The following is a 57,671-nucleotide window of genomic DNA, read 5'->3' as shown; positions in this document are numbered from 1 at the left end:
GCTGACCTCTTTGACACTAGCTTCTCATCAACTGCCGACATGCTGGAAGCAGCCAAGAAGCTGCAGAAGATGGGTGCCCAAAACGTCATGATCTCCATGGCTGGCGAAGGTGCTTACCTGGTAACTGCTGACCACGTCTACCACGCTAACGCGGCCAAGGGTACGGCGGTCAACTCCGTTGGTGCCGGGGACTCCATGATTGCCGGTTTCGTCGGCACTTGGTTTGAAAAGCACGACGCTGCTGAAGGCCTCCGGGTCGGCAGTGCCTGCGGCGGGGCTACGGCCTTCACTGAAGACATCGCGGTCAAGAGCCAAATCGACGCCGTTTTGCCGCAAATCAAGATCGACGTCGTTGAATAAAGCGATAAAAAAGTAATCGAGTAATTTTTAAGTAACTGAGGGAAAAAAGATGCGGATTAAAGATATTTTGAGCCCAGAGTCCATGATTATGGACTTAAAGGCCACCACCAAGGACGACGCCATCAATGAAATGGCCGACTTGGAAGTAGCTACGGGCATCGTCAACAACAAGGAAAAGTTCGTTGAATCCATCTGGGCCCGGGAAAAGGAATCTACTACCGGGATCGGTGGCGGGATTGCCATGCCTCACGCCAGAAACGAATACATCAACAAGGCTCGGGTGCTTTTTGCCAAGAGCGAAAAGGGCGTGGACTTCGACTCATTAGACCAGCAGCCAGTCCACCTCTTCTTCATGATCACTGCCCCAGCTGGTGCTGACAACACCCACTTGCAAGCCCTGGCTAAGCTGAGCAGCCTTTTGATCAACCCTGACCTGGTTGAAAAGCTGAAGGTAGCCAAGACTCCTGACGAAGTTATCGACCTCTTCAGCCAGGCAGAAGCTGACAAGGACAAGGAAGACGCTGAACGTGAAGCCAAGCTGGCCGCTAAGAAGGAAGCAGAAGCCAAGAAGGCTGAAAGTGAAGACGAAAAGCCATTGATCGTTGGCGTTACTGCCTGCATCAACGGGATCGCCCACACTTACATGGCTGAAGAAGCCTTGATCAAGGCCGGTGAAAAGCGCGGCGTTGAAGTCCGGATTGAAACCAACGGTTCAGAAGGCGTTAAGCACGAACTGACTGCTGACGAAATCAAGCGGGCTAAGGGTGTTATCATTGCTTCCGACAAGCAGGTCAAGATGGCCCGCTTTGACGGCAAGGAACTGGTTAAGCACCCAGTTGTTGACGGGATCAATAAGCCGGACCAACTGGTTGACGACATCCTGTCCGGCAAGGGCAGCGTTTACCACGCTGAAGCCGGTGAAGCAAACGAAAGCACTTCAGCAAGCAACGGCGGCGTATGGTCAACCATCTACCGGCACTTGATGAGCGGGATTTCCCACATGCTTCCGTTCGTTATCGGCGGTGGTATCTTGATGGCCATCTCCTTCCTGGTCGAACAATACATGGGTGGTGCCAAGAGCCCGGCCTTCATCTTCTTGAACAGTGCTGGTAACCTGGCCTTTGCCTTCATGGTTCCAGTTCTGGCCGGCTACATCGCTGAATCAATCGGTGACCTGCCAGCCTTGATGCCAGGTTTCGTCGGTGGCTTCATGGCCTCAATCACCAACTCATCCTTGGGTGGCTCTTACGCTGTTAACGTTAACGCCAAGGCCGCTTCACCAGCCGGCTTTTTGGGCGGGATTGCCATCGGTTTCATCGCCGGTTACTTGATCCTGGGCCTCAAGAAGCTCTTCGCTAAGCTGCCAAAGAGCGTTGAAGGTATGAAGCCAATGCTTCTCTACCCAATCTTCGGCCTGCTCCTGGTTGCCTTGATTATGTACTACATCGTCAACCCAATTTTCGGTGCCTTGAACGCGGTTATTACCAACTTCTTGAACGGCATGGGCACTGGCAACCTGGTTCTCTTGACCACTGTCTTGGCCGGCATGATGAGTATCGACATGGGTGGTCCTTTCAACAAGGCTGCTTACGTCTTCGCTTCAGGTGCCTTTGCCAACGACCCGACTTCCAAGACTTCAGCTATCTTGATGGCTGCTGTTATGGTCGGTGGTATGGTAGCCCCATTCGCGACCGCGATCGCTACTACTTTCTTTAAGGACAAGTTTACTGAAGACGAACGCCGGGCCGGCGTTTCCAACTGGATCCTGGGCTTCTCCTTCATCACTGAAGGGGCCATCCCATTCGCCAGTGCTGACCCGCTGCACGTTATCGTTTCATCAATCATCGGCAGTGCTGTCGGTGGGGCCCTGGTAGGTCTGTGGCATGTCGGCGTGCCTGCACCTCACGGTGGTTTCTGGGTTATCGCTCTGTCAACCAACTGGCTTGGCTACCTGGGCGCCGTAGCTATCGGCTCAATCGTTGCTGCTTTGATCTTGGGCTTCTGGAAGAAACCAATTGACCAAAAGAACTAATTTTCTCAAAAAAAGAACTCGGATTTTTCCGAGTTCTTTTCTACTCTAAGTCAAGTGTTATCAACGATTTTAGGCAATTTTATTTTGAAATAAGGGCCTAATCGGGAAATGGCTCCTGGAGAATCAAGTCAAATATCTGATTTAGGGCATGGTAAATACAGCCACCTTCTGTAATTTCGAAAAAGAGGCTGTTATAATATCTATTGGATCAATTTTTATGACAAAAGTCTTTGGTTATGTTTGGCTACGTCATAGCTATACAATTGATCATTCTTAATTAAAGCGAAGATCGTCCGTAATAATTTATGGATCGATGCGATAGCGGCCTTCTTGTGACTTGCAGTCTCAGAAGACCGTTTTCGTTTTATTTTAGGTAAAAATCGCTTCTTTCGTGTAATAGTCAGTAGAGAGACTAAGCAAAGGAGCGATCTTATGGAACGAATGTGGACAAATTGGTACCTGGCCAGTGAAGAAGTTGAAAATGACGCCGTCGTGCAATCGGCCCAGGCAGCTGAGCAGCTGATCAATCCGGACTATGACCACAGCCGGCAGCTATCTGATCAGAATTTGGCTGGGGTGCGCGAGCTGAACGGCTTGCTGGTCAGCTATAACCAGCTGGGGGCTGACCAGGCAGCGACTTTGACGCAAGAGCAGTTGGTGAATGCGGAAAATCTATTAGCGGGCGCGGCGGGTGAGTGGCTAGTCGATCAGGCGGTCAAGTCCGTCGCGGCGGCAGTTTTTCATAATGTGATTCTGCCCTGCAAATATGATAGAAATCGGCCAGTTGGCGACAACCAAATTGATAATTTGGTGATTACCAGTACCGGCATTTATTGTATTGAAGTCAAGGTGCGCAAAATTGCGGGGAAGCTTTTCGACTTTAACCGGCTGGGCCGGGGCATTTATGATCAGATTAGCTACCACAAGGAGGCGCTGGCACAAGTCCTGCAGCCAATGGGGATCAGTCCCAATTTTATTAAGACGATTGTGGTGGTGATCAACCGGCTGGGGAATGATGACTTCAAGCTGAAGAACCAGGAGGATCTGCAGCGGGCTGGTTCGCAGGTGGTCAAGCTGTCGGTCTTGAACCTGTTTTTGAGCAATGACGGGTTCGCCTTGCTGAATCAGCAGCAGATCCAGGCAATTGAGCAGGCGATTCAAAGCCAGCGCCTGCCTGATCGGCGGACCTATCCAGCCAATGTCCGTTTTAAGTTGACGCAGGCGCATCTGGATAAAGCCAGACAGATCAGCCAGGCTGTCAGGCTTGGAATTCCGCTTGCGCAGAACGTGACGTATCATGGGCGGTTAAATGATTATCCGCTCACAGGCTTGACCGGAAAGCAGCAGAATATGTTGTGGCTGATCGTGGGCCGGCTTTATGGTTTCGGGTGCGGCACGCTCCAGCTGACCCGAAGTGAGTTGCGGACTGGGGCTGGCTATGGTGGGCGTGATTTTTTGCGGCTGGATCAGCAGTTAAGCGAATTGGCTGAGTTCATGCAACAGAGCAAGCTTTTTCAAAAGGCTAAGTATGAAGACAAGAAATTGACGGTCAGCGTTAGCAAGAAGTACTCGTTCCTGTTTAACGGCTGCACGAAGGACTTCACCTGCTGGAATTATCAATTGCTGCGCCGAATCAGCCTGAACAACGCCAAGACTTTGTTCCGCAAGCTGCTGCAAGCTTCAGCAGCCGGCTGCTACCAGGTGTCCTTTGAGCAGATGCGGGAAATTCTGGCGGTGCCGGATAGCTATTCGAATTATGAGGTAATGAGGAATAAGATTAAGCCCGCTGTACTTCAACTGGTGCCATTTTTTGGCAATTTGAGCTACGAAGTGGTCAAGAGCGGCAAAGCGAATAAAATTGTTGGGATAACTTTCACTTTTGATAAGTTTTCGCCGGAGGAACTGTTGACCTTAAGAGAATGGCACAAATATTCAACCAATATTTCTGCTAATTCGCATTTATCTCTAACCGAGCAAGTGAAAGCTGAGGAAATTTTAGAAAAGAATTTCGGAGATTGTTTGAAGTAGGTGTTCTATTTTTTTAGGTTCATGTGGCTCAGTAAAAACTGGGGTTAAAATTATTGAAAAAGGTCGTGGCTCAGTAAAAAGCGGGGCTAAAATTATTGAAAAAGGTCGTGGTTCAGTAAAAAGCGGGGCTAAAATTATTGAAAAAGGCCGTGGTTCAGTAAAAAGCGGGGTTAAAATTATTGAAAAAGGCCGTGGTACAGTAAAAAGCGGGGCTAAAATTATTGAAAAAGGCCGTGGTTCAGTAAAAAGCGGGGCTAAAATTATTGGAAAAGGTCGTGGCCCAGTAAAAAGCGGGGCTAAAATTTTTGAAAAAGGCTGTGGCTCAGTAAAAAGCGGGGCTCGAAGCGATGAACTATCCCCGTTTTTACCGCAGCCACGTCCAAATTACACAAAACTATCCCCGTTTTTACCGCAGCCACGTCCAAATCCCGCAAAACTATCCCCATTTTTACCGTAGCCAGGGCCAAATTTCGCAAAACTATCCCCGTTTTTACCGCAGCCACGTCCAAATCCCGCAAAACTATCCCCATTTTTACCGTAGCCAGGGCCAAATTTCGCAAAACTATCCCCGTTTTTACCGTAGCCACATCCAAATTTCGCAAAACTGTCCCCGCTTTTACCGTAGCCAGGGCCAAATCCCGCAAAACTATCCCCGCTTTTACCGTAGCCAGGGCCAAATCCCGCAAACTCATCCCCGCTTTTACCGTAGCCAGGGCCAAATCCCGCAAACTCATCCCCGCTTTTACCGCAGCCACAGCCAAACTCCCGCACCGCCCCCCGTGAGCCCGCAATTTTGCAAGGAGGACGAAATTTTGGTATTCTATAACGTTAAAGATCTTTTAGCGAAAAAGCAGTTAGAAAGGAAGAAAAAATGATTAAATTGCTTGCAACTGACATGGACGGAACTTGGCTGACTTCCAAGAAAACCTACGACCTGGACAAGTTCGCGCAAATCATGGACCTGGCCAGGGAAAAGGGGGTCAAGTTCGTCATCGCCAGCGGCAACCAGTATGAAAACCTGGTGACCCGTTTTCCGAAAGAATACCTCAGCCAGCTCTACTTCGTGGCTGAAAACGGGGCTTATGTCCTCAAAGGCCGGGAAATCCTCAACATCGTGGACTTAAACAGCGATGAACTGGCTACGATCCGCCAGATCAAGGAAAAGTACGGCCAGGACCACCCGACTGTCTTGGCCGGGGTGAATAGTGCCTACACCTTGAAGAGTTATGGGGAAGAATTTTGCAACTACCTCCACCTTTTTTACCAGGAACTGAAAGTGGTGGATGACTACGAAAGCGTCAAGGACCGGATCTTCAAGTTTACTGTGGCGACCGAGGAAGGGGAGTCATCAGCCTTTGCCCAGCAGCTCAAGCGGGAATTCCCAAACCTGGACATGGTGGCCGGCAGCGACTCAGCCGTTGACATCAGCAAGCTGGGCATGAACAAGGCGGTGGGTCTCAAGCTTTTGGGCCAGCGCTACAATATCCCGGCTGACGAAATGGTCGCTTTCGGCGACGGGGGCAACGACGTGGCCATGCTGCAATATGTAGGCCAGAGCTACGCGACAGCTACTGCTTTGCCGGAAGCCAAGCGGGCGGCTAACGGGATCATCGGCTCAAGCGATGAAAGTGCCGTCCAGGATAAGATGCTGGACTTGCTGAAGAAGCAATAGAGAAACTAGAGGTAAGTAAATGAGTAAAGCTTTGCAGGTCGTGGACTTGAGCATGAAGTTCGACGACCAGGAGATTTTTAAAAAGCTTAATTTCAGCCTGGAGACCGGGTCCATGACGGCTCTGTTAGGCCCTAACGGGGCCGGGAAGACCACCCTGGTCAGGATACTGATGGGGATGCTGAGCCCGACCCATGGCTATTTTGAGCTGGCTGACGACGTGAAGGTGGGCTATGTGCCCCAGTTCCGCAATATCGACCCGGACTATCCCTTGTCGATCAAGTCTTTTATCGAGCTGAACACGCCTTTTTGGAAGAGCCAGAAGGTTAAGGACCAGGTCAACCATATTTTGCAGGAGACCCACTTAAAGGGCCTGGCGAATACCAGAATGGGGGAGGCTTCCGGCGGGCAGAAGCAGCGGGCCTACCTGGCCCAGGCTCTCTTGGACCAGCCAAACTTCATTATTTTGGATGAAGCCACGGCCAGCCTGGACCCCAAGGCCAAGGAAGAGTTGATGAACTTGATCGCCCACCTCAACCATGAGCACAAGATGACGGTCCTGTTCGTCACCCACGATATTCCTTTGGCCAAGCGCTATATGAAGGACTATCTTTACTTAAGCGACGGGACGGTCAGCCAGGGGAAGATGGAAGATTTTAAGGAGAGTTTCAACTGATGTTTGCCTACGAATTCATGCGCAATGCCTTTTGGGCGGCCACCTTCATCGCGATTACCTGCGGGGTGGTGGGCGTCTATGTCGTGGCCCGCAATTTCAGTTTTCTGGCCCACACCCTGTCGGAAATCGGCTTCGCCGGGGCAGCTTTTGCCGTCTTGATGGGACTGAAGCCTTTGACGGGGATGCTGATTTTTGCCCTCCTGGGCTCGATCGGGGTCGGGGAGTTGTCCATGCAGACTGAGCAGAAGGAGTCGTCGATTTCCGCGATTTCAGCCTTCTTTATCGGCCTTGGGATCCTCTTTTTGTCCCTGTCCAGCTCGGCCAGCAGCTATGCGACCAACATTTTGTTTGGGTCAATTATCGGGGTGTCCAGATCCAGCGTCTACCAGCTGGTTGGCCTGTCAGTGGTTGTCTTGCTGATCATTTTTGTCATCCAGAAGCCCCTAAACTATGACTCCTTTGACCATATCGGGGCAGCGGCTCACCATATCAATACGGGCTTTGTCGGGGTGGTCTTCCTGGTGGCTCTGGCCATGGCGGTTTCAATCGGATCCCAGGTGGTCGGGTCCATGCTGGTCTTTGTCCTTTTGACCATGCCATCCTCAACGGCCCGCTATTTGGGCAAGTCGATTCCCAGCATGTTGGCCTGGTCGGTCGGCCTGGCCCTTTTGGGGGTCTGGGCCGGGCTGTGCTTGGGCTACGTCACCAACTGGCCAGTGACCTTTTTCATTTCATTAATTGAGGTAACGGCTTATCTGCTGGTTTACTTCACCCACGCCAGAAAGAAGCGGGCATAAGCAAATATAGAATTTAAGGAGCTTTTTGGCTCCTTTTTCTTTTGGCTAAAATTGTTTTTTTATATGCTATACTTGCCTTGAGAGTATTTTTTGCCAGTTAAGCATACAGGCTTTTTATCAAAGAGGAGGATGTAAAAATGATCTACTGTGCTAAATGCGGCGCCAAAAACCAGGCCGATGCCACTTTCTGCGCCAAATGCGGGGCTAAATTAATTAAGCCAACTCAGCCAGTCCAGCAGGTTCAACCAGTTCAACCAGTTCAACAGGTTCAGCAAGTCCAACCTGTTAAGCCAGCTAAAACAGTCAAAAAGCGGGCCGATCTCAAAAAGGCCAAGAAGTGGAAGAAGCCAATCTTGATCACCGCGGCTGTTTTGTTGGTCCTCTTGGCCGGCTACGGCTTTGGCAAGGCCCACTACGCCAAGGACAAGCAAATCGACGAAATCGTGACCCGGATGAAGGACCCAAAGAAAGACCTGTCTCCTTACGTCAAGACCGACGACAGCAGCTTCCAGCTGACCAAGGAGAGCGTGCAGCCTCTGCAGGAATACTACAAGGCCAACCAGACCAAGGCCAACAACCTGGGCAGCGAGTGGAAGAGGGAAGATGACTTTGACGATATCTTCAAGGACACCGTTTCTTTAGGCGAGGATGGCCACTACTTTTTCCTTTTCCCGAAATACAAGCTCATGGTCAAAACTTATTCGCCAACGGTCGTGACCAACCACAAAAATTCCACGATCAAGATGAACGGGAAAAACGTGGGCAAGCTGTCTGCGTCTGGTGACTACTACCAAAAGAAGCTGGACCCGGTAATCGCCGGCCGCTACACCTTCTCAGTTTCAGCCAACTTGAGTGGGAAGACCATTTCACCTAGCCCGGTTAAGCTGGACCTCTTTAGCAATCACCAAGTCAGCTTGAACATCTTGACTGGTAGCTTCACGGTCAGCAGCGTGCCTAATGGGGAAGTCTACATCAATGACAAGAAGGTAGCCGACCTGGACGACAAGGGCCAGGCCAGCTTCAAGGACTATGAGATTACGTCAGGGATGAGCCTCTACGTGAAAAAGTCCGGCATCGGCCAGTCAGACACGATCCACAACTTTGACCAGTACGTGACGGCCCCAGCCGACCAGGAAAATGCCAATGACGATGACTATGACTTCAGTGATGACAGCGATGACGATAGTCAAAGCGACAACCAAATCAAGGCCGTCAACGGCAGCTGGGTCCTGACTCCATCCTGGCCAGGCTTGGCAAGTACCGAAGACGCTGAAGACCTCCTTCAGAAGATCTGGGACGACAATGACAGCGAAGACTGGGTCAACGGCAGCAGCAATACTGGCTACCTCAGCATCAAGAAGCTGCACGACAACTGGGATGATTCTGACTCAGTCTCTGATTACAATGAAGTCGTCAGCGTCCTGTCCACCAGCCCGGCCGGCAGCGGCAAGACTTATGTCAACTACACGGTAACCCACAACCTCTCTTACACCGGCGACAAGGATGACACCAGCGTGACTGACACTTACCAAAACGGGATTATCAGCCAGGACAGCGACGGTGACTACGTTTTGGAAAAATTAGGCACTCCCAATGCTAAATAGCAAATTTTTTTAAATCTTTTTTCGCGATCAAGCAAGAGAACTTTGTTAACAAGCAAGTTTGTGAAAAAATATATAGAGCCCCGCAATGGCGGGGCTTTTTTGGATCCCTCTTTTAGCAAGCGGAAACATTGTGAAATAAATTCAAGCACGGACGTTGATATATCAAGGCTTTAAATCAATATTCACATGAATTTTTAAGCGCTTTCATGTACAATAATCTTTGTGGAAAATACTTATAGAAGGAGCTACATGAATGTGGGTTAAATTCATTTTTGCCTTGATCCCGATCGTCTGGCTGATCGTCTCTCTGACAGCCTTGAAGATGCCTGCGGCCAAGGCAGCCGTTATTTCTCTTATCCTGGCAATCATTCTGGCCATTACGGCCTTCCAGCTGCCAGTCGTTGATACTTTGACCGGGACTTTGGAAGGGATCCTGGGCGGCCTGTTCCCGATTGTCTACATCATCGTGGCCGCCATGTTCACCTCCAAGGTAACTTTTAAATCCGGCGCCATGCAAAAAATCCAGGACATGCTCTGTGGTCTGACGACCGACAAGCGGGTCCTGGTCCTCTTGATCGCCTGGGGCTTCGGGGGCTTCCTAGAAGCCATCGCCGGCTTCGGGACTGCTGTTGCCATCCCGGCCAGCATCTTGATGACCTTCGGGATCGACCCGATTGAAGCTTCCGTTATCTGCCTGGTGGCTAACACCACGCCAACTGCCTTCGGGGCGGTCGGCCTGCCAGTCATTACCTTGGCCCAGACTGCCGGCCTGGACGTGATGAACACGGCCTTCGTGGTTTCTCTGCAGCTGAGCGTCTTGATCCTGGTCATCCCTTACATCCTGGTCGGCCTGGTTGGCGGGGGCGCCAAGGCCATCAAGGGGGTAGGCTTCATTACCTTCATGTCCGGTCTGGCCTTTGCCTTGCCGCAGATCCTGGTTGCCAAGTACGTTGGGGCGGAACTGCCAGCCATCGCTGGTTCCATCATCTGCATCCTAGTCACGGCCTTTTTAGCCAAAAAGCACAAGGATGCTCCGGAATACGCGGCTTCAACTGAAAAAATCGCCAAGCACTCAGCTGGCGAACTGCTCCAGGCCTGCGCGCCATTCATTCTGGTTTTCGTCTTCGTTTTGGCCGCTTCCTCCCTGTTCCCAGCCGTTAACAGCCTGCTCAACTCCGCGACTGTCAAATTCCAGGTTTACACTGGCAAAAATGCTGGTCAGTTCAGCCTCAACTGGCTGTCTTCACCAGGGACTTTGATCTTGGTTGCCACCTTTATCGGGGCCTTGATCCAGGGCTTGAGCGTTAAGGAAACTTTTGGCATCCTCTGGGACCTGATTAAAGGAATCGGCAAGACGGCGGTAACTATTTCCGCTATCGTGGCCCTGGCTAAGGTCATGGGCTACGCCGGCATGACTAGCGCCATCGCGGTCGTTCTGGTCAAGATCATGGGTCCGGTTTACCCATTGATCGCGCCAATCATTGGTGCTTTAGGTACTTTCGTGACCGGGTCAGACACCAGTTCAAACATCCTTTTCGCCAAATTGCAAGCCTCAGCAGCCCAAAGCCTGGGCGTGAACCAGACTTGGGTCGTGGCCAACAACATGGTCGGGGCCACTGCCGGGAAGATGATTTCCCCGCAGTCCATCACGGTTGCGTCTACGGCTATCGGCCAGGAAGGCAGTGAAGGCACGATTTTGAAGCAGGCCTTCAAGTGGTGCGGGATCTACACCGCCATCATCTGCGTCTTCCTGTACGTGGTCGGCTTGGCCACGGGGCAATTGCACTTTTAATTTTTTAAGCTGATCCTAAAAAGTAAAAGATTGGCCCAAAAGTAAGCGATTAATGCTATGATAAATCTTGTAAGTAAACAGTAATTGATAGTAATTTTTAAATGATTGAGGAGATTTCCATGACACATTACATCAAGGGCTTCCCGCAAAGCGAAGCAGATGAAGACTTAAAATTCGTTAACGTCGATGAGCTTGAAGAAAGAGCCAAGGAAGTAATGCCGGAAGGGGCTTACTACTACGTGGCTTCAGGTTCAGAATACGAATGGACTTGGAGAAACAACACTACTGCCTTCAACCACTACCAAATCGTTCCCCGGGCCTTGACTGGGATGGACAACCCGTCAACTGAAACTGAATTTTTGGGCATGAAGCTGAAGACGCCGATCATGATCTCACCAATTGCTTGTCATGGGATCTCCCACGCTGATGCTGAAGTAGCGACCCAAAAGGGTGCTGCTTTGGCCGGGGCCATGTTCACTTCCAGCACTTACGGCAACAAGCCGGTTGAAGAAATCGCCGCTGCCGCGCCAGATGCTCCGCGGATGTTCCAGCTTTACCTGTCAAAGAACTGGGACTTCAACAAGATGGTCTTTGACGCCATCAACGCGGCCGGCTACAAGGCCATCCTTTTGACGGTTGACGCTTTGGTATCAGGCTACCGGGAAGCCAACCTGCGGACCAACTTTGCCTTCCCGGTACCGCTTGACTTCTTCACCCGTTTCCAAGGTGCCAAGGGTGAAGGGCAAACCGTTGCGCAAATGTACGCTTCCAGCGCCCAGAACATCGGCCCGGACGACATCAAGCGGATTAAGGAAATGTCCGGCTTGCCAGTTATCGTCAAGGGGGTCAACTGTGCTGAAGACGTTGAAGTTGCTTTGACTGCCGGCGCGGACGGCGTTTACGTGACTAACCACGGTGGCCGGGAAATCGATGGTGCTCCGGCAACTATCGACGTATTGCCAGAAGTCGTTGAAGCAGTCAACGGCCGCTGCCCGGTTATCTTCGACGGTGGCGTTCGCCGGGGTTCCCATGTCTTCAAGGCTTTGGCTTTGGGTGCTGACCTGGTCGGCATTGGCCGTCCTTACCTTTACGGCCTGGCTTTGGGTGGCCCGCACGGGGTTGCTTCAGTCATCAACGAATTGAACGATGAATTGAAGATCGACATGCAACTGACTGGCTGCAAGACGATTGAAGACGTTAAGCACGCCCGCTTGACTGACTTCCAGTACGCTGGCGACACCAAGCCATCCAGCACTGATCCGCGGGTGCGCAAGCCATACCCAGTTACCGCAGCTAACCAAATCAAGGCTGAACCAGACGCGGCTACTGGTGCTTCACACCACTAAGATTGAACATGTATCAAATTTAACAGCAAAAAACGAAGTTGCTCTCTTTGAGCAGCTTCGTTTTGCTTTCTATAATTTTTTGATCAAGTCAGTAAATTCGTCCAGTCTTTCTTCGAAGACCTTGAAGGCATCTTCCAGGTAGTCGGACTTGGTCATGTCGACGCCGGCCTTTTGCATGATGTTGATCGGGTAGTCGCTGGAGCCGGACTTGAGGAAGTCCAGGTACTTCTCCTTGTCTTCCTGGCTGCCGTAAGTAATCTTGTTAGCCAGGGCAGTCGCCGCGGCAAAGCCGGTCGCGTACTGGTAGACGTAGAAGTTGTAATAGAAGTGGGGGATCCGGGCCCATTCCAGGTCGATGTCGCTGCCCAGGCTGATCGCCGGGCCGTAGTACTGCTGGTTGAGCCGGTCGTAGAAGCCGCACAGGTAGTCAGCCGTCAGGGCTTCACCCGCCTGGTCGCTTTCGTGGATGAACTTCTCGAATTCCGCGAACTGGGTCTGCCGGTAGACCGTTCCCTTAAAGGAGCTCAAGTAGTAGTTGAGCAGGAAAGCCCGGGTCTTTGGATCCGTCACCCGGTCCAGGAAGTAGTTGGTCAGCAGGTTTTCATTGGTTGTTGAGGCGATTTCCGCGACAAAAATCGGATAGTCCCCGTACACGTATGGCTGGTTTTCCCGGGTGTACATGCTGTGGACTGAGTGGCCAGTCTCATGGACCAGGGTGTAGAGGGAATCCAGGTCCCCCTGCCAGTTCAAGAGCTCATAGGCGTCGGTGTCATAAGCCCCGCCGGAGTAGGCTCCGCTTTGCTTGTGCATGTTGGCTACGTAGTCGATGCAGCGGTTGTTGAAGAGGTAGTCGACGTGCTTGACATAGTCCTCACCCAGAACCTGCAGTGCTTCTCTTGCCTGGGCCTTGGCTTCAGCGAAAGTGTAGCTGAGGCTTGGCTTGCCCGTGATTGGCACGTACATGTCCCACATTTGCAGGTCGCCCTTCAGGTCCAGGATCTCTTCTCTTAAGTTGACATAGCGGTGCAGAAGGTCCAGGTGCTTGTGGACGCTGGTCAAAAGCTGGTTGTAGACTTCGACAGGGATGTTGTTTTCTGACAGAGCCGCGGCCAAGGCGTCCTGGTAGTGGTGGGTCTGGGCGTCAAAGTTGTGGGCCTTGACATTGCCGGCCAAGGTGGAGGCAAAAGTTGACGCGAACTGGCCATAGCCAGCGTAAAGGGCGTCAAAGGCATCCTCTCTGACTTCCCGGTTTTGGGACTGGATCAAGATGTCGTAGTTGGCTTCCGTCAGTTCAACTGCTTCTCCGTCTTCATCTTCAATGTAAGGGAATTGCAGGTCAGAGTTGGTCAAGACGTTGAAGGTGTTGGCTGAAGCTGACAGGGCATCCCCGGCCGCCGATACCAGCTTCTCCTCTTCAGCTGGCAAAACGTGCTCTTCCTGCTTGACGATCTGTTCCAAGTAGTGCCGGTAGTTTTCCAGCCTTGGCTCTTCCTTGAAAAAGGCGTCCAGGGCCTCTTTCCCCAAGGCTAAAACAGCCGGCTGGATGAAGGCAACAGCGGCCTGGTATTCAGCAGCCAGGCTCTGGCCGCGGGAATTGAGGGCCAAGTTCTTTTGGTTGCTGGTGTCGACGTCGCTAGCCATGCTGGCATAGACGTAGATCTTGGACAAGCGGCGGTCAACAGCAAAAATCTGGGTCAAGCGGTCATAGAGAACGGCCGCGCTTTCCGTGAAGCCGTCTTCCAGGTCCGGCAGGGCCTTGACTTCCTGCTTGACTGCCTTAAAGGCGGACTCCCAGTCCGCCTCAGTCTTGAAGACCCGGGTCAAGTCCCAGGTCTGCTCTTTGGGAACCTCGCTGCGATAAGGGATTTCCATACAAGTACCTCTTCTTTTTCACATTACTTTACGTTCTATTTTACGATACTAGATATTCTACTATCAAAGCGGCTTTTTGCCAAAAAAATAAGATAGTCTAAATATTCCCACGTCTGGTTTATTAAACGGCTTTTTAATGAGAAAATAAATAATAGCAAATTACTAAAGGGGTCAATCCATGGAAGAGCAACACAGTAGAAGACAAAATAAAATATTTCGCAATGTGACGCTCGTCCAGGCCGGCCTTTTGAAAAAATCCCGCCGCCCCGTGCCAACGATTATCGGTCTCTTAGTGACCTTTGTCGTTATGATCGCGGCGACCTGGGGGGCGCATGCCTACTTCTCCCTGCATTCAGCCCTGGTGAGCATGAACGGCAATAACGGCAATACCGCGACTAGCGCCCGGATCGCGGCCAAGAAGCCGATCTCGATTTTGGTTTTAGGGGTCGACCAGGGGCTGGAAGGGCGGCATGACCAAGGGAATTCGGACACCATCATCCTGGTGACCGTCAACCCGACGACCAAGAAGGCGACCATGACCTCGATTCCCCGGGACACCTTGACGGAGATTCTGGGTGAAACAAGCAGCCAGAGCTATTACATGTTTAAGGTCAACTCTGCCTACCAGTTTGGTGGCAGCAGCGGGTCAGTCAAGACGGTTTCGGCCATGCTCAACGTGCCGATCAACTATTATGTGGAAGTTAACATGAAGGCTTTGAAGAGCCTGGTCAACGCTTTAGGCGGGGTTGACGTCAACGTGCCTTTCAGCTTCAGCTATGACTGGTGTGACTTCCATAAGGGCAAGCAGCACCTGGACGGCCGCCACGCCATCGCTTATGCTCGGATGCGCTATGACGACCCCCGGGGGGACTACGGCCGGCAAATGCGCCAGCGGCAGATCATCCAGGCCGTGGTCAAGAAGGGCCTGTCCGTCAACGGTTTAGCCAACTACCAGAAGCTGCTCAAGGTTTTTGCCAAGTACGTCAAGACTAACTTGACTTTTGGCGACATGACCAGCCTGGCCATCAACTACAGAAGCGCGGCAAGCAACATCTCCAGCGGCTACATCCAGGGCCACGACGCGACGATTTCCGGGACCAGCTTCCAGATCGCGTCAACTGAAGAACTGCAGAAGTGGTCCAACAAGCTGAGAAAGAGCCTGGGGCTGCCGACGCAGACCTTGACCAACCAGGAAACCCGGCAGAACAGTCTGAACGAGACTTACAACGGGGTCGACTTCTCCAGCAATGAGACCATCACCAACTACACGATTTATGAAGCCAACTCAATTACGCCAAGAAGCAGTGATTCTTGGTAGGAAGTGGAAAAAAGACAGCAAATCATGCCTCTAGCTCAGCTAGGGGTATTTTTTTGCGCTTATGAGCCTTTTTTGCCCGATAATGACTTCTTGAAAAAAATAAGAGGGAAGGCACTAAACTAATAGGCAAAAGGAGGCAGGGAAAAATGGAAAACCTGATTGAAGAAGTTTTGAATTTGCAGCTGAAGAAGGCAAAGAAGGATAAAAATGGTGACGTCCGCCGCAGCTTGATTTGCTTTCACACCATTTATGGCAGCTTCTACGGCTTTTTTGACAACTTGTTCAAGTAAAAATGAAGTACGCGATCGAGGACTATGTGCCCTTTCTCTTGGCTGAAAAGAGCAGCTTTTTTGAAGACGCGGCGCCTAAAATGCAGCCTTGTCAAGTAACTAAGCCAGCAGCTTGGCAGACCTGGAGTGACCGCCACTGGACCTATATGTTGGCGCCTGGCGAGCTGCCGGCGCAGGGCTGGAAGATCCACTTGTCAGCCGGATACAAGGACGAAGGAGAGCTTTTAAGGGCAGCAGCTGACTATCTTTTTAAGCAAAAAATCAGCTTCAAGTTCACGGTCAGCCGGGGCGAATGGATCGTCAAAAACTCCAAAAACGCTGACCGGACTGAGTCGGGCAAGTTTATCACGGCTTATCCAAAGGATACGGAGCAGTTCAAGCAGGCCGCGGCTGACTTGGCGGCTTTAACGAGTGAGTATGATTTAGGGCCCTATATCCTGTCTGACAAGCGGTATAAAAGAAGCAATGTCTATTACCGCTATGGAGCCTTTAAGGAGCTCCGCGATGAGGCAGGCAACTATTGCATAAGGGACGAGCAAGGTCAGTTAGTGCCAGACCAGCGTCTGCCTTATTACCAGCAGCCAGATTTTGTGTCAGATCCTTTTCCAGCTGAAAAAAGGGCAGGCCGCGGCGATTTTTCCCGCTTGAGTCAGTACAATATTTCGTCAGCCTTGCTTTTTAGCAATGCCGGCGGGATTTACCTGGGGCAAAAATCCGGGCAGAAGTACTTGATCAAGGAAGGCCGGCAGGGAGCCGGGATCGACGCGAACCTGCGGGATGGCTTCAGCCGGATCAAGCATGAAGCAGAGCTCTTAAGGCAGCTGCAAGACTCCCCATATGTCATTAAGCTGCGGGATTCTTTCCAGGTTTGGATTCATTATTATCTGGTCGAGGACTATCTGCCAGCAGAAAACTTGGACCAGCTGATCAAGGAAAAGTATCCTTTCCAGCAAGATCATGGCCGCTATCTGAAAATGGTAAAAAAGCTGGCCAAGCAGCTGTTTGCGGCGGTAGAGGACATCCACCAGCGAGGGATAGCCATTGGTGACTTGCAGCCAGGCAATGTTCTTTTGGGCAAAAAGGGACCGGTATTGATTGATTTTGAACAGGCAGGGCCACTTGATCAGACTTATGAACCAGGCTTGTCCACGCCAGGTTTCAGCGACCTGCAGGCCAAAACCATGGGCCAGCAGGATTGGTTATCTTTATACAAAATGATTGAATACACCCTTTTGCCGGTCATCGACGTCAGTCATTTGGCCAAAAAGCCGGAAGTAAGCGAAGCAGTTAGGCAGGAAAATCTGGACCCGGCAGCGGGAGATTTTTTGCGGAAATTCAAAAGAGAGTGTTTTGAAAAAGCTGACCTAACTTTGCCAAAGTTGCCAGCGGTAGAGCAGAAGTCTCTGGACCAGTTGATTGCGGGCATCAAGAGAGGGATCGACGCGAATATCGATTGGACAAGTCAGCGTTTGATCAAGGGCGATATTGCCCAGTTTATTGAGCCGGCAGGGATGCTGAATATTGAAAATGGAGCGCTGGGCCTGGGCCTTGTCTTGTCCGCTTTGCCGGAAGACCGGGAGCCTTTTAAAAAGTGGTGCTTGAAAAATCAAAAGGCAATTTGCCAGGCAAGTGAAATGGATCATGGCCTCTTTACCGGCGCGGCCGGGATGGGGGCAGTCTTGTATTCAGAAGTTGACCAGGAATTAGGCAAAAAGCTGATCGATGGAATTGAAGTTGATCAGATGAAAGACTTGTCGCTAGAGAGCGGCCTGGCGGGGATAGGTCTGGCCAAATTGTCCCTGCAGCTGCTTGAACCAGATGAGGCTAGAAAGCAGGAGCTGGTAAAAATTGCCCAAGAGCTATTAGCTGGCTATGATGCTTGGGAGGAAGCTGGCTTGCTTACTGGAAAATTAGGGATGCTTCTTTATCTTGAAAAAGCTGGCAAGTACCTGGACCAGAATAACTTGCTAAAAGCTGCAGAAGAAAGGCTGAGTACTTTTTTAGAGCAGGAAGTCAGTCAAATAAAAGGCGGAACTTTTTTAAAAGGGGAAGTCAATGGCGAGGAAAGCTATCTGCCCTATCTTAATTCGGGTTCCTGTGGCTTGCTCCTGGTCCTGCTGGACTTCGCGAAAGACGGGGTCAAGGTTAAAGGCGACAGCAGGATGATCAAGGGCTTGATCGCGACTAACCGGGTCAAATTAGCCTACATGAATGGCCTCTTTGACGGCTTCGCGGGACTTATGCTGGGCGACATCGCGGCAGAAAGTCTGGGTTATGAGGGCTTTTTGGAAGAAAAACTGCAGCACTTGGCCAACTACTTGGTCTTTGATGAAGACAGGATTCTGCTTCCTGGAGTCTATGGCTTGAAAAATTCCCTGGACCTGGCCACCGGTGCCGTTGGACTTTTGGCCATCTTGCTGGGCGCCAGGGACCACAATTGGGGCAAGTGGCTGCCAGTCATTGGGAATGAAAGGTTCTTGTTTGCGGATTAGAAAAGAGGTGAAAGAAGATGCAAAACAGTAATCAGGATATTTTAGGCTTACAAGGCTTAGATCCAACGGTTAGCTTTATTAAGAGAAAGAGTCATAAGCGAGGTAGTACTTACAAGATTTCACTCATTTGCTGGAACAGAATTAAGGCAATTTTTGGTTAATATTAAGGCATAAAGGCGCAACTCAGTTGCGCTTTTTGTTGTATCATGAGGACTGAAAAGGGAACGAAGCGAAAACAGGATGGATAGATGATTTTATTGTATCTGCTTGATGCCGGCACCATGATGCTGGCGCCTATGATTGATATTGCCTGCTTTTTGCGGCTGCTTGACCAGCGGCTAGTTAGCCGCCGAGCTTGGACCATGTTTTTTGGCATCTGGCTCATTGGTGTGATTGACGGGATCACAATTGAGTCGGTTCCGTCCTATTTCATTGACCTGCAATTAAAAATCTTTGAGCTGACCCTCTTGGTTTTAACCCAGATCAAAGGCAAAAAGGTCAAGCAGGCAGTAAGCGCGGCCTTAATTATTGGTATTATTGGTTTGCTAGAAGACATCATAGTAAATATCATCAGCTGGTCTTTTCCGGAAACTCTTGCGGCCAGCTTGTGGATTGATCTTGGTCTCCTGCTGGCTGGCTTTTTGCTCGCTTGGCCGCTTTTGCCAAAAATCCGCAAATATATCAGCGACGTCCGCTATCAGACGAACTGCTTGTTTCTGCTGTCCTACCTGTATGTCTCGACAATTTTTGCCTACGTCGTCGGGATGCAGGTGAAGAAGATGTCGGTTGGCCTGGCGATCCTCTTGGGCATCTTGGCCGTTCAAGGCATCTATGCCGTGCTCAGCTTTAGTCTCAGTATCAAAAATCAGACCGCCCTTTTAAACGAAGCAGAAGAGCGGCACCTGCAAGCGCAGAACCGCCAGCTCTATGAGTCCAACCAGCAGCTGAAGAGCTACGCGGCTTCTTTGGAGCAGGATGAGGACCGCCTCCGCCGCTTCAAGCACGACTACCGCAATATTCTGAGCAGCCTCAAGCTGGCAGCGGCCCAAAACGACTCCCAGCAGCTTTTGGAGAAGCTGAATGAGTACTCAAGGGAAAACTTTGATGAGCATGCCTTGGCCAAGTTTCAAGATGTCAACCATATCCATGACGATTTGCTTAAAAGCATCGTGATTACCAAATTGTCGAAAATCTACGATCAAGGGATTCCCTACCGCTTCAGCTGCCAGAAGGACATCGACCACCTGCCTTTGGTCTCTGAAATGGAAAAAATGGACCTGGTCCGGGTCATCGGGATTTCTTTTGACAATGCTATTGAGGCCAGCAACGGCCTAAAAGGCGGCCGGATTGAAGCTATGTTCTACCAAGAAAACGGCGATTTCGAATTTGTCATCAAAAACAAGACCGCCGATATCCCATCTCCGCGGATTTTTGAGCCAGGCTACACGAGTAAGGACCAGCATGCCGGCCTGGGCTTAAGCAACGCCTTGGAGATCGTGAACAAGTATGCCGGGCAAATGATCGTTGATATAGATACGACAGGCAACACTTTTACATTTAGTCTGATGGTTCTGAAGGAGGGAGAAAAATAAAGTATCCAGTTTTTATCTGCGACGATGAGCCAGACCAGATCGATTTGGTCAAGGACTGCATCAAGCGGGCGCAGATTATTTTAAGCGATGAAGAAGAGCTGGACTTTGCTGTCGTCAAGGCGGCAGGCAGCTACGATGAGGCCCTGGATTTTTTGACCAAAAAGCCGCTCGCGTCCGGCATATATTTTTTGGATATTGAAATCGGCAAGAAGCTGGACGAGCAAAACGGCCTGGACTTGGGCGAGATCATCAAGAAGCAGGACCCCAAGGCCCAGCTGATTTTTGTGACCAGTCACCAGGACATGGCTTTCCTGACCTTCCAAAGACGGCTGGGGGCCAGCAATTTTATCGTCAAAAACGGCAACGTGGACGATTTGCGCCGGGATGTCACTTATTCCCTGGAGCAGGCGGTGGACGCGATCGCCAAGTACCGCTATATCCAGAAAAACACCTTCAGCTACAGATTCGGCCATGACGTCAGAAACATGAGCATGGGAGATGTGGTTTACGTGGAGACGACGTCGGTTCCCCACAAGCTTCGCCTGGTCAAGACGACCGGCTGGGCGGAATTCATCGGCAAGCTGAAGGAACTGCCAGAGAAGTACCCGGCCCTGGTGCAGGTCAGCGAATCCTGCGTCATCAACCCCGCCAACGTTAAAGAAGTGGATTTGAAGGAGAAAAAGCTGACCTTCATCACTGGCGACGTCCAATATTTTTCGGTAAGAAACAGCCGGAAGGTCCGCCAGCTTTTTCAAGAGAAATAGTGATAAGGAGCTGCTCAAAAATGGACACTGGCCAGACCAAAGTTGATGAGACTTTTTATAATGGAGACTTACAAGATGAACCCGAAGTTGATTTTTCCTATGGCAGAACTAAACTGCGGGTTTGGGAGGGATTTGTGGAAGACCTTTTTGAATATCCTAAAATTCCTAAGTCAGAATGGGGAAAAATGAGCCGTGACTATTTCTTTGAGCAAGGCCCTTGGGCAGAAGAGCCTGACTGCTACGTGGACGCGGAAGAGTATTACAATGACTTGCTGAATTATCGCAAGAAGAAATTCCGCTTTGACCAGTCCCGGCAGCTTTGTGACCGGCTCATTGAAATGTTTGCCCAAGCTGCCCAAAAGCATGACAAGGTAAAGATTGTGGTTGAATAAGAGGGTCCAGGGATTCTGGATCCCTCTTATTTTTTCCTTTTCAGCAATAATTTTCCTACTAACCAGGGGGCAAAATACGTTAAGATAGTTGATAGAATTAGGAGGGATTTTCGTGAAAAAACGCTACTATCCATACATCTATGGCGGAATCGCCGGCGTAATGACTTTCATCGCCATGTTCTACATCTGCCGGCACTCTTTCGCCTTGACCAATACCCAGTCCCTGGTCTGGGGCATCATCGGCGCCATCCTGGTCTTCGTGAGCTCGTCTTACACCGAATACGCCATTGCCGAAATCCAGCGGATCTCTGACAAGTACCACCTGGATGAGGAATTCCTCTCCGGCTTGACCAAGCTCAGTCCCAGCTACTTCCGGGTGGCTGACGACCACCTGCACTTGACCGCTCCGCGCTATCTTTGGCCGCGGATCCTCAAGACCTTGCAGAAGTACGACCGTGAGCGCAAGCAGGCGGAAGACTTCCACCTGTAAGAAAGGAAAAAATTTTGAGTTTACTGACCGTCAGCGGCTTGACCCAGGGCTTTGCGGAAAAGACCCTCTATGAAGACGCCAATTTTGTTTTAAACAAGGAAGACCACATGGGGGTCACCGGCCAAAATGGGGTCGGCAAGTCCACCTTGATCAAAATCCTGACCGGGGAAATCCTCCCCGATGAAGGGAGCGTCAAGTGGCAAAACAAGCTCTCCGTCGGCTACCTGGACCAGTACGCCAAACTGACGCCCGGCCTGACCATGCGGGACTTTTTAAAAACTGCCTTTGACCAGCTCTACCAAGATGAAGCCCGGTTGAACCAGCTCTACATCGACTACAGCGAAAGCGGCGATGAGGCCCTGTTGACCAAAGCAGGCCGTTTGCAGACCTACCTGGAAGAAAACAACTTCTACGACCTGGACACTGAAATCGACCGGGTGGCCAGTGGCTTGGGCCTGGCCGAACTGGGCTTTGACCGGGACGTCTCCAAGCTTTCCGGGGGCCAGCGGTCCAAGCTGATCCTGGCCAAGCTCCTCTTAGAGCAGCCCCAGGTCTTGGTCCTGGACGAACCAACCAACTACTTAGACGTCGGCCACATCGACTGGCTGGTCGACTACCTGAATGATTTTACCGGTGCTTTTATCGTCGTCAGCCACGACTATGACTTTTTGGGCCGGATCACCAACTGTATTATCGACATCGACTTCGGGACCATTACCCGCTATACCGGGACCTTAAAGCAGGCCATGCGGCAAAAGGAAGCCAACCGGCAGACCTACCTGAAGGCCTATGCCAACCAGCAGCGGCAGATTGCCAAGACTGAAGCCTATATCAGAAAAAACAAGGCCGGCACCCGGGCCAAAAGCGCCCGGTCCCGGCAAAAGCAGCTGGACAGGATGGAAATTTTGACGCCTCCGCAAAACGGCAAGAAGGCTAAATTTGACTTCCCATACGTTGAAACAGCCTCCAACTTGCTTTTGCAAACGCAGGACCTGGTGATCGGCTATGACCAGGCTTTGGTTAAGGAAGCCTTCAACTTCTCCGTAGGCAATGGGGAAAAGGTGGCCATCACCGGTTTTAACGGGATCGGCAAGACCACTTTGCTTAAGACCCTCTTGGGGCAGATTCCGCCTATCTACGGGGGCTTTGACCTGTCGGCCACGGCTAAGCTGGCCTACTTTAAGCAGGATTTGACTTGGCCCAACCAGAATATGACTCCTCTGCAGTACTTAGAGAGTGAATTTGACCAGAAGAAGCCCAAGGAACTCCGCCAGGCTTTAGCCCGGATGGGGCTGACGGCCCAGTTGGTCATGAGTCCTTTGAAGGAACTGTCCGGGGGCGAGCAGGAAAAGGTGAAGCTGGCTAAGATGCAGTTTGAGCCGGCCAACCTGCTTTTCCTTGACGAACCGACCAACCACCTGGACAATGAAACTAAGGACAGCCTGAGAAAGGCCATCGTCAACTTCCCAGGCGGGGTCATTGTCGTCAGTCACGAACGGGACTTCTTCAGAGGTGACTGGGTCGACAAGGTCGTCGATATTGAAGCCATGAATAATTGATTTAGCTGCCTTTAGGCAGGCTCGCGGTGAAAAAAATGAGCACAGACGCGTACATGAAAAGAGTCGTTCATACTTGTTTGAAGGCTGGCCGCCTCATGCTGGCCGGCGGTAGCGAAATGTACCGGGTGGAGGACACCATGCGCAGGATCGCCATCAACGCCGGCATCAAGGAGGTCAACGTTTTTGCCATGCCAACCGGCCTCTTCGTCAGCCTGGATGATGGGGAATGCAGCACGGTGACGGAACTGGAAACCGTGAAGAAGCGGGCCATCAACCTGGAACTGGTTGACCGGGTCAATGAGTTCTCCCGGGAATTCGCTGACAAGCGGATTGACCTGGAGGAGCTGGAAGAGAAGCTGAGAGAAGTCGAGGAGCAGACCCCGACCTTTCCTTTATGGCTGCAGGTCATCGGGGCCGGGATCTTGAGTGCCACCTTGATGGTCCTCTTTTTGGACGTCTATGACTGGGTCGACTTCCCGGTTGCCGGCCTGATCGGGGCCAGTGGCTATTTGATGGACTCCTGGCTTAAGGGCCACACCAAGGTCCGCTTTTTGGCCGAACTGATCGCGGCCATGGAGATGGGCCTGCTCACCATTATCATCAGCCGGATTTTCCCGGCCTGCAACGTGAACAATATTTTGATCGGGGCCTTGATGACTCTGGTGCCAGGGCTGGCCTTGACCAACGCCTTGAGAGACCTCTTCATGGGCGACTGGGTGTCAGGGATCGTGCGCATGTGTGAGGCGGCGATGACGGCGATTGCCCTGGGCGGCGGCGTCGGGATCATGATTAGATTTTTAGGAGCATAGTCATGCTGGGGATGCAGGTTAGTTTCAACATCTGGGACGTCTTGATCAACTTGGTCTTTTCATATATTGCCACGGTGGGCTTTGCCTTGACGGTGAATATTCCCCACCGGGTGATTCACTGGAGCGGGATCTGCGGTTGCGCGGGCTGGATGGTCTACTGGCTGGTGACGGAGGCCTCTGGCGGGCGGATGATTTCCAACACTCTGGGCGCTTTTGCCGTGGGCTTGGTCGCTGTTGTTTTGGCCAAGTGGAAAAAGTGTCCCGTCACCTTGTTCAGTGTCCCGGGCCTGGTGCCGCTGGTGCCGGGGGCGCCGGCTTACATGGTGGTCAGGCGGCTAATTGACGGCAAGTATATCGCTGCCCAGCAGATGATGATGCGGGTGGCTATCGTGACAGTGTCAATCGCTTTGGGCTTCTTGCTGTCGACCCTGTTTCAAGAAGCCTGGAACAAGTACATCAAGCGGCTCAAGCTGCGGGAGAAGCTGGGCAAGTAGCTTTACAAGGATTGGGAAAGAGCGTATAATCGAATATCGACGAGTCGAGGAAAACGCAAAGGTGCGTATTTTTGAGATAGAGGGCATCAGGCCTTTGGCCAGACGCGGGAAGCGTCGATGCTGACACACCCTTGATGTGAACGAGAAGGAGTCACATTTGCCGTTTGGCAAGTGCCTTGAGTAAGAAAGCCGCTAGAAGCAAGTACGCTTCTGGCGGCTTTTTTGTTGGTTTTGGGTAAAAAATGAAGTAGGATAGCAGCAGGGGAGGGATGCCTTATGGATTCAGAAAAAGAACAAAAGGAATCCCTGGACTACGCGTTTGCCAGGGACAAGTTGATCCGGCAGGGACTTTTGCCGGAGGACCCAATAGTTAAAGCAGATGATGCTTACTGGGAACAATTTAAATAGATGAGCAGACGAAAAATGGAGCAGGGCCAACCTTGCTCCATTTTGTTATTTGCTGTCATTTTACGCTATAACTGCTTTCCTCTTGTCCAATCGAGTCAGAAACAGTGACCTTCCAGCCTATCCCGCTCCGGCGGACAGTGACTTCCTTGTAGTAGGGGAGGTCGGCATCGCCCTTGTCTATCTTCTTGCCGGATTTGGCGAAGAGGGCCTGGTTCTTTTTAACTGTCCGCTTGGTTGAGAAGCTGCTGACATAAGTGGTCCCCATGCCGAAATGGCTGTCGGCCTTGACCTGGTTTAAATAGTAGATGTCGCTATAGCCGTGCTTGGGCAGGGTTTTGTTCAGAACTTCAGTTACCACGCCTTCTTGGGTTGACTTGTAGATCTCGTTGGCCGTAAACAAGACGGAGAAGAGGACAAAGAGCCAGATTGGCGAGGTCAGAATCAGCGTGATGATCTTGTGCTCATGGTAGAGCTGTTTAATTGCCTTCATTTTCTTCCTCCTAATAAAAAATACCCGACAACCATTTTCTACTTCAAATTATAGTCTCCTTATTAAAAAAATCAGCATATTCCAACAAAAAAGCACGTGAAAGATTCACGTGCTTAAAAATTATTCGTTAGACCCTTCCAGTGGCCCTTCTTGGGCGATCGCGTCGGCCTTGGTCGATTCGGTCGTGCCATGCGCGTGCTTTACCGGAGCGTACAAGCTGAAGCACTTCATCGGCTCGTCACCGGCATTGGTGACATTGTGCCAAGTGTTGTCTGGAATGAAGACAGCTTCACCAGCGTGAACAATCTTGTCCACGGTCAAGTTGTCTTTCTCCTTGCCCAGCTGCACCCGGCCAGTCCCACTGACCAGATAGATGAACTGGTCGTTGTCGTGGTGGATCTCCAGCCCGATGTCGCCGCCACCAGCAGGGATGCACATCAAGGTTACCTGGAAGTGGTCCCCCGTCCACAAAGTTTCACGATACTTCTCATTCTCTAAGGCCGCCTGCTTTAAGTCCAAAGCACATGGATCCGGTCCGTAGTCCTTGAAATCAAACATGACAATCACCTTTCTATAGATAAAAATGTAATCGCTATCATTTGCTGACGACTTAAGTGTAACACTTTTCTCCACTTTGTTCAAAAAATAATGTCAAATATAGTTGACATTTTAGCTAAGATAGTTGATACTCAATGTAAAGTATATTTGACATCGGGACTTATGAAAGGAAAAATCATGACACTCTTCTTAATCTGTGCTTTGACTATCTGTTTAGCTGTCTACTTTGCCATTAAAGACCAGCAGAATCGCCAGCGGCTGGACGAACGCCAGCTTCTGCTCCGGGGGCGGGGCTACAAATACGCCTTCTGGACAGTGCTCGTCGCCAACATCCTTTACAGCCTGGCCTGCATCAATTTTGACCGGCCCCTGGCCACGCCTTTTGCATCCAGCCTGGCGACCATCATGCTGGGCGGCACGGTTCTGACTTGCTACTGCATCTTCCAGGATGCCTTCCCAGTTAAGGGCCGCTTGAGCCTGGCGGTTGCCTGGACCCTTATCTTCCTTTCCCAGCTCATGATCCAGATTGACGATCTGATGAGCGGCAGAATCGTCTACTTTAAGAATGGGGCGGCAACTGACGCGGCAGTTGGTCCGATGATCTTAGCTGCCTACCTGGCAATCGTGGGCAGTCTCTTGATCAAGGCCGTGATCGACCGCCGGGAGGAGGATTAGCCGTGAAAAATCTGCGCCTTAAAGCGGCCCGGGCAGAAAAAGACCTCTCCCAGCAGCAACTTGCCGATATCGTCGGGGTCTCCCGGCAGACCATAAGTGCTATTGAGAAAGGCAACTACAATCCGACCGTCAACCTTTGCATAGCTATCTGCCAGGCTCTTGGCAAAACCTTGAACGATCTCTTCTGGCCAGAATAAGCCCTTAATAATTCAAGTATAGTTAGATTTTTTTTCGCGTTAATCGCACATGATAAAGGATTAATGCGGGCAGATATGGTAAAATAGCATGGTAATAGAGAACTTGCCGCGCGGCAGGCTCTATTTCCCGGAGCGGCGGTGTTTTCCCCATGTTTTCGCCGCCCCGGAGGTTATAAATCAGTCGAGTGCTGGTGACAACCTACATTTCCTATTAATCCTAATGAGAACCGGCCCCCTGGCCGGCTCTTTTTTTCGCTTGCACCCGGGGACTTTTTTAGTTAATGTAGATACAGACATAAATGGACGGTGAGAGAAAAAATGCAGATCAACCTGAAAGACTTAACTAAAGCAATCGAAGAACAGACCTACCTGTCTGACATGGAGACCATCAAGTATTCCGAAGTCTCCCGGAGCAAAAAGAAGCTCAGAGAACACGCCTTGACCATGGTCCAGGAAGTGGCCACGGCCTTGAAGAAGGACCGCTTGATGCAGGTTCAGCTGGTTTTGGAAGGGAAGAACCCAATCACTTTTGCCCTGGAAACCAACATCATCAACCTGCCTTTGGCCAACTACAAGAAGCTGATCAACTTCTTTGACGAAGAAGAAGCCCAGCCAGTCAAGGTTTACTTTGAAACGGCCAGTGAATACCTGAACGCTTCCCACTTCAGAATCGACCTCTTCATGGATGGCGACGAATTAGTGGCTGACGTTGAAGGGGCAGCTGACCGCCTGGCTGACGCCATGAGCGAGAAGATCAAGCAGGTCAAGGAAGGCGAAGCAGCCGCCAAGGAAGCGGCCAAAGAAGCCAAGGCCGAGACTAAGGAAGAGGCATAATTATGTGGAGCTGGAACGTACTGGGGGTGGCCCTCTGGGTGGGAGCCATCGTTTACCTGGTCTTTATCGTGCAAAATATCCGGCGCCGGCGGCTGAAGATGATTATCCAGCGCCAGCACAAGTTTGAATGGGGCAACTCCCTGATCAGTCTGCTGGAAGTCGTCAGCTTCTGCCTTTTGGCCGGCTGGCTCTTGGCCATCAGCCTTTTTGACGACCCGAACTTGACGGATACTTCCCGGATTACTTCATCCGTGACCTACCAGCCCCTGGTCCTGCAGCCTAGCGCCAGCCAGAGCTACTATGTCAAGGTCAAGTCCACTAAGAACCGGGATTTGAACCAGCAGTACATTTTTTACGTTAAGGGTAAAAAGTACACCGTGCCCAGCCACCTGGCGACGGTATCTTATAGCAAGGACCCGATCAATGTAACGGCGGCGGCTCTGCCTTTCAGCCGTAAAGAGCTGAAAAAGGAAGATTCCCGCTACCAGCAGGCTTACGTGGCCATCTATACGGCCAAGTACAAGAATACCGCGGTTAACGGGATCGGCCTGCACGCTGGCCGCCAAGCCAAGCGCTTCTACCTGATCCGGGTCCCGGACAGTTCCTTTATTGACAAGGAAAGCAAGTAAGAATTGAAAACAAAGCAAAAATCGCCTTCTAAGTTAGAAGACGATTTTTTATTTTGGTTTGCTATTACTTTTTCTTAAATCTGACTATCCGGAGTCCTGTGCTTCGGCCTTTTTCTTCTTTGATGTAAGCCAGAAGACCGCCGTCGAGGAAGGCGAGCAGCAGGTTAGAGGTCGGGAAGTCCAGGACATTGCCGGACATGTAGCTGGCCCCCAGCAGTAGCGCGCTGGCGAGCAAGAGGCTGGTTAAATAGAAGGTCCGGCAGGCTTTTTCCTTCAGCCACGCAAAAGCCCCGTAAAGAATGATGGCAGGATAGGCGATTAGGTAAAGGAAGGCGCCAATGATCCCCAAGGAGTAGTACTGGGCCGTAAAGTCCCGCTCCAGGTTGAAGATGTTGGTCTGCCGCATATAACCGATCCCCAGCCACTTGTCCAAAGGATCGTTGTCGTACTTGACCACCTGCTTAAGCATGGCTTCTTCGACCTTGCGGTTGGCTAAACGGACGCTGGCCGGCTCTTTAAGCAAGTCGATCCAGAACTGCGGGTCGTACTTATATGGGTAGGACTTAGTGATGAAGCGTTTGTTTAAGGCGTACTTCTGGTAATATTTGGCCAAAAAGTCCTGCTCAAACTCCTTCAGCTTGTCCGGGTCATTCTTGTACTTGGCCAGGCCCGCCTTTAAGATCGCGTTTTCCTTGTCGATCTGGGAGTCATGGCTGTTTGCCCAGTAGATCTCGTACTTGTAGCGCTGGACAGCCGGGGAGACCTGCCAGCAGACCCCGGTGATCCCGGCTAAGGCCAAGAGGGTGACCAGACCGCCTTTTGAAAACTTGACGTTTTTTAAGAAAAGCAGGTGGATTAGCCAGGCGATCAAGCTGACGGCCAGGGTCCCGGCTAAGCCGTAGAGGGCGACTTTCGTGCCGACTTCCAGCATGGCCAAAGTCTGGCTGAGAGCCAAAAGGCCACTCTTCCAGGAGAAGCGCTCAAGCAGCAGGTAGAAGACGACCGGAGCCAGCATCAAGAGGATAGCGCTCAAGGTGTTGGTAAAGTAGAAGAAACCCTTGGAGGCGCTGTGGGAGTAGCCGTAAAGCGGCCCCATGAACCAGGTGAAGATGTTGCCGGAGATCACCCCGGTTTCGTAGGACTTCAGGGAAATCACGAAGAGGTTACTCAAGACAATAGTGCCGGTGAAGAGGCCACTGACCCAGGCGAAGGCTTTTAACAAGAAGTCCTGGCTGATTTCCAGATTCTTGGTCACCCAGATCAAGGCCAGGGGCAGGAGCATTCTGAAGAGGTAAAAAATCTCCCCGAAATTCGAGTAGCCGTAGTCGTTCGGGCTGAGGCTCTTAAAGTTCTGCATGTGCCAGAGGTGGAAGATCCCATAGAGGACTAGAATAGCCAGGTAGGCCCAGAGCCAGGCCGGAGGGAATTTCTTTTGCCCCCAGACAAGGAGGCCAACCAGGACGACTACTCCGGCGATCCGGATGATGGTCGGGATAGTGAAGGGCAGGATGGTGGCCAATTTCCCCCGGTAGAAGAAGTCCAAATCCAGGAAGGGCTGGAGGAGGATGAACCAGTAGAGCAGGCTTTTAGTTTTTTCTTTCATGTTGTCAACTCGCTTTCTCTACTATCTTAACAAAAAACTCCGCGGGATAACCGCGGAGTTCTCTTACTTGCTCTTCTTGGCCGGAGCCTTCTTTTCCTTTTTGTCCTTATCCTTGTCGTCAGCCTTCATGGTCGGGGCCACCTTTTCGATGGTAATGTTGTTGGTGGAGAGGGCCTTGGCCTTCTTGGCTGACCGGGCCGGCTTCATGTTCTTGAAGTTGACGACCAGTTTGTAGTTGAGGTCGCTGACGGCAGTAGCGTCAACGTCGTCAAAGGAAGTGATGGCCAGGAGGGCGGAGTTTTCATAGATCTTTTCCACCGTGCCTTGGAACTGCTTCTTCAGTTCTTCTTCTGACTTGGCGTTAACGACGGCACCTAATTCAACATCGGCTTTCTTCATGGCAATCTCCTTAATTCTCAAACGGTTAAAATTTCAACTAGGCTATGATATAGTATAGAGCGAAAAAATTCAAGTTAGGAGACTCTCTTTTTGGCTAAAAAAATTATCTTGATCGCCGGTCCCAGCGGGGCTGGCAAGACAACCATATCTGAATACCTGGCTGACCGCTACCAGATCCCCCGGGTGATTACCCACACCACCCGGCCAAGGCGGCCTGGGGAAAGCGAGTCAGCTTACTACTTTGAAGACGATGCCTCTTTTGCCAAGCTGCACTTTTTTGAACATGTCAAATACGGGGACTACCAGTACGGGTCCAGTAAAGAAGGGCTGGAAAGAGCCTGGGCAAAAAGCGACCTGGTCAGCTTGATCGTGGACATCGAGGGGGCCAGGTCCTACATAAAGGCCTTAGGTGACCAGGTTTACTTCCTTTATGTGACCTGCAGCCTGGATACTTTGGCCAAAAGAATGGCTGACAGAGGCGATTCAAGTGACCAGATCAAGAAGCGCCTGGCCGGCAGCGAACTTAACGAATTACCGGCAGACCTGGAAAATCGCGCCCATGTCCTGGTCAACGACGACCTGGAAGCGACCTATGCCAGCTTGGCTGCCTTGGTCAAAAAAATGCAAGATTAAGCTTTTTCTCATAAACTGTAAAAAAGGCGTGACCTTTTTGAAACAGAATTGAAATATTTCTCCTGTAAGATGTTAAACATCAAGTTAAGAAAAGGAAGTAAATCATTTTGAAGTTCAAGAAGTCATTAGCCAAAGTTTTAACAGCCGTATCCCTGGCCTTCGCCGGTTTCGCTGTAGTCAACACTGTAAATACTCAAAACAGCACCGTGCAAGCTGCTTCTAAGACCACTAAGCGCAACAAGGTCGTATCCCTGGCCAAGAAGGAAGTCGGCAAGAGCTACGTTTACGGGGCAACCGGTCCTAACGCTTTTGACTGCTCCGGCTTGACTAGCTATGTTTACAGCCACGCTATCGGCAAGTACATCACCCGGACCACCTACACCCAGGTTCGCCAAGGCAAGACTGTTGCCGTTTCAACTGCCAGCCTGCAAAAGGGCGACCTGCTCTTCTGGGGTTCCAAGTCCTCCCCATACCACGTAGGTATCTACATCGGCAACGGCCAATATGTTCACGCCGCTACTCCAAGCCAGGGCGTGCGTAAGCAGTACCTGAGCTCCTACTTCTGGCCATCAACTGCCAAGCGGATCATCTAATTAGCAAACTTCAAAATGATCAAATCACCGTCCTTGAGGCACCCGCCTCAGGGGCGTTTTTCTTTGCCTTTTTTCTGTTAGATTAAAAAGAAAAGTTGGACTTTTAAGGGAAGAATTTACGGAAAGCAAAGTCTGTCAGCCCTTACCTGCCTTAGGGAGGCGGGAGAAAATTAAATAGTTAAGAAGTTAAGCTAAGGGCTTGTAAATGAGAAAGGAATTAAATAAAATAGGGGCAATTATTGAAACAAGTAAAGTGAAGTCCTAGAAAAGAAGGTATTCAAGATGAGAATTGCATGTTACGGCGTTAGGCCGCTTGAAAGAAGTTATTTTGAAAAACTGAACAAGTACGACTACGACTTGAAGCTCATTCCTGAATACTTGAACCGGGAAAACGTCACGCAAGCTGCTGACTGCGACGCCGTTCTGGTCCGGGGCAACTGCCTCTGTGACCGGACCAACCTGCAGCAGTTCAAGGACTACGGGATCTCCTGGGTCTTCACCCGGTCAGTTGGCGTGGACCACTTTGACCTGGAAGCTGCTAAAGACCTGGGGATCTCCGTTGCCCGCGTGCCAAACTATTCCCCATATGCGGTAGCCAACCTGGCCTTTACCCTGGGTTTGACTTTGTCAAGACACGTTGGTGAAGCTGCCCATCATGTCCATGAACAGGACTTTGGGATGCACCCAGACTACTTCGCTACGGAATTCAACCGCTTGAAGGTCGGCATCTACGGGGCCGGCAAGATCGGGGCGGTAGAAGGCAAGATGTGGCAGGCTCTGGGCGCTGAAGTTTATGCCTATGACCCATTCCCGTCCGACTTCGCCAAGCAATACTGCACTTTTGTCACAGAAGACGAACTGCTGGCAACTTGTGACATCGTTTCCGTTCACGTGCCATACTTCCCAGGCAAGAACGACAAGCTGATGAACGCCGAATTCGTCGCTAAGATGAAGGAAGGGGCAGTTCTGGTCAACACGGCCCGGGGCGAACTGGCTGATGAAGCCGCCATTGCCGCTGCTGTTTCCAGCAACCACCTGTCTGGCTACGGCGCTGACGTGGTTTCCAATGAAAAGAAGATCATGGGCCACAACTTCGCCTCTGAAAGCGACGTGCCGGACTCAGAAGTTCAGTCCTTGATGGACCTTTACCCGCGGGTGCTTTTGACTCCGCACATGGGCTCTTTTACTGAACCAGCCCTGGAAGACATGATCTCCTTGTCCTTTAACAATTTCCACAACATGGCCACTGAGGGGGCAGTTGATGCCCGCAATGAAGTCGTGGCCGCGCCTGAAAGCTCCTCAGCTGCTTCTGAGAAGCTGCGGGCTTAATAAATTAAGGTTCTGGCTCTTGGCCAGGGCCTTTTTTTACGGAAAAATTGCCGGATGTTAAAAAACTGCAAAGGCTTATTAAAGAAACTGCAAACGGTCTGTAAATTTCCTGTAACACTCATCGGCTATGATATAAGCATCGAGAAAAGAGAAAGAGAGTTACAACGTAATGAAGCAGTTTAAGCAGATCTTAGCAAAATTAACCTTAGCCCTGGCCCTGGTTGTTCCTGTCGCAATCCAAGCAAACAGCCACCAAGCCCAGGCAGCCAGTGTGACGACCAAGCGGAACAAGGTCGTCTCCTTGGCCAAGAAGCAAGTTGGCAAGCGCTACGTATACGGCGCTACCGGCCCTTACAGCTTTGACTGCTCAGGCTTGACCCAGTACGTTTTCAAGAAGGCGATCAAGAAGTCCATCAGCCGGACCACCTACACCCAGGTAAAGAAGGGCAAGACCATCAAGGTTTCAACTGCCAAGCTGAAGAAGGGCGACCTGCTCTTCTGGGGCTCCAAGTCATCTCCATACCACGTTGGGATTTACGTGGGCGGCGGCCAGTACGTGCACGCGGCTACTCCAAGCCAAGGGGTCCGCAAGCAGTACCTGAGCTCCTACTTCTGGCCATCAACGGCCAAGCGGGTCATCTAAATTACCATTACCTGCTAAAATTACGATAACAACGATAAAAAAGAAGGTCGGCGAGGCAAAAATCGCTGGCCTTTTTAAATTGGACTTAATTTTAACAGTCTAGTATTCTTTTTGTAACATTCCTGTAACATTGGTAACCTATTATAGAACTTGCGTAAAAAATCGGAATAGAAAAGGATATCAAAGTTTTGAAGTTCAAGAGTTTATTAGTCAAAGTTTTACTGGCCCTGGCCCTGGTTGCTCCTGCAGCAGCTACTGCTCAAGTGCCGGCAGCCCAGGCAGCTACTGTCAAGGCTGTCAACAAGCAAGTCGTGATCAACTACGTGGCCGGCTACAGCGTTAAGGCCTGGAAGAATTACAAGGTCAAGACCGGCGCGGCCAATGATACTGGCATCAGCTTCAAGCACGGGACCACTTTGACGGTAATCGGCGAAGTCAAGTACAAGAAGCAAACCTGGTACAAGATCGCTGACAACGAATGGGTTCTGGCTTCTTACACTTTGAGTCCTGAAGCCTGGGCAAAGAAGGCAGCTGCTGCCAAGAAGGCCGCTGCCAAGGCAGCTAAGAAGGCTGCGGCGGCTAAGAAGTTGTCCAAGAGCAAGAAGGCTAAGGAAAACAAGGTTGTTGCCTTGGCCAAGGCGCAAGTGGGCAAGCCTTACGTTTGGGGCGCAACTGGTCCTTACAGCTTTGACTGCTCTGGCTTGACCAGCTACGTTTACAGTCACGCTCTGGGCAAGTACATTACCCGGACCACTTACACCCAAGTGCACCAAGGCAAGACGGTTGCTGTTTCTACTGCAACTTTGAAGAAGGGGGACCTGCTTTTCTGGGGTTCCAAGTCTTCCCCATACCACGTCGGGATTTACGTGGGCGGCGGCAAGTTTGTTCACGCGGCTACTCCAAGCCAGGGTGTGATCAAGCAGAGCCTGAGCTACTACTTCTGGCCATCAACTGCCAAGCGCTTGATTTAATTGAGAAATATCCTTTATATGGGACGCCAGCTGGCGTCCTTTTTCTTTTGCCTTTTGCTATTAAAAAACAACTGTATTTTTTCTGTAACCTTTCTGTAACACAACTTGCTTACACTAGAAAAAGCGAATTCAATTTAGGAGCGGAAAAAGAAAGATGAAGCGGAAATTCAGTTTAGTGCTTTTGTTATTAGCAGCTTGGCTGGGCGGGGCGCAGCCGGCTTACGCGGCAAGTGACAGCCAGGACAGCAATATTACGATCGTGAAGAAGACCTTGGTTGCTTACAATAAGGGCAACAAGGTCAACACTTGGAATACTTACGGGGCCGGCAAGAAAAATGTTGGCCAGGTTAAGTCCGGCTATAAGTTTACGGCCACGGGTCAGGCTCAGTACAAGGGGCGGACCTGGTACCGGATCAAGAGCAACAAGTGGATTCTGGGCACTAACACTGTATCTACTAGCAAGTACGCTTCAATCAAGGCAGCCGCGGCTAAGACGGCTAAGCAAAAGAAGGTAGTTGCATTGGCAAACGCGCAAGTCGGCAAGGCTTACGTCTGGGGGGCAACTGGCCCTTACAGTTTTGACTGCTCAGGCTTGACCATGTACGTGTACAAGAAGGCAACTGGCTTGTCATTGCCGCACTACTCAGTCAGCCAGCTCTACTACGGCAAGGCGGTATCAACCAAGAAGTTGGCTAAGGGTGACTTGCTCTTCTTTGGTTCCAAGTCAGCTCCAAGCCACGTCGGGATTTACGTGGGCGGCGGCAAGTTTGTCCATGCCTCCAGCCCGACGGTTGGGGTGATCAAGTCCAAGGTCAGCACGAACCGCTCCAGTGCGTTCTACCCATCCAGCGCGCGGAGAGTAATTTAAGCCGTGTTCTTATCTTGCTATTTTCCTTCAGTCTAAGTAGAATGAACTTGAGCCGGTGACGGCCAATTTTAAAATTATTTAAATCTTTTGATTAGTCGTCGTTACGACGGCTTTTTTGATTGCCAGCAACTTTGCTTGCATTTTTCCACTAAACTGCGTAAAATAGGCAATAGAAAAAGGACGAGTGCGGGAACACCCATCCTTTCGTTGATTGAGCCGGTGACGGCCAATTTAAAAGTTTACACGTTTGAATTAGCCGTCGTTACGACGGTTTTTTGTTTGCCGGCAACTTTGCTTGCATTTTTCCGCTAAACTGCGTAAAATAGGCAATAGAAAAAGGACGAGTGCGGGAACACCCATCCTTTCATTGATCGAGCCGGTGACGGCCAATTTTCAATTTAGTTAAATTAAGAAATTAGTCGTCGTTACGACGGCTTTTTTGTTCCCGCAATTTCTTGCGAAGAACATCCACCCAGTCGATTAGCAGGCAGAGAGTCTTTACCATGGCGACACAGCTCTTCAAGAGCAAATTGGTCATGTCCACAAGCAGTTTCAATCCGCCCACCATCCAGATTAAGTGAGCCAGCAGGCTCATTTTACGGTGGCTCCTTTCCGTAATGATAGGAAGGAGCCGATGAAAAGATCAAGGGCATCACTCCCTCCGTAGAGGCCGCCACCGTTATGCTCAATCGGAAATATTATAGCACGTGTGTTTGGCAAAAGGCTAGTGTTAACTAGCAACTTTGCTTGCTATTTTCTTCCAAACTGCGTAGAATGATTTTGTGCGGTAACACTCAGAATTGAGCCGGTGACGGCCAAGTAAAATATTATTTCAATTTCATTTAGTCGTCGTTACGACGGCTTTTTTGTTCCACTAGGACAAGCTACAGCGATTATTCAACACTTGCATATTTCCAGCGGGGAGGGCGACAGCGCCTTCCCCGTTTTTGTAATCATTTTGTAATCATCAGGGGGCTTGCGGGCCAGGGGGGCAAGCGCTTATTATTAATATTAGGTATAAATTTTGCTTCCGCTGGAGGAAAAAATATGGGTAATGCAAGATGGATTAAATTCATGGGCGCGGCGGCGCTCTTTTTCGGGGGACTGGGCCTAGGCGGCCAGCCAGCTAACGCGCAAGTTAAGGGTCACCTTTCCAAGGTCCAGGTAGTCAAGAAGGCTCCGGTTTGGACCAACTACAAGAAGGGCAAGAAGACCCACAAGTACCTTAAGAAGGGTACGGTCAAGCAGGTCAAGGCCTCAGCTACTGACAAGAAGCACAAGGTCTGGCTGAAGGTTGGAAATAAAAAGTGGATTGCCAGCAAGTACACGGTTGTCTTGACGACGACCAAGCAGACTGCATCCAAGACTCCTTCCAACCCGGTCTTAAACACCAATCAATTGACGCAAGCTGCTTCTTCTCAGGCACCCGTTGGTTCATCTTGGCGGCAGAATGCCGTGGTAGCCTTAGCCAAGGCGCAAGTCGGCAAGGCTTATGTCTGGGGTGCGACTGGCCCGACCAGCTTTGACTGCTCCGGCTTAGTCCAATGGGTCTACAAGACCGCGATCGGGCAGACCGTTTCCCGGACTACTTATACCCAGGTTAATGAAGGTGTGGCTGTGCCGGTATCAACGGCCAGCCTGCAGCCAGGCGACCTCCTCTTCTGGGGGGATGTGGCAGCGCCATATCACGTTGCAATTTACGTGGGCAATGGTCAATATGTTTCCGCCGCTGATGAGCAGCAAGGGGTCATCTTGGCAACCATCAGCAGTTACTTCTGGCCGTCAACGGCCCGGCGGATTCTCTAGTTTCCGTGTTAAAATAGAGTTAGCGGTGTAAGGGAGGAAATGAGCATGAAGAAGTCTAATATGATCAAATTTTCTGCTGCAGCGCTGACTTTCTTAGGGATCTCAGCGACAGGGGTCAAGCCGGTCAAGCAGCCGGCCCAGGCCGCCAGCAAGCGGATCAAAGTTATCAGCAAGCAATACGTCACCGTCTGGACCAACTACCAGAAGGGACGGCATGTTGCGACTCATTTAAAGAAGGGCAGCAGTCATTTTGTCTACCAGACGGCAACTGACTCCATGGGCAACCTTTGGTATCGGATTGGCAAGAAGGAATGGGTCATGGCCAAGTACTTTAACCAGGTCAAGTCTGCCAAGAAGGCTGTGAAGGCAAAGAAGGTCAAGAAGACCAAGGCCAAAACCAAGAAGAAGACGGTCAAGAAGGCCCGCAGTGCTGCCAGTCTGGCAGCTTCTTGGTCTGCCCCGATGGGTTCCAAGGCCCGGGCTAAGGCGGTCGTAACTTTAGCCAAGCAGCAGGTCGGCAAGGCCTATGTCAAGGGTTCCAAGGGCCCAAATGCCTTTGACAATGCCAGTTTGGTTGCTTACGTCTACAAGCAGGCAGCTGGCGTCAACACAGGTTCTAGCACTAAGAGCCAGGTCAAGAAGGGGATCGCGGTAGATCCAAGTTCTGGCTTTGCGGAAGGGGACCTGCTCTTTTGGGGTTCCAAGAGCAAGCCATATAATGTAGCTATTTACGTGGGGGACGGGAAGTATGTTACCGCTGCTGGAGACCAGCAAGGGGTCGTACAAGCCAGCCTGTCCACCTACTTCTGGCCTAGTCGGGCAAGAAGAGTCCTCTAACAATAGGAAAGCCAGGCTCTAGAGATAGAGTCTGGCTTTTTATGCGGTCTAAATTTGGTAAGCGGAAAAACGAGCCCGGTCTTGGGGTGACAGGCGGGCAGAAACTTCGATTCCGTCAGCTTGGTAGTCTTCCTTTAATACCCGGGAGTGCTGGTGCAGATAGGCCAGGTCTTTGCCAGCCGTCAGCGGTAGGCGGAGGTCAGTGATCTGGTAATTGCTGAAGAGGCGGGTTGTGATCAGCTTGGCCAAGGCCTGGATTGAGGCTGGGTCAACCGCGCTGTAGAGAAGGTCATTGCCTTCAATCTGCGGGTAGTTCCGGTCGGTCAAATCCGCCTTGTTGTAGGCGGTGATCATTGGCAGGTCCTTGACCCCGATTTCGTCTAAGACTTCCAGGGTAGTCTTGATCATCTGGTTCATGTTCGGGTCAGCGGCGTCAACGACATTGATCAAGAGGTCAGCGTCCTTGGCTTCCTGCAGGGTCGCTTTGAAGGAGTCGACCAGCTTGTGGGGGAGCTTGGAGACAAAGCCGACTGTGTCGGACAAGATAAAGGAGAAGCCGTCCAGGTCGATCCGGCGCACCGACGTGTCCAAGGTTGCAAAGAGCATGTCCTTGGCCATGACCTGCTTGTCTTCATTGCCAGCCCCGAAGGCCTTGAGCAGGCCATTCATGGTGGTGGACTTGCCGGCGTTGGTGTAGCCGACCAGGGCAACCTTAGGCAGGTGGCTTTGGTTGCGGCGGGCGGCCTTGATCTCTTCCTGGCCCGAGATTTCCTTTAATTCATGCTTGATAGCGGAGATCTGCTTGCCGATGGTTCTCCGGTTCATTTCCAGTTTGGATTCCCCGGCCCCGCGGTTGGCGAAGCCCCCGCCGGTGGAACCGCCGCTGCCGCGCTGCTGGTCAAGGCTGTTTTCAGAAGGGTGGAGGCGGGGCAGTTCATACTGCAGGCGCACCAATTGGACCTGCAGTTTGGCCTGCTTGGTCCGGGCCCGGGAAGAGAAAATTTCCAAGATTAGTTCGGTCCGGTCGATGACGCGGAGTTTGGTCATGTGCTCCAGGTTGCGGATTTGGACTGGGGTAAGTTCATCGTTGACGATGAGGACGGAGGCCCCGAGTCCCTGGGCCAGGTCTTTGATTTCCGTCACCTTGCCCTTGCCCAGGTAGCTGGAGGCGACGATGTTTTCCGCCTTCTGCTGGCTAGAGCCAACGACGGTGAAATTATTGGCCTCTGCTAAATTGGCCAGTTCGGTCATGGAGTAGTCAAAGTTGGGATCGTCAAGGTTGACTCCGGCCAAATAGGCCTTGACTGTATGATTTTGATTGTCGATCATCTATAGCTTCCTTTCTATATTGCAAGACTTAGAATTTGTCCATCTATTTACTATCTATTGTAAAGAAGCTGACGAGAAAAATCGCTGAATTTGCCTAAATTTAGGCAGAGACTGATCAACAAGATAAATGTTAAGAAAATTTGATTCATGGAAATAGATTGGAAACGGTTTAGACCTTTTTTGTGAATGAGATGTGATGTATAATAGGACAATATCATGGATTGTGCTTGGCTTAGTAGCGAAGCTTATCCTACAAGAATAATTAATTTCTTGAAAAGATAGAGATAAAAAATGGGTATGGAATGTAAGGAGAGTAAGAAAAGAGTATTATGACGGAACCTGATCAACAGCATGTTCATCATCATCACCACCATCATCACCATCACCGCCGCCGCAAGCGCCATATCGGCCGCTGGATCGCGGGGATTGTTGGAGTGCTGCTACTTGCAATATTATTAGTAGCTGGTTATGCTTATAAGAATGCTAGGGATGCAGCGACGACGATGTACACGCCGGTCTCGAAGAACACCAAGTCAAACAAGAACCGGTCTAGCTTAGACAAGATCTTGGATGCCAAGAAGCCAGTCAACCTCTTGATTTTGGGGACTGACACCGGGGCTGAAGGCCGGAGCGTGAAGAAATATCACGGTTTGACTGACCTGATGATGTTTATTACGGTCAACCCAAGCAAGAAACAGACGCGGGTAACCACGATTGCCCGGGACTCCAAGGTCAACCTGCCGGACTACCCGGAGGTTTCACCGATCAAGCTGAACAGCGCCTACTCTTTGGGCGGGGTCAGCGAGACGATCAAGACTTTGGACAAGTACTACAGCGTGCCAATTGATGGTTATGTGCTGGTCAACTGGGAAAGCACCATGAGGATCATCACTAAGATGGGTGGGGTGGATGTCATCTCTCCATTGACCTTTGACAATATGGGCTACTCCTTTAAGAAAGGGCAAGCATACCACATTTCCGGCAAGAAGGCCCTAGCCTTTGTCCAGCTCCGCCACGGTGACCCGCGGCAGGACTACGGCCGCCAGGAGCGTGAGCGTCTGGTGATGATGGCTGCAATTAAGAAGAGCGTGTCATATAAGACTATCTTGAACAGCTCATTCATGCAGTCATTGGGTGACAGCCTGCAGACTGACTTGAGTCTGAACGACATGATCAAGTTGGCCATGAATTACCAAGGCGCGACTGACAATGTTAAGTCAGACTACGCTCAAGGGACGAGCAGCAGCGTCAACAATCAAAGATTTGGCAACATGGAAGTTGAAATCATGTCGACTAAGGAAAGACAGCGGATTTCCAACAACATCCGGCAGACTTTAGGAATTAAGAATGTCAACGTTTATAAGGAGGACAACTAGTGAGCGCTGAACAACAGAATAATGAAGAAGTAACCATTGACCTGCGCAGGCTTTTCATCTTGATCAAGAAGCACATCGTCAGCATCTTGATTTGGATGATCGGCCTGGGCTTGATCGCTTATGGGGTTTCAGAATATGTTCTGGTGCCAAAGTACACAGCCAGCACTCAGCTCCTGGTCAATCGTAAGTCAACGGATGCTAATCAAGCTTATGCCAACCAACAAGCTGACGTTAATGCCGTTACCACTTACAAGGACATTATCACTAGTAACGTCATTTTAAAGGGTGCATCCAAGTACCTGGCTAACCCAGTAACCCTGGTTAAGAAGGCTACTCCAGCCAAGAAGGCCGTCTACAAGACCAATGATGATGGGACTAGAACCCTGGTTAAGAAGGCGGTTAAGGCTAAGCCAGCGGTTTACAAGCGGGAAAGCAAGAGCTACTCAGTCTCAGCTAGTGAATTGGCTAGTGCTGTTTCAGTAACCACTACGACTTCTTCTCAGGTCTTCACCTTGTCAGCTACGGCTGAAACTCCAGCCAAGGCACAAGCAATTGCCAATGCGGTTGCCAAGGAATTCAAAGAACAAATTCCAAAGATCATGGACGTTAACAACGTGACTATTGTTGCGGAAGCTTCTAAGGGGACTAAGTCATACCCAAAGGTAAAGATGATTACTGTGGTTGGCGTTTTGGCCGGTTTGGTAATCAGCTTGTTGATCATCATCATCAAGGACTTGTCAGACACGACTGTTCGGGAAGATTCATTCATGACTAACGAACTTGGCTTGACTAACTTGGGTGAGATTTCAAGCATCACGATGCCGAAGGACTGGACCTTTACGGCTAACACGGCTGAAAAGCGCGGCAGTTCAAGAAGACGGGTTTAGGAGGGTTAGCATGGCATTCGGTAGAAAGAAGCATTTAGACAACGAAACGATGAAGAACGGGGCCAAGCTGATTACCCTGGCTAACCCGCAAAGCGTTATTTCTGAACAGTTCAGAAATATCCGGACCAACATCAACTTCATGAACGTTGACAAGGAAGTAAAGACGATTGCCTTTACTTCAGCCATGGCCAGCGCCGGCAAGTCAACGGTCAGCGCTAATGTAGCCATTACCATGGCACAAGCTGGCAAGAAGACGATCTTGATCGACGCGGACTTGCGTCGGCCAACCTTGCACTCCACTTTCAATGTATCCAATAGCAACGGCTTGACGACTCTGTTGACTAGCCGGGCAAAGGAAATGGACGCAAACAGTGTGATTCGGGAAAGCGGCGTAGAGAACCTGTCAATTTTGACGGCAGGTCCGATCCCGCCGAACCCTTCAGAACTTCTGTCTTCCAAGCACATGTTGGATTTGATTGAAGACCTGAAGCAAGAATACGACATGGTTGTAATCGACTTAGCGCCAATTTTGGACGCGGCTGAAACCCAGCAACTGACCAGTTCTCTGGATGGGACGATCTTGGTTGTGCGGCAGGCTAAGTCACAGAAGTCAGCGGTTAAGCGGGCAGTTGAGTTGCTTAAGCTGACTAACTCACCAATCTTGGGTTATGTTATGAACGATGTTGATGCCGATGGGGATGCCGGCTATGGATATGGTTATGGATACGGTTATGGCTACGGTGAAGAAGAGGAGAAGAAGGGCCTCTTCGGCAGAAAGAAGTAGCTCATGCCGGTAGTTGATTTACACTGTCACATCTTGCCAGGAATCGACGATGGTTCTAAGTCTTGGGAAGTATCTCTGAACTTGGCCAGAGCCGCGGTTGCCGATGGAGTAACTCATGCTTTGTGTACTCCACACACATTAAATGGCCGCTACACCAACCACAAGCAAGATGTGATCAAGCTGACGGAAGAGTTTCAAGACCGGATTGACCAAGCAGGTATTCCGCTGACGGTCTTTCCAGGACATGAAGTCAGATTGTCAGGCGGCTTAACTGAAGCCCTCGACAATGATGACATCCTCTTCTGCGATGAAGAAGGTCACTACATGCTTTTGGAATTGCCAAGCAATGAAGTGCCACATTACACCAAGAACATGGTGTACGAACTGACCAGAAGAGGGATTACGCCAATCATAGTTCACCCAGAACGGAATAAAGAAATTCTGGCAAATCCGCAGAAGCTGCAGGAACTCTTGGAAATGGGAGTTTTGGTACAGATTACCGCCAGCTCATATACCGGCTTGTTTGGCAAAGAAATTGAAGACTGCAGCCGGGAGTTTATCAAGGCTGGACAATGTGCTTTCTTTGCCAGTGACGCTCATGACTTGCCAAGACGGCAATACCAACTGAGTGAAGCGTTAAACAAGTTGGCAAAAGAATTTGGTGAAGATAAGAAACAGAAGTATTTAGACAATGCGCAAGCGGTAATCAATGGTGATCCGGTTTACCTAAATTGGCAATCATTGCCTAAGAAGCGGAAAAAATTCTTAGGACTGTTTTAATAAAGTAGAAATTTGGATGAAGGAGAGGAAAAAATGGATATGGGATATAGTAGCAGTCCAGCATATGTTAAGCAGTCCAAAGTCAAGGGCCGTCCTCTCTACCATGGGATCAAGCGTCTCTTTGACTTTCTGGCTTCTGCGATTGCCTTGATTCTGTTGTCGCCGCTTTTTCTGGTGCTGGCGATCAAGATTCATGGTGAAGATGGTGGGCCAGTCTTTTACTCACAAATCAGAATTGGCAAGGATGAAAAGCCATTCCGTATCTACAAGTTCCGGTCTATGGTGGTCAATGCCGAGAAGCTGAAGAAGGATCTGCTGGAGCAAAATGAAGTCGAAGGGGCCATGTTTAAGATGCATGATGACCCGCGGATCACTAAGATTGGTAAGTTCATTAGAGCGCACAGCTTGGATGAATTGCCTCAGCTTTGGAATGTGCTGATTGGGAATATGTCGCTGGTCGGGCCTCGGCCGCCTTTGCCTAATGAGGTTGAGCAGTATACTGACTATGACAAGCAGAGATTGCTGGTCAAGCCGGGATGCAGTGGTCTTTGGCAGGCAACCAGCCGGAATGCGGCTGATTTTGCGGATATGGTGCAGCTCGACATCGAATACATTAACCGAAGTGGCATCTTCTTTGATCTGTGGATCATTATTAAGACAATCGGTGTTATCTTCCACCCGAACGGGATGTACGAAGAGTAAGAAACGGCATTTTTAAAGGAAAGATAAATGTTAAAAGAAAATATCAAGAATGAATACAGTAGATGGTCAAAGTCAGCGATTGCTGATCCAGATTTAAGTGTTGAACTCAACGGTATGAATGAAGAGCAAATTGAAGATGCATTCTATCGTGATTTGGAATTCGGTACTGGTGGTCTTCGTGGTACTATTGGCGCCGGTACAAACAGAATGAATGTATATACTGTTGCTAGAGCATCACAAGGGTTAAGCAATTATTTGAACAAGAAGTACGACAATCCTTCTGTTGCAATTGGCTACGATTCACGGATTAAGTCAGATCTTTTCGCAAAAGTTGCTTCAACTGTTTTTGTACTGAATGGTATTCAAGTTAATATTTGGCCACAACTTAGTCCGGTTCCTACTGTTTCATTTGCGACTCGTTACTTGCATACTTCAGCTGGTATTATGATTACTGCATCGCATAATCCGGCTAAGTACAATGGCTACAAGGTTTATGGTGACGATGGTTGTCAGATAACTACTGAAACTGCTGCTGAAATCCTTAAGGAAATCGAAGCTATTGACTACTTTGACGTAAAGATGGGAGACTTCAACGCTGATTTGGAAGCAGGTAAGGTTAAATACATCTCGGATGAAGTGTTGACAGCCTTTATTGAAGAAGTTAAGAAACAATCGGTTGTTACTGAAGATATCAACCGTGATATGGCCATCGTTTACACTCCGTTAAATGGTACTGGCCGTGTTCCAATGACTCGAGCTTTAAAAGAAGCTGGTTTCACTAATATTACTTTGGTTAAGGAACAAGAAATGCCAGATGGTAACTTCCCAACCTGCCCGTTCCCTAACCCAGAATACCGTGAAGCAATGCAGCTTGGTCTTGACACTTGCAAGAAGGTTGGTGCAGATATCCTTTTAGCTACTGACCCAGATGCGGACCGTTGTGGTGTCGGTGTGAAGACTAAGGATGGAGATTACCGTCTTTTGACCGGGAATGAAATCGGTTTGCTTCTGTTTGACTTCATCTGTAGTCAACGTATCAAACATGGCACGATGCCGGAGCACCCAGTCATGGTCAAGACTATCGTTACTTCAGACATGGGCAACCAGATTGCTGATCACTACGGTGTAAAGACGATAGATGTTCTGACTGGCTTCAAGTTCATTGGGGAACAGATTGGCCTCTTGGAAAAGGCAGGACATTTGGATGACTACATCTTCGGGTTCGAAGAATCATACGGTACCCTGTCAAGTACGTACGTACGTGACAAAGATGCTATTGGCGGTGCATTCATGGTCTGTGAAATGTTTGCCTACTACAAGACTCAAGGCATTAGTCTTTTAGAGAAGCTTGAAGACCTCTACAAGCAATATGGCTACCGCTTGAACACTTTGCACTCATACGTTTTTGAAGGTTCAGCTGGTTTTGAAAAAATGCAAGAGATCATGAAGCACTTCCACCAAGGTATCGATGAATTTGGTGGTCGTAAGGTAGTTAAGACTCTTGACTACAGTCAAGGCTTGGATGGACTTCCTAAGTCAGATGTGCTGAAGTATCTTTTGGAAGGTGAAAGTTCAGTTGTTGTTCGTCCTTCAGGTACTGAGCCTAAGCTGAAGGCTTACGTTTCTATTGTTTCAGATACGATGGAAGAATCAGAAGCAACTGAAAAGAAAGTTGCTGATCAATTAGCTGAGTACATGAAATAAGGGAAAATCAAATGAACATCATTTTACTTTCAGGTGGTTCCGGCAAGCGTTTATGGCCATTGTCTAACGATGTCAGAAGTAAGCAATTCATCAAGCTTTTCAAAAATGGCGACAAGCATGAATCAATGGTTCAACGCGTTTATCGTCAAATTAAGCGTGTTGACAAGGATGCAACGGTCACGATTGCAACTAGCAAGTCTCAAGTACCTGCAATTCACAATCAATTAGGTGAAGATGTCTCAGTATGCGTAGAGCCGATGCGCCGTGATACATTTCCAGCGATCGTTTTAGCAGCAGCATACTTACATGATGAAATGGGTGTAAAGGATGACGAACCAGTTGTTGTTTGTCCTGTTGACCCTTATGTTGATGATAGCTATTACGAAGCTGTCGAACAGCTTGGGAAACTTGCTGGTCAAGCCAATCTTACTTTGATGGGTATCGAACCAACTTACCCTTCTGAAAAGTATGGCTACATCATCCCTGAATCAAAGGACAAGGTTAGTCCAGTTAAAGAATTTAAGGAAAAGCCAGACCGTGCAACTGCAGAAAAGTACTTGGAGCAGGGAGCTGTCTGGAATGCAGGTATCTTTGCCTTTAAGTTGTCATACTTAATGGAAAAGGCGCACGAGCTGATTGACTTTAAAAATTACCAAGACCTTTACAACAAATACGATAAATGTGAAAAGATTAGTTTTGACTATGCTGTTGTTGAAAAGGAAAGTAGCATTAACGTTCTTCGTTACAAGGGCGAATGGCGTGATGTCGGTACTTGGAACATGATGTCCGAGGTAATGGCCGACAACGTGATTGGTAATGCTACTTTGGATGACACGACGACTAACACACACGTAATTAATGAGCTGGATATTCCTATTTTAGTAATGGGTGCACACGACATGGTTGTTGCTGCATCAGGTGACGGTATCTTAGTAGCTGATAAAGAGCAATCAGGTTATATGAAACCGTATGTTGAAAAAATTGCTACTGATGTGCGCTATGCAGATAAGTCATGGGGATCATATCAGATTATCAGTGTTGGTGAAAACAACTTAGTAGCTAAAGCTACCATGAAGGCTGGTCACAGAATGTCATATCACAGTCATGATTTCCGTGAAGAGGTCTGGACGATTCTGTCTGGTGTTGGTCGCGTCGTTGTTGATGGCATAGAGAGAGCTATTCAACCGGGGAGTGTGATTACTCTACCAGCCGGTAGTAAACACACTATTATTGCCAGAACTAACTTGTCTGTCTTGGAAACTCAAATTGGTTCCGATATTTCAGTTAGTGATAAATCAAGCTATAAACTTGATAGCAAAGAATAGAAACGAATATATAGTTATGCGTAAACCTGAAGGTGATTTTATCTTCAGGTTTGCGTATATTTAAAGGTGGGTAGGAATTAATTAATGTCACGAATTAAGTTCATGAACACAGAGATCGACAACTTAACAATGACGGAAGCATTGGATGCCATTGAAGAGTTAGTAGCGGCTGATAAGAATGCATACGTTGTTACTCCTAATGTTGATCACATTATCCAGCTCGAACGTGGGGGAGAGATTGTAGAAGTATATAAACACGCAGATTTGATTCTTTGTGATGGTAAGCCCCTTACTTGGATAGCTAAGTGGTATGGAACACCGATTAGGGAAAAAATTTCAGGTTCAGATCTTTTTCCTCTGCTTTGTGAAAGAGCTGCTAAAAAGGGGTATAAGATGTTTTTCCTTGGAGCTGCTGAAGGAGTTGCTGCTAAGGCTGCTAGGAACTTGGAAAATCGTTACCCAGGCTTGAACGTTTGTGGTGTATACTCCCCGCCTTATGGCTTTGAAAATGATGAGTCTGAGATGGATAAGATTACTAAGATGATCAAGGATGCTGCTCCGCAGATTTTGATTGTTGGTCTGGGAGCTCCTAAGCAGGAAAAATTTATTTATCATAATCGTGAACGCCTTGGTGTACCTGTTAGTTTGGGCTTGGGAGCTAGCCTGGATTTTGAAGCTGGCCAAATTAAGCGTGCTCCAAAGTGGATGGCTGATCATGGGCTTGAATGGTTCTATAGAATTACTCAAGATCCAAAAAGACTGGCGAAACGCTATTTAGTTGATGATCGTAAAATCTTCAAGCTAGCTTTGAAGTACAAGAAGAAAAACTAAATTTGTCATACAGTTGACTTTGCAGTAAAAAGGACATAATCTTGACAGACAGACAGACAGACAGACAGACAGACAGACAGACAGACAGATAAACTAGTTGTTGGATTTGAACTTGATAAAAAAGTACATATTCAAACGCTAGATTTTTTAAAAGCTTTCTCAATTATCACAATAGTTTTGATGCATTTGTGTCAGAATTATCTCAAGGCTTTACCATCCGTAATCAATACAGCATCTTCATTAGGTGGTACGGGGGTGCACGTTTTCTTCTTTGCTTCAGGATGTGGTTTATACTTAAGCTACCTTAAGCATTCAACGACGTTTACTGAATTTATGAAAAAGAGATTCGGCAAAATTTATATTCCGTATATATTGATTGTGATCATTTCATTCATACTACCATGGATGTATGTTGGATCTGATAGATTTGTTGCTCTACTCAGTCATATTTTTCTGTTTAAGATGTTTGTGCCAAGATATGAAGGTAGTTTTGGTTTTCAGCTGTGGTATTTGTCAACACAGTTTCAGTTTTATTTTGTCTTTATCTTACTTTGTAAGGTTAGAGAAAAAATTAATGGCAAACAGTTTGTTATCGGTTCAGTGATTGTCAGCTTAGTGTGGTCATGCTTGGTGACAGCTCTAGGTTTTGGTGAAGAACGTGTTCTGAATAGTTTCTTTTTACAGTTTTTATGGGAATTCTGTTTGGGTATGGAAGCAGCAAAATTACTAAGAACAGGTAAAAAGCTCGAGTTTAAAAAGTGGCAACTGTTTCTCATAGCAATTGTTGGTATTGGACTAGAAGGTGTAATAGCACTTAAGTTTCCTACTTTGAAGGCCTTGAATGATGTTCCGGCATTTCTTGGGTATACTGCTTTAGCGATATGGTTATACGCTGTTATAGGGCAAGGCACAAAGAAAATTTGGGAGCCAATTTGTAAGTATTCTTATGAATGGTATTTAGTCCATGTAGTGGTTTTCACAACTATCTTTTTGTTAAATCCACAGAGCTTAATGAGCCAGGTAAATTTAGGCTTGATTGCTTTGATTGTTAGTTATATAGCGGCTGTTGTTTACTGGCAATTAGTTCACAAGGTGTTAAAAGTATAAAGTTTTACCTAGAAAATAAAAACGCAAAGAAATTAGCTTTAAGAAAGCAATAGATGTAATTAACTATGTAGTCATTCGAAAGGAGTATGTGCTTAATGAACTTGGCAGAACAAAACATTCTGTTCATCGCTAGAGCACCGATTCATGGTGGGACTGAGAACGTCGTTTTACAATTGTGTGAAACTTTTAAGCCACTAGTCAATAAAATTATTGTCTGTGCAGGTAAGGGCTTTGATCAGAATGCTTTGAAAGAAATGCAAATCAAGTTCTATGAAATTCCAGATTTAGCTGATAAGAGTCCTAAGACAATGCTAGATATTTCCTTCAAGCTTAAACATATAGTTAAGTCTGAAAATATTACAGTGATTCATACCCACCATAGAATGGCTGCGTTTTACGTTACATTGTTAGGGCTTTATAAGAAGTGTGTTTTTATCAACACTAGTCACAATACATTTCACGATAAAGTGAAATTCACGCACTTTTCATATAAGTATGCGCACTTAATTGCTTGTGGCGAGATGGTTAAAAAGAATCTTACGGATACCTTTGGCTTAAAAGATATTACTGTCATTCATAATGCGGTTGAACCGTTTAAAGGTCCTGTTGTTGAGGAACCAACTTTGAAGGAATTGCATGAAAGAGGTTATCAGCTGATAGGTAATGTTGGCCGTTTATCGGAGCAAAAAGGCTTTGAATACTTTATTGACGCGATGCCTAGCATTCTTGGAAAGTACCCACAAACGAAATTCATTATTATTGGTGCTGGTGAGCTTGAGCATAAGCTTAAACAACAAGCTAAGAATGTAGGTGTTTGGGATGCAATTGTGTGGTTAGGCTTTCGTAAAGATGTCCAAAATTTGATGAGTCAGCTTGATTTAGTTGTACTTAGTTCTCTTTGGGAAGGATTGCCTTTAACGCCGATTGAAGCATTCAGTGTAGGGGTTCCAGTTGTAGGTACGGCTGTAGATGGCACCCCGGAAGAGATTCAAGACGGTTATAATGGTTACTTAGCTAAACCAAAGAATAGCGAAGATTTAGCTGAGAAGGTAATCACTGCTATTGATCAGAACGCAAAGATATCGATGAAAGGTGCTGTCAAAAAGACTTATGATGAAGAATTTTCGTTTGATGTCTTGCAAAAAAAATATATTTCTTTCTATGAGAAAATATAGTGTTATATAATATTTATTCTACACAAAAATATACCAATTTTTCCATGATTAAGTATGGAAGAAAAGACTTTGGGCATCATCATGAATGATATTGGTAAACTTTGGAAGTACTACTGATCTAAATACAACAGAGTATCTAAGTGTTGTCCAACTAACAATGAACCCAGGTTCGTAGACATGTTTGCCTTGAATATTTTGGTCTAACTCTCTGCCCTAGATTTTAAAACTTCAGATGTGTTCCTTGAAGCAGAAAATGATCACATCTAACGTCTGTCATATGCATTCATAGCGACTAGGTTCTAATGTAAGGGTCAATCTATTCTTGTAATTTCTGATTATTAAAACAAGGGGGAATATCTTATGCTACCGTTAATATCTGTTGTTGTACCAGTATATAATGTCGAAAAGTACTTAACACAGTGCGTTGAATCTTTGGTAGCTCAATCATATAAAAATATAGAGATTCTATTAATTGACGATGGCTCAAGGGATGGTAGTGGAATGTTATGTGATCAATTTGCCAAAAAATATTCTAATGTTGCTGCGTATCATAAAAATAATACTGGACTAGGGTTGACTAGAAATTATGGCTTGGAAAGAATTAAGGGAGATTATGTAACTTTTGTTGACAGTGATGACTATTTAGCACCTGATGCAGTTCAACAATTAGTAGATGGGTTAAAGCATGGTGAGAATGATACCGTTATCGGTGGTTTTACTAAAATTACCGATAAAGGGGAGAAGATATATGTGGAATCATATCCTAAAGAGGATTTTAATGACGAAGAATGCTACAGCAAAGTTTTTTGTAAAATGCTAGGAAGCAGTCCAAAAGAACATGATTCTATAAAAGCATCTGTTTGGAATGTGTTATATTCAACTTCATTAATTAAAAGAAACCACATTTCGTTTGTGTCAGAACGGCAATATATTTCTGAAGATATTGTATGGGATTCTGACTATTTTAAGTATTCAACGAACACAGAAATAATTGATTCAACGGCGTATTATTATAGGTCTAATCCGACTTCGTTGTCCAAAACGTATAGACCGGATCGCTTCGAAAAATGTGTTGTTTTTTTTGAGTATATGACCAATAAAATGGTTTATACAAAAATTTGTGATGAAGCTAGGCTAAGACTAACTAAAAATTTATTTATAAATGTAAGATCTTGCTTTGCTTTAGAGAAAGAAAGATCGTTTCATGAGATCAAGCAAAGCATAAGAAAAATATGTTCAAATTTGGTTTTGCAAGAGGCGATAAAAGCCTACCCGGTCAGCCAATTGGGGATTAGTCAAAAAGTTTTTATTCATATGGTTAAAAATAAATGTGTAACTATTTTGGCTGTCTTGTCCAAATATGGATTACTAGAATAGATAGAGGAATAAGCGGTAAACTATGAAGAAACTTTTTTTAGGTGCAAGAGCAATATTTTTCTTCGTATTTTTAAAGCTACGATACGGGAATAGATGTGATTTGCACATAGTAAATTCTATTCGTGGAATAAATAAGTTTGAATTGCAGTCAAATGCTACATTAAAAATTGGAAAGTTTTTGATGACGCAAGGGCCGTTATATTTAAAGGCACTGCCGGACGCAAATATTATAATTGGAGATAATGTCTTTTTTAATCACAATTGCTCCATTACAGCTGCAGATAGTGTAATTATTGGAGATAATGTTACTATTGCAAATAATGTTGTAATTGTAGATCATGATCATGTAATGGATACAGTGGGTGTGGTTCAAGACAGATTGACTAAAGCGCCAGTTGTAATTGAAGATAATGCTTGGATTGCAGCAAATACCACTATAACTAAAGGAGTTCATATAGGTACTGGCGCTGTAGTAGCAGCTGGTGCCGTAGTGACTCACGATGTTCCAGCACATACAATTGCTGCGGGGATTCCAGCTAAAAAAATTAAAAGTTGCATCTGATTAAAAATTTAAACCAAAGCAAATCGCAGTCTACGCTATATAATAGAAAAAATGGCTACATACTATATAGCCCTCGTCTTGATAATAGAATTTTTAGATTCCATAGAGTTGTTGTAAAGGCTTACGGTACTCTGCGCTTTATCTAGTACTTGTAGTGAACTTATTTTGGTCTATCAATTTTGGCGGAAACTGACTGTCTAATAGTTGTTAAAATTATCGATAATATATAGTATGGAGCAATTAAATGAAAAAGTGCTGTTTTATCATTCCATATTTTGGAAAATTACCAAATTACTTTGAGGTTTTTGCGAAGTCATGTGAAAAAAACCTTGATTACCAATGGCTTGTTTTTACTGATGATGAGCATAAATATCAAGTACCTAAAAATGTAGTTTTGAAGTCAATGAGCTTTAATGAGTTTTTTAACATCACTAAAAATAAGTTAGGTTTTGACCCAGAAATACAAGAGTACCATAAAATTTGTGACTTAAAGCCAGCATTTGGCTATATATTTGAAGACTACATAAAGGAATTCGAATTTTGGGGCTACTGTGATTTAGATACAATTTTTGGGGACATGAATGCATTTATCACGGATGACATACTGAGAAAATATGATAAACTCTTTTGTTTAGGGCATTGCGTGATGTTTAAAAATAATTACGAAAATAACAGGATGTTTATGAAACCTGTAAATGGTAAGATATGGTATAGAGAATCATTCTTGTCGCCAAAAACTACTGTATTTGACGAGACGTATGGTGGAACACATAATATTAACACGCTTTTTAAGTTCTATAATAAAAAAATTTTAGAAGAAGACTGGTCGTTTAATTGCAATATTGCCCCAGCGAATTTGCAAAGGATACGTTATGTTCCTGAAAGTAATAGCTTTAAAGTCGAGAAATATCACGATTCGATCTTCGTTTGGGATAATGGAAAAATTTTACGGTATCAGTTGAAAAAGGGAAAAATATATAGCGAAGAATACATGTACATGCATTTTCAACAACGAAAAATGAAGGTGGACAAAAAGGCACTACAAACTTCTGCTATAAAAATTCTTGGAGACGGATTTTATAGCATGGATGAAGAAAAGGTCACTGTAAGTAATTTTAAAAAGATAAAGCACAGAGTATATTCATTTAGGAAATTTAAGCTGTTGTTAAAATGGAAAAAAGACGGTCTAAAGAAAAAACTAGGAATCTGAACTGTATGTTAATAGTGATGAGAAAGAACCATGATCGTATATGGTGAACCGGTAGATACTAATGAACAAAAAAATTGTATTAAGCAAACATAATTTGATCGAATTTATTATATCGTTTTTTTCATTTAATTTGTTATTTGGTACCCTAACTCCTGATTCTTTTCAAAAAGCAATCAACATGATAGGAATAGCTATTAGTTTATTTATTGCTTTGATAGTGCTTCAGTCTGCGAATTATAATAGGTCAAAAATTAAAATCGATATCTTACTATTTCTTTTTTTGGCAGGAGCATTATATTCTACGTATTGTAGTAGAGAAAGCTATATGCAGATGAATAGCTGGCAAGCAGGAATATATTTTGTATTTAGAATATTGTCTTTTTTTGTAATGCTAGTTTATTCTGTAGAGAGAGGTGATGGTAAAGAAATTATAAAAGAATTCTTTGTGATCTCTTTAATATATTGTTTGATAAATGACTTAGTTTTCATTCCTCAAATGACAGTTTTTAGGGCAACACAAGGCTACTTATTAGGAAATAAATTTTCTGTTTCATATATGCACTTAGAAATGGTAGCTTTCTATATTTTTCAAGGAGCTTTAGGTAATAAAACAAAGAAGAATATTACGCTAGTATTGATTCTATATTCTTTAACCATATCATTGTTAGTAGATTGTATTACCGGAGTTATGGGTGTACTTTTTTTCATTGTACTAGCCTTTTTACTTCCGAAGAAAATTACCAGAAATCCTTTACTATGGGTTGTAATATCAGTACTTTCCTTCGTATCTGTATATAATTATAATTATATTGCTGAAACAGATATATATCAAAAACTCTTTGTAAGATCCCTTGATAGAGGTGTTACCCTGACAGGACGTATGAACATTTATAAGGAGCTACCACATTTAATGTCGGGACATTGGTTATGGGGATACGGACCTAGTAGTTCGTATGAGGTAATTCATAACTATTTAAATATGCCGAATACACAGAATGGGTTTTGGGATATCATATTACAAGTAGGTATAGTTTCTTTTACATTCTTAGCTCTACTAACAATTTATTCTATCTACCAAATAGACAAAAAAAAGGAAAATTTTCTTATTCCAATTATTGCGATGCTGGATATGTATAGTGTTTTGGCTATATTTGAGATTACTATAAGTCTTAGCTTTATAGGATTTGTAATTATCGCAGCTGTTTATTCTAGTTCACAAGTGATAGAAATATAAGTAGGGAATCTGTTTTATGTCCAAGCTATTATCTTTAATGTATACGATATTTTTTAATTTGAGATATTTACCGTTTAAGCAAGCTATTTTGCTTCCAATCAAAATAAATTATAAAGTGAAGAGCAAGCTTAATAGAGGAAGTATAATCATAAAAGCGCCTGTTTCTAGATTTATGATCAAAATAGGGTTCCAAGGTTCTAGCTTCATTTCATATGGCTCATCTTCGTTAAGCGTTTTGAATGGTGGAAAGTTGATTTTTAACGGGGATTGTATTTTTGGCGAAGGTTGCAACATATTTGTTGATGGTGGAAGCTTAACGATTGGTGAAAGCGTATATGCTAATAGAGACTTCTTATTTCAATGCGAAGATAGAAGCGTTATAGAAGATAATATTCTAATAGGATGGAGAGTAAGCATCCGGGACACTGATGGTCATGCCGTTAATAAGAAAGGTGTGACTGGTGGTGAATCTGCACCTATTTGTTTAAAAAAAGGATGTTGGGTAGCAGCACAATCAACCATCTTGAAGGGCACGGTAATTAGTGAGTACAGTATTGTTGGTGCTTGTTCATTAGTTCTTGGTTTGAAAATGTCGAAGTCACATTGTATGATTGCTGGTTCTCCGGCTAAAGTAAAGAGAGAAAATGTCACATTATTAAATTAAAAACTAAAAGCTAAAAACTATGAAAAAAAATTCACCTTTATTAACTATTGTAGTACCAGTTTATAATTCTAAGCATTATTTAAAAGAGTGTGTTAATTCGATCATAAATAATGAGATTAAAAACAATGCTAGAGTGGAGATCATTTTAGTAGACGATGGCTCATCAGACGGTAGTGCTAAAGCTTGTGATGAGTATTCCCAAAACAATGATAATATTGAAGTAGTACATTTAAAGAATGGTGGAGTGTCTAAAGCAAGAAACTTCGGATTGAAACTAGCAACTGGAAAATATGTTTGGTTCGTTGATAGTGATGATATTCTACTAAATGGAGCTCTTTCAAATGTTATTGAAACAATAACCACCACCGATTTTGATATATACATTTGTGGATATCTCTTAAAAAATAAATTTGAAGGGACGAATGACGTCGAAAAGAAAAAAGTCTTGAAGATAAGTAAGAAAGAGGCCATCCATTCTCTGTTAGACCCAGACTTTGCTACATTTCCGTGGAATAAAATTTTTAAAAAATCACTAATAATAGAAAATAGCATCTCATTTCCAAACAAAATGATTATGTGTGAAGATATGGAATTTTGTTATATGGCTTTTGATAAGGCTAAAAAGTTCCTTTTAACTAATAGCAAGTTATATGGGTATAGAAAAAACGGAAGTGGAGCATCTTTTAGTAAAAGTAAAGCACATTTTAAAGATGCAGCTATAGCTAACTTGGACTTATGCGAATATATCGAAAAAAACTATCCAGAATATTTTGGTGAAATTTTTAAGAATACCGTCGTGGCTATAGTCAGTTATTTATATAAGTATAATAATTCGGATGGTGACTATTTAAAGTTGAGTGGCTTTATTAAAACACATGAGACACAGTGTTATAAACTAAGTGGAAAATTAAAAATAGAGGTTTTGTTGTTCCTACATGGAAAATATATCTTTGATATTGTAGGGCTCATTAAGATACTAGTAAAAAAGATATTAAAGAATAACGTTACGTTGACATAGGTTGGTCTCCAAGTAAACTTATCTGAGAATCATGTTTCATAAAAGCTTTAGCTAATGAAGCGTGATTATTTTATGAGTTACATCTATAAATGAGAATTAAAGGGATGGTATTGCGCCCTATGTGAATACTACAAGGATTCGTCTCAATTGACGATGCTTGAGTTTTTGCATAAGACGTATCCAATCTTAAATAGGTCTTTAAAACTTTAATTCAGTATAAGTATACTATTTCTTCTAAATCTAAGAAAAAATATGACATCATTGTTTGATATTATGATAAACATGCAATGTGTTTATATAATATCCTAAATTAGTTTTTATAGGTGTGCCATGGGTATACCCTATCTCCGAAAAATCGTAATGATTGGTTACCGAATATAGAGTAGAAGGAAAAAACGTGAAAAATAAGTCATTAGGAAAAAACGCATTCTTAAATGGGTTACGGAGCATTTTAAATATTATATTCCCAATTATTACATTTCCGTATGTCTCTAGGGTATTAAATGTTGGAGAGTTAGGGAAGTATAATTGGTCTAATTCCTTCGTATCATATTTTTTACTGATTGCTGGCCTAGGAATTGCAACATATGCGGTTAGAGAAGGTGCTAAGCTTAGAAATGATCGTGAAAAAATCAGTGACTTCTCAAGTCAGGTGTTTTCGATTAATATTTTTTCTACAATAGCATCGTATGTATTATTGTTCTTATGTATCCTTATATTTCCAAAGGTACAAAGCTATGCGGCATGTATTTACATATTTAGCATCCAGATTATTTTTACCACATTAGGGACGGAATGGATATACACGATTTTTGAAGAATATACGTACATTACAGCCAGAAGTATAGTATTTAAAATATTATCAGTAATACTGCTTTTTATCTTCGTAAGAAAACCAGGAGATTACCTAAATTATGCCGGTATAACTGTTTTTTCTGCTGTGGGTTCAAATGTACTAAATTATTTACATGCTAAAAAGTTTTGTGCAATTAGGTTTACTCTTAAAATTGATTGGAAAGAACATCTAAAGCCAATATTAATAATTTTTGCTTCATCAGTTGCTACGACAATATATTTAAGCTTAGATACAACTTTGCTAGGCTTAATAAACAATAATTACGTTGTGGGGATCTATTCTGTTTCAACAAAAATGTATAATATTGTTAAGCAGCTCATTGCTGCGGTGCTAACCGTTACAATTCCAAGATTTGCATTACTATGGGGGAGAAATAGATACAGAGAATATCGACAACTATTATTGCAAATATCTAATGTACTAGCTCTGATATCAATTCCAGCAGCTGTCGGTGTTTATATGTTGGCGCCCCAGATCGTGATATTACTTTCTAGTGCAAAATATATTAGGGCTGTTAGTTCATTGCGTTTGCTATGTCCGGCACTGATCTTTTCAATTTTTAGTTGGATTTTTACTAGTTGTGTCTTGATACCCGCAAAACGCGAAAATAAGGTTTTGATCATAACGGTGATCAGTGCTATGGTTAATTTGGTTTTGAACTTGCTATTAATGCCGTCACTAAAAGAGAATGCCGCTGCAATAACAACGTCATTATCAGAGGCAATTTCTATGATTTTGGGGATATATTATAGTAGGGATATAGTCAAGAAACTGTATAATAAAGAATTTTGGAAAGACATTCTACTTTATGCGGTTGGTGCAGCGACTATAGTAGCTATTTGTTTTGCTGGCAGTATTTTATTTAATTCAACGATAATAATCATTTTGTTTGATGTTACAT

General features: G+C 46.9%; 57 protein-coding genes and 1 pseudogene (2 of these 58 cut by a window edge). 49 read left to right on the top strand and 9 right to left on the bottom strand.

Annotation, left to right across the window (positions count from 1 at the left end):
- Together pfkB and ACYVUU_RS10135 are read left to right on the top strand one after the other, a co-directional pair.
- A protein-coding gene (pfkB, locus tag ACYVUU_RS10140) for a 1-phosphofructokinase (protein ID WP_439775588.1) crosses the window boundary here: on the top strand, nt 1-360 show its 3' end. 555 nt of this gene lie to the left of the window's left edge; 360 of the gene's 915 nt are visible here — the last part of the coding sequence; its start codon lies off the left edge, out of view; its stop codon occupies nt 358-360.
- Between the two features lie 49 nt (nt 361-409).
- Nucleotides 410-2,392, top strand: coding sequence for a PTS fructose transporter subunit IIABC (locus tag ACYVUU_RS10135; RefSeq protein ID WP_484500807.1), 1,983 nt, complete (start codon nt 410-412; stop codon nt 2,390-2,392).
- A 215-nt stretch (nt 2,393-2,607) separates the two neighbouring features.
- Here ACYVUU_RS10135 and ACYVUU_RS10130 read toward each other — a convergent pair.
- A pseudogene (locus ACYVUU_RS10130) lies at nt 2,608-2,757 on the bottom strand (IS110 family transposase); the annotation flags it as partial.
- 67 nt (nt 2,758-2,824) lie between these two features.
- On the opposite strand from ACYVUU_RS10130, the gene ACYVUU_RS10125 reads away from it, so the two are divergent.
- Complete coding sequence (locus ACYVUU_RS10125) at nt 2,825-4,420, top strand: NERD domain-containing protein (protein WP_484500806.1); 1,596 nt, start codon at nt 2,825-2,827, stop codon at nt 4,418-4,420.
- Nucleotides 4,421-4,716: 296 nt separating this feature from the next.
- On the opposite strand, the gene ACYVUU_RS10120 is transcribed toward ACYVUU_RS10125, so the two are convergent.
- Nucleotides 4,717-5,175 (bottom strand): hypothetical protein, encoded by a 459-nt coding sequence (locus ACYVUU_RS10120; protein ID WP_484500805.1) that lies wholly within the window; start codon nt 5,173-5,175, stop codon nt 4,717-4,719.
- Nucleotides 5,176-5,291: 116 nt separating this feature from the next.
- Between ACYVUU_RS10120 and ACYVUU_RS10115 the strand changes: the two genes are divergently transcribed.
- The 6 genes from ACYVUU_RS10115 (at nt 5,292) to ACYVUU_RS10090 (ending at nt 12,304) form a co-directional block, all read left to right on the top strand.
- Entirely contained in the window at nt 5,292-6,092 is an 801-nt protein-coding gene (locus ACYVUU_RS10115) for an HAD family hydrolase (protein WP_484500804.1), read from the top strand.
- Nucleotides 6,093-6,111: 19 nt separating this feature from the next.
- Nucleotides 6,112-6,765, top strand: coding sequence for a metal ABC transporter ATP-binding protein (locus ACYVUU_RS10110; protein WP_484500803.1), 654 nt, complete (start codon nt 6,112-6,114; stop codon nt 6,763-6,765).
- Nucleotides 6,765-7,562: a metal ABC transporter permease gene (locus tag ACYVUU_RS10105; protein ID WP_484500802.1), complete on the top strand. Its 798-nt coding sequence runs from the start codon at nt 6,765-6,767 to the stop codon at nt 7,560-7,562. The genes ACYVUU_RS10110 and ACYVUU_RS10105 overlap by 1 nt, the downstream gene beginning before the upstream one ends.
- Before the next feature lie 137 nt (nt 7,563-7,699).
- The gene (locus ACYVUU_RS10100; RefSeq protein ID WP_484500801.1) at nt 7,700-9,166 is read left to right on the top strand and encodes a zinc-ribbon domain-containing protein; all 1,467 of its coding nucleotides are present in this window, start codon (nt 7,700-7,702) and stop codon (nt 9,164-9,166) included.
- Nucleotides 9,167-9,419: 253 nt separating this feature from the next.
- Nucleotides 9,420-10,958 carry an L-lactate permease gene (locus ACYVUU_RS10095; RefSeq protein WP_439774924.1) on the top strand — a complete coding sequence of 513 codons (1,539 nt, stop codon included), beginning with the start codon at nt 9,420-9,422 and terminating at the stop codon, nt 10,956-10,958.
- Between the two features lie 119 nt (nt 10,959-11,077).
- Entirely contained in the window at nt 11,078-12,304 is a 1,227-nt protein-coding gene (locus ACYVUU_RS10090; RefSeq protein ID WP_439774925.1) for a lactate oxidase, read from the top strand.
- A gap of 69 nt (nt 12,305-12,373) precedes the next feature.
- Here the strand turns inward: ACYVUU_RS10090 and pepF are convergent, their stop codons facing one another.
- A complete protein-coding gene (gene pepF, locus ACYVUU_RS10085; RefSeq protein ID WP_484500800.1) occupies nt 12,374-14,176 on the bottom strand; it encodes an oligoendopeptidase F in 1,803 nt (600 codons plus the stop codon).
- Between the two features lie 178 nt (nt 14,177-14,354).
- Here pepF and ACYVUU_RS10080 point away from each other — a divergent pair, with 178 nt between their 5' ends.
- From ACYVUU_RS10080 to ACYVUU_RS10030, 11 genes are all read left to right on the top strand, one after another.
- On the top strand, nt 14,355-15,494 hold the full coding sequence (locus ACYVUU_RS10080; RefSeq protein WP_484500799.1) for an LCP family glycopolymer transferase: 1,140 nt from the start codon (nt 14,355-14,357) through the stop codon (nt 15,492-15,494).
- A gap of 146 nt (nt 15,495-15,640) precedes the next feature.
- A complete protein-coding gene (locus ACYVUU_RS10075) occupies nt 15,641-15,784 on the top strand; it encodes a hypothetical protein (RefSeq protein WP_201330044.1) in 144 nt (47 codons plus the stop codon).
- A 2-nt stretch (nt 15,785-15,786) separates the two neighbouring features.
- Nucleotides 15,787-18,276: a class III lanthionine synthetase LanKC gene (gene lanKC / locus ACYVUU_RS10070; protein ID WP_484500798.1), complete on the top strand. Its 2,490-nt coding sequence runs from the start codon at nt 15,787-15,789 to the stop codon at nt 18,274-18,276.
- Between the two features lie 248 nt (nt 18,277-18,524).
- On the top strand, nt 18,525-19,868 hold the full coding sequence (locus ACYVUU_RS10065; protein WP_484498871.1) for a sensor histidine kinase: 1,344 nt from the start codon (nt 18,525-18,527) through the stop codon (nt 19,866-19,868).
- A complete protein-coding gene (locus ACYVUU_RS10060; RefSeq protein WP_484500909.1) occupies nt 19,865-20,632 on the top strand; it encodes a response regulator in 768 nt (255 codons plus the stop codon). The genes ACYVUU_RS10065 and ACYVUU_RS10060 overlap by 4 nt, the downstream gene beginning before the upstream one ends.
- 20 nt (nt 20,633-20,652) lie before the next feature.
- The gene (locus ACYVUU_RS10055; RefSeq protein WP_439774930.1) at nt 20,653-21,024 is read left to right on the top strand and encodes a hypothetical protein; all 372 of its coding nucleotides are present in this window, start codon (nt 20,653-20,655) and stop codon (nt 21,022-21,024) included.
- A 112-nt stretch (nt 21,025-21,136) separates the two neighbouring features.
- Nucleotides 21,137-21,514 (top strand): hypothetical protein, encoded by a 378-nt coding sequence (locus ACYVUU_RS10050; protein ID WP_296227260.1) that lies wholly within the window; start codon nt 21,137-21,139, stop codon nt 21,512-21,514.
- Nucleotides 21,515-21,528: 14 nt separating this feature from the next.
- Nucleotides 21,529-23,073, top strand: coding sequence for an ABC-F family ATP-binding cassette domain-containing protein (locus ACYVUU_RS10045; protein WP_439774931.1), 1,545 nt, complete (start codon nt 21,529-21,531; stop codon nt 23,071-23,073).
- Between the two features lie 53 nt (nt 23,074-23,126).
- Nucleotides 23,127-23,882 carry a threonine/serine exporter family protein gene (locus tag ACYVUU_RS10040; RefSeq protein ID WP_484500908.1) on the top strand — a complete coding sequence of 252 codons (756 nt, stop codon included), beginning with the start codon at nt 23,127-23,129 and terminating at the stop codon, nt 23,880-23,882.
- 2 nt (nt 23,883-23,884) lie between these two features.
- Entirely contained in the window at nt 23,885-24,376 is a 492-nt protein-coding gene (locus ACYVUU_RS10035; RefSeq protein WP_439774932.1) for a threonine/serine exporter family protein, read from the top strand.
- A 276-nt stretch (nt 24,377-24,652) separates the two neighbouring features.
- The gene (locus ACYVUU_RS10030) at nt 24,653-24,784 is read left to right on the top strand and encodes a prevent-host-death family antitoxin (protein ID WP_484498874.1); all 132 of its coding nucleotides are present in this window, start codon (nt 24,653-24,655) and stop codon (nt 24,782-24,784) included.
- 55 nt (nt 24,785-24,839) lie between these two features.
- Here the strand turns inward: ACYVUU_RS10030 and ACYVUU_RS10025 are convergent, their stop codons facing one another.
- Together ACYVUU_RS10025 and ACYVUU_RS10020 are read right to left on the bottom strand one after the other, a co-directional pair.
- The gene (locus ACYVUU_RS10025; protein ID WP_484498875.1) at nt 24,840-25,274 is read right to left on the bottom strand and encodes a hypothetical protein; all 435 of its coding nucleotides are present in this window, start codon (nt 25,272-25,274) and stop codon (nt 24,840-24,842) included.
- A 120-nt stretch (nt 25,275-25,394) separates the two neighbouring features.
- Complete coding sequence (locus tag ACYVUU_RS10020) at nt 25,395-25,832, bottom strand: cupin domain-containing protein (RefSeq protein WP_439774935.1); 438 nt, start codon at nt 25,830-25,832, stop codon at nt 25,395-25,397.
- A gap of 177 nt (nt 25,833-26,009) precedes the next feature.
- Here ACYVUU_RS10020 and ACYVUU_RS10015 point away from each other — a divergent pair, with 177 nt between their 5' ends.
- The 4 genes from ACYVUU_RS10015 (at nt 26,010) to ACYVUU_RS10000 (ending at nt 28,167) form a co-directional block, all read left to right on the top strand.
- Nucleotides 26,010-26,507 carry a hypothetical protein gene (locus tag ACYVUU_RS10015; RefSeq protein ID WP_439774936.1) on the top strand — a complete coding sequence of 166 codons (498 nt, stop codon included), beginning with the start codon at nt 26,010-26,012 and terminating at the stop codon, nt 26,505-26,507.
- Between the two features lie 2 nt (nt 26,508-26,509).
- The gene (locus ACYVUU_RS10010) at nt 26,510-26,704 is read left to right on the top strand and encodes a helix-turn-helix transcriptional regulator (RefSeq protein WP_439774937.1); all 195 of its coding nucleotides are present in this window, start codon (nt 26,510-26,512) and stop codon (nt 26,702-26,704) included.
- A gap of 318 nt (nt 26,705-27,022) precedes the next feature.
- Complete coding sequence (locus ACYVUU_RS10005; protein ID WP_484500797.1) at nt 27,023-27,538, top strand: hypothetical protein; 516 nt, start codon at nt 27,023-27,025, stop codon at nt 27,536-27,538.
- Between the two features lie 2 nt (nt 27,539-27,540).
- On the top strand, nt 27,541-28,167 hold the full coding sequence (locus tag ACYVUU_RS10000; protein WP_484500796.1) for an LVIS_2131 family protein: 627 nt from the start codon (nt 27,541-27,543) through the stop codon (nt 28,165-28,167).
- Nucleotides 28,168-28,231: 64 nt separating this feature from the next.
- On the opposite strand, the gene ACYVUU_RS09995 is transcribed toward ACYVUU_RS10000, so the two are convergent.
- On the bottom strand, nt 28,232-29,770 hold the full coding sequence (locus tag ACYVUU_RS09995; RefSeq protein WP_484500795.1) for an O-antigen ligase family protein: 1,539 nt from the start codon (nt 29,768-29,770) through the stop codon (nt 28,232-28,234).
- 63 nt (nt 29,771-29,833) lie between these two features.
- On the bottom strand, nt 29,834-30,169 hold the full coding sequence (locus ACYVUU_RS09990; protein ID WP_439774941.1) for a hypothetical protein: 336 nt from the start codon (nt 30,167-30,169) through the stop codon (nt 29,834-29,836).
- Nucleotides 30,170-30,259: 90 nt separating this feature from the next.
- Here ACYVUU_RS09990 and ACYVUU_RS09985 point away from each other — a divergent pair, with 90 nt between their 5' ends.
- The 6 genes from ACYVUU_RS09985 to ACYVUU_RS09960 all read left to right on the top strand — a co-directional run bounded on the left by ACYVUU_RS09985 (nt 30,260) and on the right by ACYVUU_RS09960 (nt 35,206).
- Complete coding sequence (locus tag ACYVUU_RS09985; protein WP_439774942.1) at nt 30,260-30,802, top strand: guanylate kinase; 543 nt, start codon at nt 30,260-30,262, stop codon at nt 30,800-30,802.
- A gap of 107 nt (nt 30,803-30,909) precedes the next feature.
- On the top strand, nt 30,910-31,395 hold the full coding sequence (locus ACYVUU_RS09980) for a C40 family peptidase (protein WP_484500794.1): 486 nt from the start codon (nt 30,910-30,912) through the stop codon (nt 31,393-31,395).
- A gap of 282 nt (nt 31,396-31,677) precedes the next feature.
- On the top strand, nt 31,678-32,724 hold the full coding sequence (locus ACYVUU_RS09975; RefSeq protein WP_484500793.1) for a 2-hydroxyacid dehydrogenase: 1,047 nt from the start codon (nt 31,678-31,680) through the stop codon (nt 32,722-32,724).
- A 169-nt stretch (nt 32,725-32,893) separates the two neighbouring features.
- The gene (locus tag ACYVUU_RS09970; RefSeq protein WP_484500792.1) at nt 32,894-33,367 is read left to right on the top strand and encodes a C40 family peptidase; all 474 of its coding nucleotides are present in this window, start codon (nt 32,894-32,896) and stop codon (nt 33,365-33,367) included.
- Nucleotides 33,368-33,555: 188 nt separating this feature from the next.
- On the top strand, nt 33,556-34,338 hold the full coding sequence (locus ACYVUU_RS09965) for a C40 family peptidase (RefSeq protein ID WP_484500791.1): 783 nt from the start codon (nt 33,556-33,558) through the stop codon (nt 34,336-34,338).
- Between the two features lie 154 nt (nt 34,339-34,492).
- Nucleotides 34,493-35,206 (top strand): C40 family peptidase, encoded by a 714-nt coding sequence (locus ACYVUU_RS09960; protein WP_484500790.1) that lies wholly within the window; start codon nt 34,493-34,495, stop codon nt 35,204-35,206.
- A 415-nt stretch (nt 35,207-35,621) separates the two neighbouring features.
- Here the strand turns inward: ACYVUU_RS09960 and ACYVUU_RS09955 are convergent, their stop codons facing one another.
- Nucleotides 35,622-35,801: a hypothetical protein gene (locus ACYVUU_RS09955; RefSeq protein WP_484500789.1), complete on the bottom strand. Its 180-nt coding sequence runs from the start codon at nt 35,799-35,801 to the stop codon at nt 35,622-35,624.
- A gap of 452 nt (nt 35,802-36,253) precedes the next feature.
- On the opposite strand from ACYVUU_RS09955, the gene ACYVUU_RS09950 reads away from it, so the two are divergent.
- Nucleotides 36,254-37,012: a C40 family peptidase gene (locus ACYVUU_RS09950; protein WP_439774949.1), complete on the top strand. Its 759-nt coding sequence runs from the start codon at nt 36,254-36,256 to the stop codon at nt 37,010-37,012.
- 45 nt (nt 37,013-37,057) lie between these two features.
- Complete coding sequence (locus tag ACYVUU_RS09945; RefSeq protein WP_484500788.1) at nt 37,058-37,849, top strand: C40 family peptidase; 792 nt, start codon at nt 37,058-37,060, stop codon at nt 37,847-37,849.
- Between the two features lie 48 nt (nt 37,850-37,897).
- Here the strand turns inward: ACYVUU_RS09945 and hflX are convergent, their stop codons facing one another.
- The gene (hflX, locus tag ACYVUU_RS09940; protein ID WP_484500787.1) at nt 37,898-39,178 is read right to left on the bottom strand and encodes a GTPase HflX; all 1,281 of its coding nucleotides are present in this window, start codon (nt 39,176-39,178) and stop codon (nt 37,898-37,900) included.
- A gap of 329 nt (nt 39,179-39,507) precedes the next feature.
- Here hflX and ACYVUU_RS09935 point away from each other — a divergent pair, with 329 nt between their 5' ends.
- The 17 genes from ACYVUU_RS09935 to ACYVUU_RS09855 form a co-directional block, all read left to right on the top strand.
- Complete coding sequence (locus ACYVUU_RS09935) at nt 39,508-40,554, top strand: LCP family protein (RefSeq protein ID WP_484500786.1); 1,047 nt, start codon at nt 39,508-39,510, stop codon at nt 40,552-40,554.
- Nucleotides 40,554-41,441 (top strand): YveK family protein, encoded by an 888-nt coding sequence (locus ACYVUU_RS09930; protein ID WP_484500785.1) that lies wholly within the window; start codon nt 40,554-40,556, stop codon nt 41,439-41,441. The genes ACYVUU_RS09935 and ACYVUU_RS09930 overlap by 1 nt, the downstream gene beginning before the upstream one ends.
- 10 nt (nt 41,442-41,451) lie before the next feature.
- Nucleotides 41,452-42,225, top strand: a complete 774-nt coding sequence (locus tag ACYVUU_RS09925) for a CpsD/CapB family tyrosine-protein kinase (protein WP_484500784.1) — start codon at nt 41,452-41,454, stop codon at nt 42,223-42,225.
- Nucleotides 42,226-42,228: 3 nt separating this feature from the next.
- Nucleotides 42,229-43,005 carry a tyrosine-protein phosphatase gene (locus ACYVUU_RS09920; RefSeq protein WP_484500783.1) on the top strand — a complete coding sequence of 259 codons (777 nt, stop codon included), beginning with the start codon at nt 42,229-42,231 and terminating at the stop codon, nt 43,003-43,005.
- Between the two features lie 33 nt (nt 43,006-43,038).
- A complete protein-coding gene (locus tag ACYVUU_RS09915) occupies nt 43,039-43,707 on the top strand; it encodes a sugar transferase (RefSeq protein ID WP_484500782.1) in 669 nt (222 codons plus the stop codon).
- 27 nt (nt 43,708-43,734) lie between these two features.
- Entirely contained in the window at nt 43,735-45,411 is a 1,677-nt protein-coding gene (locus ACYVUU_RS09910) for a phospho-sugar mutase (RefSeq protein ID WP_484500781.1), read from the top strand.
- 11 nt (nt 45,412-45,422) lie between these two features.
- A complete protein-coding gene (locus tag ACYVUU_RS09905) occupies nt 45,423-46,736 on the top strand; it encodes a sugar phosphate nucleotidyltransferase (protein WP_484500780.1) in 1,314 nt (437 codons plus the stop codon).
- Between the two features lie 84 nt (nt 46,737-46,820).
- Complete coding sequence (locus ACYVUU_RS09900) at nt 46,821-47,567, top strand: WecB/TagA/CpsF family glycosyltransferase (RefSeq protein ID WP_484500779.1); 747 nt, start codon at nt 46,821-46,823, stop codon at nt 47,565-47,567.
- Nucleotides 47,568-47,696: 129 nt separating this feature from the next.
- On the top strand, nt 47,697-48,674 hold the full coding sequence (locus ACYVUU_RS09895) for an acyltransferase family protein (RefSeq protein ID WP_484500907.1): 978 nt from the start codon (nt 47,697-47,699) through the stop codon (nt 48,672-48,674).
- A gap of 95 nt (nt 48,675-48,769) precedes the next feature.
- Nucleotides 48,770-49,849, top strand: a complete 1,080-nt coding sequence (locus tag ACYVUU_RS09890; RefSeq protein WP_484500778.1) for a glycosyltransferase family 4 protein — start codon at nt 48,770-48,772, stop codon at nt 49,847-49,849.
- Between the two features lie 360 nt (nt 49,850-50,209).
- Complete coding sequence (locus ACYVUU_RS09885) at nt 50,210-51,226, top strand: glycosyltransferase family 2 protein (RefSeq protein WP_484500777.1); 1,017 nt, start codon at nt 50,210-50,212, stop codon at nt 51,224-51,226.
- Nucleotides 51,227-51,248: 22 nt separating this feature from the next.
- On the top strand, nt 51,249-51,788 hold the full coding sequence (locus tag ACYVUU_RS09880; RefSeq protein WP_484500776.1) for an acyltransferase: 540 nt from the start codon (nt 51,249-51,251) through the stop codon (nt 51,786-51,788).
- A gap of 244 nt (nt 51,789-52,032) precedes the next feature.
- Nucleotides 52,033-52,998, top strand: a complete 966-nt coding sequence (locus ACYVUU_RS09875; RefSeq protein ID WP_484500775.1) for a DUF6625 family protein — start codon at nt 52,033-52,035, stop codon at nt 52,996-52,998.
- Between the two features lie 61 nt (nt 52,999-53,059).
- Nucleotides 53,060-54,232 (top strand): hypothetical protein, encoded by a 1,173-nt coding sequence (locus tag ACYVUU_RS09870; protein WP_484500774.1) that lies wholly within the window; start codon nt 53,060-53,062, stop codon nt 54,230-54,232.
- Nucleotides 54,233-54,248: 16 nt separating this feature from the next.
- On the top strand, nt 54,249-54,896 hold the full coding sequence (locus ACYVUU_RS09865; protein ID WP_484500773.1) for an acyltransferase: 648 nt from the start codon (nt 54,249-54,251) through the stop codon (nt 54,894-54,896).
- Between the two features lie 19 nt (nt 54,897-54,915).
- A complete protein-coding gene (locus ACYVUU_RS09860; RefSeq protein ID WP_484500772.1) occupies nt 54,916-55,914 on the top strand; it encodes a glycosyltransferase family 2 protein in 999 nt (332 codons plus the stop codon).
- Between the two features lie 397 nt (nt 55,915-56,311).
- On the top strand, nt 56,312-57,671 hold the 5' portion of the coding sequence (locus tag ACYVUU_RS09855; protein ID WP_484500771.1) for a flippase. It continues 92 nt past the right edge of the window; the window shows 1,360 of its 1,452 coding nt (coding positions 1-1,360); it begins with the start codon at nt 56,312-56,314; its stop codon lies beyond the right edge, outside the window.

The organism is Lactobacillus sp. WILCCON 0058, from assembly GCF_057198005.1.
This window is presented reverse-complemented; position numbering and strand designations above follow the sequence as displayed.

Excerpts from the sequence above, each read along its gene's own strand:
- ACYVUU_RS10065 (WP_484498871.1), top strand. The coding sequence starts at position 18,525 with ATGATTTTATTGTATCTGCTTGATGCCGGCACCATGATGCTGGCGCCT.
- ACYVUU_RS10115 (WP_484500804.1), top strand. The coding sequence starts at position 5,292 with ATGATTAAATTGCTTGCAACTGACATGGACGGAACTTGGCTGACTTCC.
- ACYVUU_RS10095 (WP_439774924.1), top strand. The coding sequence starts at position 9,420 with ATGTGGGTTAAATTCATTTTTGCCTTGATCCCGATCGTCTGGCTGATC.
- ACYVUU_RS10015 (WP_439774936.1), top strand. The coding sequence starts at position 26,010 with ATGACACTCTTCTTAATCTGTGCTTTGACTATCTGTTTAGCTGTCTAC.
- ACYVUU_RS09990 (WP_439774941.1), bottom strand. The coding sequence starts at position 30,169 with ATGAAGAAAGCCGATGTTGAATTAGGTGCCGTCGTTAACGCCAAGTCA.
- ACYVUU_RS10000 (WP_484500796.1), top strand. The coding sequence starts at position 27,541 with ATGTGGAGCTGGAACGTACTGGGGGTGGCCCTCTGGGTGGGAGCCATC.
- ACYVUU_RS10135 (WP_484500807.1), top strand. The coding sequence starts at position 410 with ATGCGGATTAAAGATATTTTGAGCCCAGAGTCCATGATTATGGACTTA.
- ACYVUU_RS09975 (WP_484500793.1), top strand. The coding sequence starts at position 31,678 with ATGAGAATTGCATGTTACGGCGTTAGGCCGCTTGAAAGAAGTTATTTT.
- ACYVUU_RS09885 (WP_484500777.1), top strand. The coding sequence starts at position 50,210 with ATGCTACCGTTAATATCTGTTGTTGTACCAGTATATAATGTCGAAAAG.
- ACYVUU_RS09875 (WP_484500775.1), top strand. The coding sequence starts at position 52,033 with ATGAAAAAGTGCTGTTTTATCATTCCATATTTTGGAAAATTACCAAAT.
- pepF (WP_484500800.1), bottom strand. The coding sequence starts at position 14,176 with ATGGAAATCCCTTATCGCAGCGAGGTTCCCAAAGAGCAGACCTGGGAC.
- ACYVUU_RS09955 (WP_484500789.1), bottom strand. The coding sequence starts at position 35,801 with ATGAGCCTGCTGGCTCACTTAATCTGGATGGTGGGCGGATTGAAACTG.
- ACYVUU_RS09970 (WP_484500792.1), top strand. The coding sequence starts at position 32,894 with ATGAAGCAGTTTAAGCAGATCTTAGCAAAATTAACCTTAGCCCTGGCC.
- ACYVUU_RS09890 (WP_484500778.1), top strand. The coding sequence starts at position 48,770 with ATGAACTTGGCAGAACAAAACATTCTGTTCATCGCTAGAGCACCGATT.
- ACYVUU_RS10075 (WP_201330044.1), top strand. The coding sequence starts at position 15,641 with ATGGAAAACCTGATTGAAGAAGTTTTGAATTTGCAGCTGAAGAAGGCA.
- ACYVUU_RS10090 (WP_439774925.1), top strand. The coding sequence starts at position 11,078 with ATGACACATTACATCAAGGGCTTCCCGCAAAGCGAAGCAGATGAAGAC.
- ACYVUU_RS10020 (WP_439774935.1), bottom strand. The coding sequence starts at position 25,832 with ATGTTTGATTTCAAGGACTACGGACCGGATCCATGTGCTTTGGACTTA.
- ACYVUU_RS10040 (WP_484500908.1), top strand. The coding sequence starts at position 23,127 with ATGAAAAGAGTCGTTCATACTTGTTTGAAGGCTGGCCGCCTCATGCTG.
- hflX (WP_484500787.1), bottom strand. The coding sequence starts at position 39,178 with ATGATCGACAATCAAAATCATACAGTCAAGGCCTATTTGGCCGGAGTC.
- ACYVUU_RS10055 (WP_439774930.1), top strand. The coding sequence starts at position 20,653 with ATGGACACTGGCCAGACCAAAGTTGATGAGACTTTTTATAATGGAGAC.
- ACYVUU_RS09880 (WP_484500776.1), top strand. The coding sequence starts at position 51,249 with ATGAAGAAACTTTTTTTAGGTGCAAGAGCAATATTTTTCTTCGTATTT.
- ACYVUU_RS09925 (WP_484500784.1), top strand. The coding sequence starts at position 41,452 with ATGGCATTCGGTAGAAAGAAGCATTTAGACAACGAAACGATGAAGAAC.
- ACYVUU_RS09935 (WP_484500786.1), top strand. The coding sequence starts at position 39,508 with ATGACGGAACCTGATCAACAGCATGTTCATCATCATCACCACCATCAT.
- ACYVUU_RS09950 (WP_439774949.1), top strand. The coding sequence starts at position 36,254 with ATGGGTAATGCAAGATGGATTAAATTCATGGGCGCGGCGGCGCTCTTT.
- ACYVUU_RS10100 (WP_484500801.1), top strand. The coding sequence starts at position 7,700 with ATGATCTACTGTGCTAAATGCGGCGCCAAAAACCAGGCCGATGCCACT.
- ACYVUU_RS09960 (WP_484500790.1), top strand. The coding sequence starts at position 34,493 with ATGAAGCGGAAATTCAGTTTAGTGCTTTTGTTATTAGCAGCTTGGCTG.
- ACYVUU_RS09910 (WP_484500781.1), top strand. The coding sequence starts at position 43,735 with ATGTTAAAAGAAAATATCAAGAATGAATACAGTAGATGGTCAAAGTCA.
- ACYVUU_RS09920 (WP_484500783.1), top strand. The coding sequence starts at position 42,229 with ATGCCGGTAGTTGATTTACACTGTCACATCTTGCCAGGAATCGACGAT.
- ACYVUU_RS10005 (WP_484500797.1), top strand. The coding sequence starts at position 27,023 with ATGCAGATCAACCTGAAAGACTTAACTAAAGCAATCGAAGAACAGACC.
- ACYVUU_RS10030 (WP_484498874.1), top strand. The coding sequence starts at position 24,653 with ATGGATTCAGAAAAAGAACAAAAGGAATCCCTGGACTACGCGTTTGCC.
- ACYVUU_RS10105 (WP_484500802.1), top strand. The coding sequence starts at position 6,765 with ATGTTTGCCTACGAATTCATGCGCAATGCCTTTTGGGCGGCCACCTTC.
- ACYVUU_RS10125 (WP_484500806.1), top strand. The coding sequence starts at position 2,825 with ATGGAACGAATGTGGACAAATTGGTACCTGGCCAGTGAAGAAGTTGAA.
- ACYVUU_RS10080 (WP_484500799.1), top strand. The coding sequence starts at position 14,355 with ATGGAAGAGCAACACAGTAGAAGACAAAATAAAATATTTCGCAATGTG.
- ACYVUU_RS09995 (WP_484500795.1), bottom strand. The coding sequence starts at position 29,770 with ATGAAAGAAAAAACTAAAAGCCTGCTCTACTGGTTCATCCTCCTCCAG.
- ACYVUU_RS09900 (WP_484500779.1), top strand. The coding sequence starts at position 46,821 with ATGTCACGAATTAAGTTCATGAACACAGAGATCGACAACTTAACAATG.
- ACYVUU_RS09865 (WP_484500773.1), top strand. The coding sequence starts at position 54,249 with ATGTCCAAGCTATTATCTTTAATGTATACGATATTTTTTAATTTGAGA.
- ACYVUU_RS09945 (WP_484500788.1), top strand. The coding sequence starts at position 37,058 with ATGAAGAAGTCTAATATGATCAAATTTTCTGCTGCAGCGCTGACTTTC.
- ACYVUU_RS10110 (WP_484500803.1), top strand. The coding sequence starts at position 6,112 with ATGAGTAAAGCTTTGCAGGTCGTGGACTTGAGCATGAAGTTCGACGAC.
- ACYVUU_RS09870 (WP_484500774.1), top strand. The coding sequence starts at position 53,060 with ATGAACAAAAAAATTGTATTAAGCAAACATAATTTGATCGAATTTATT.
- ACYVUU_RS09860 (WP_484500772.1), top strand. The coding sequence starts at position 54,916 with ATGAAAAAAAATTCACCTTTATTAACTATTGTAGTACCAGTTTATAAT.
- ACYVUU_RS10025 (WP_484498875.1), bottom strand. The coding sequence starts at position 25,274 with ATGAAGGCAATTAAACAGCTCTACCATGAGCACAAGATCATCACGCTG.
- ACYVUU_RS09915 (WP_484500782.1), top strand. The coding sequence starts at position 43,039 with ATGGATATGGGATATAGTAGCAGTCCAGCATATGTTAAGCAGTCCAAA.
- ACYVUU_RS09905 (WP_484500780.1), top strand. The coding sequence starts at position 45,423 with ATGAACATCATTTTACTTTCAGGTGGTTCCGGCAAGCGTTTATGGCCA.
- ACYVUU_RS10035 (WP_439774932.1), top strand. The coding sequence starts at position 23,885 with ATGCTGGGGATGCAGGTTAGTTTCAACATCTGGGACGTCTTGATCAAC.
- lanKC (WP_484500798.1), top strand. The coding sequence starts at position 15,787 with ATGAAGTACGCGATCGAGGACTATGTGCCCTTTCTCTTGGCTGAAAAG.